37 protein-coding genes (1 of these 37 running past the window's edge) are annotated in these 57,671 nt (G+C 40.2%); 15 read left to right on the top strand and 22 right to left on the bottom strand.

Annotated features, from left to right (window positions below; genetic code table 11):
- The 3 genes from ORI98_RS09570 to ORI98_RS09560 all read left to right on the top strand — a co-directional run.
- Positions 1-1,103, top strand: the 3' portion of a protein-coding gene (locus tag ORI98_RS09570; RefSeq protein ID WP_261296883.1) for a DEAD/DEAH box helicase. The gene continues 253 nt to the left of window position 1, outside the view; only the last 1,103 of its 1,356 coding nucleotides appear in the window; its start codon lies off the left edge, out of view; it ends in the stop codon at positions 1,101-1,103.
- A 66-nt stretch (positions 1,104-1,169) separates the two neighbouring features.
- Positions 1,170-1,607, top strand: a complete 438-nt coding sequence (locus ORI98_RS09565; protein WP_261296884.1) for a DUF3010 family protein — start codon at positions 1,170-1,172, stop codon at positions 1,605-1,607.
- A gap of 236 nt (positions 1,608-1,843) precedes the next feature.
- The gene (locus ORI98_RS09560; RefSeq protein ID WP_261296947.1) at positions 1,844-2,338 is read left to right on the top strand and encodes a M48 family metallopeptidase; all 495 of its coding nucleotides are present in this window, start codon (positions 1,844-1,846) and stop codon (positions 2,336-2,338) included.
- Positions 2,339-2,702: 364 nt separating this feature from the next.
- Here ORI98_RS09560 and ORI98_RS09555 read toward each other — a convergent pair whose 3' ends face one another.
- The 14 genes from ORI98_RS09555 to ORI98_RS09490 form a co-directional block, all read right to left on the bottom strand.
- Positions 2,703-3,827: a YdiY family protein gene (locus tag ORI98_RS09555; protein WP_306135080.1), complete on the bottom strand. Its 1,125-nt coding sequence runs from the start codon at positions 3,825-3,827 to the stop codon at positions 2,703-2,705.
- 215 nt (positions 3,828-4,042) lie between these two features.
- A complete protein-coding gene (locus ORI98_RS09550; protein WP_371931145.1) occupies positions 4,043-5,335 on the bottom strand; it encodes a peptidoglycan DD-metalloendopeptidase family protein in 1,293 nt (430 codons plus the stop codon).
- Positions 5,336-5,626: 291 nt separating this feature from the next.
- Positions 5,627-9,322, bottom strand: a complete 3,696-nt coding sequence (locus ORI98_RS09545) for an AAA family ATPase (RefSeq protein ID WP_306135079.1) — start codon at positions 9,320-9,322, stop codon at positions 5,627-5,629.
- On the bottom strand, positions 9,322-10,596 hold the full coding sequence (gene sbcD / locus ORI98_RS09540; RefSeq protein ID WP_306135078.1) for an exonuclease subunit SbcD: 1,275 nt from the start codon (positions 10,594-10,596) through the stop codon (positions 9,322-9,324). Before sbcD ends, ORI98_RS09545 begins: the two co-directional genes overlap by 1 nt.
- A 76-nt stretch (positions 10,597-10,672) precedes the next feature.
- On the bottom strand, positions 10,673-11,434 hold the full coding sequence (locus ORI98_RS09535; RefSeq protein ID WP_261296888.1) for a TSUP family transporter: 762 nt from the start codon (positions 11,432-11,434) through the stop codon (positions 10,673-10,675).
- A gap of 201 nt (positions 11,435-11,635) precedes the next feature.
- Positions 11,636-13,621 (bottom strand): NERD domain-containing protein kinase family protein, encoded by a 1,986-nt coding sequence (locus ORI98_RS09530; RefSeq protein ID WP_306135077.1) that lies wholly within the window; start codon positions 13,619-13,621, stop codon positions 11,636-11,638.
- A gap of 142 nt (positions 13,622-13,763) precedes the next feature.
- A complete protein-coding gene (locus ORI98_RS09525) occupies positions 13,764-14,147 on the bottom strand; it encodes a ribonuclease E inhibitor RraB (RefSeq protein WP_306135076.1) in 384 nt (127 codons plus the stop codon).
- A 10-nt stretch (positions 14,148-14,157) separates the two neighbouring features.
- Positions 14,158-14,379: an RNA-binding S4 domain-containing protein gene (locus ORI98_RS09520; protein WP_188843050.1), complete on the bottom strand. Its 222-nt coding sequence runs from the start codon at positions 14,377-14,379 to the stop codon at positions 14,158-14,160.
- A 63-nt stretch (positions 14,380-14,442) separates the two neighbouring features.
- Positions 14,443-15,249 carry an SDR family NAD(P)-dependent oxidoreductase gene (locus tag ORI98_RS09515; protein WP_306135075.1) on the bottom strand — a complete coding sequence of 269 codons (807 nt, stop codon included), beginning with the start codon at positions 15,247-15,249 and terminating at the stop codon, positions 14,443-14,445.
- Positions 15,246-16,457 (bottom strand): HD-GYP domain-containing protein, encoded by a 1,212-nt coding sequence (locus tag ORI98_RS09510; RefSeq protein WP_261296892.1) that lies wholly within the window; start codon positions 16,455-16,457, stop codon positions 15,246-15,248. Before ORI98_RS09510 ends, ORI98_RS09515 begins: the two co-directional genes overlap by 4 nt.
- 106 nt (positions 16,458-16,563) lie before the next feature.
- Positions 16,564-17,043, bottom strand: a complete 480-nt coding sequence (locus tag ORI98_RS09505; protein ID WP_261296893.1) for a DUF2919 domain-containing protein — start codon at positions 17,041-17,043, stop codon at positions 16,564-16,566.
- A gap of 58 nt (positions 17,044-17,101) precedes the next feature.
- Complete coding sequence (gene ligA / locus ORI98_RS09500) at positions 17,102-19,108, bottom strand: NAD-dependent DNA ligase LigA (protein WP_306135074.1); 2,007 nt, start codon at positions 19,106-19,108, stop codon at positions 17,102-17,104.
- Between the two features lie 76 nt (positions 19,109-19,184).
- Complete coding sequence (gene zipA, locus ORI98_RS09495) at positions 19,185-20,105, bottom strand: cell division protein ZipA (RefSeq protein ID WP_306135073.1); 921 nt, start codon at positions 20,103-20,105, stop codon at positions 19,185-19,187.
- Positions 20,106-20,123: 18 nt separating this feature from the next.
- Positions 20,124-23,549: an AAA family ATPase gene (locus tag ORI98_RS09490; protein ID WP_306135072.1), complete on the bottom strand. Its 3,426-nt coding sequence runs from the start codon at positions 23,547-23,549 to the stop codon at positions 20,124-20,126.
- Positions 23,550-23,721: 172 nt separating this feature from the next.
- Between ORI98_RS09490 and cysZ the strand changes: the two genes are divergently transcribed.
- From cysZ to ORI98_RS09475, 3 genes are all read left to right on the top strand, one after another.
- Positions 23,722-24,495 (top strand): sulfate transporter CysZ, encoded by a 774-nt coding sequence (cysZ, locus tag ORI98_RS09485; protein ID WP_306135071.1) that lies wholly within the window; start codon positions 23,722-23,724, stop codon positions 24,493-24,495.
- A 308-nt stretch (positions 24,496-24,803) separates the two neighbouring features.
- A complete protein-coding gene (locus ORI98_RS09480; protein WP_261296898.1) occupies positions 24,804-27,140 on the top strand; it encodes a carbohydrate binding family 9 domain-containing protein in 2,337 nt (778 codons plus the stop codon).
- Positions 27,141-27,489: 349 nt separating this feature from the next.
- Entirely contained in the window at positions 27,490-29,943 is a 2,454-nt protein-coding gene (locus tag ORI98_RS09475; RefSeq protein WP_306135070.1) for an EAL domain-containing protein, read from the top strand.
- A 14-nt stretch (positions 29,944-29,957) separates the two neighbouring features.
- Here ORI98_RS09475 and ORI98_RS09470 read toward each other — a convergent pair whose 3' ends face one another.
- The gene (locus ORI98_RS09470) at positions 29,958-31,190 is read right to left on the bottom strand and encodes a response regulator (RefSeq protein WP_306135069.1); all 1,233 of its coding nucleotides are present in this window, start codon (positions 31,188-31,190) and stop codon (positions 29,958-29,960) included.
- Between the two features lie 16 nt (positions 31,191-31,206).
- The gene (locus tag ORI98_RS09465; RefSeq protein WP_261296901.1) at positions 31,207-32,328 is read right to left on the bottom strand and encodes a beta-ketoacyl-ACP synthase III; all 1,122 of its coding nucleotides are present in this window, start codon (positions 32,326-32,328) and stop codon (positions 31,207-31,209) included.
- A 378-nt stretch (positions 32,329-32,706) separates the two neighbouring features.
- Between ORI98_RS09465 and cysK the strand changes: the two genes are divergently transcribed.
- The gene (gene cysK, locus ORI98_RS09460; RefSeq protein WP_261296902.1) at positions 32,707-33,672 is read left to right on the top strand and encodes a cysteine synthase A; all 966 of its coding nucleotides are present in this window, start codon (positions 32,707-32,709) and stop codon (positions 33,670-33,672) included.
- Positions 33,673-34,310: 638 nt separating this feature from the next.
- Here the strand turns inward: cysK and focA are convergent.
- Positions 34,311-35,234 carry a formate transporter FocA gene (gene focA, locus ORI98_RS09455; protein WP_306135068.1) on the bottom strand — a complete coding sequence of 308 codons (924 nt, stop codon included), beginning with the start codon at positions 35,232-35,234 and terminating at the stop codon, positions 34,311-34,313.
- Positions 35,235-35,848: 614 nt separating this feature from the next.
- On the opposite strand from focA, the gene pflB reads away from it, so the two are divergent.
- Positions 35,849-38,131: a formate C-acetyltransferase gene (gene pflB / locus ORI98_RS09450; RefSeq protein ID WP_306135067.1), complete on the top strand. Its 2,283-nt coding sequence runs from the start codon at positions 35,849-35,851 to the stop codon at positions 38,129-38,131.
- 87 nt (positions 38,132-38,218) lie between these two features.
- On the top strand, positions 38,219-38,956 hold the full coding sequence (gene pflA, locus ORI98_RS09445) for a pyruvate formate lyase 1-activating protein (protein WP_306135066.1): 738 nt from the start codon (positions 38,219-38,221) through the stop codon (positions 38,954-38,956).
- 40 nt (positions 38,957-38,996) lie between these two features.
- On the opposite strand, the gene yfbV is transcribed toward pflA, so the two are convergent.
- Positions 38,997-39,440: a terminus macrodomain insulation protein YfbV gene (gene yfbV, locus ORI98_RS09440; RefSeq protein ID WP_306135065.1), complete on the bottom strand. Its 444-nt coding sequence runs from the start codon at positions 39,438-39,440 to the stop codon at positions 38,997-38,999.
- Between the two features lie 185 nt (positions 39,441-39,625).
- Here yfbV and ackA point away from each other — a divergent pair, with 185 nt between their 5' ends.
- The 4 genes from ackA (at position 39,626) to ORI98_RS09420 (ending at position 44,991) form a co-directional block, all read left to right on the top strand.
- A complete protein-coding gene (gene ackA, locus ORI98_RS09435) occupies positions 39,626-40,828 on the top strand; it encodes an acetate kinase (RefSeq protein ID WP_261296949.1) in 1,203 nt (400 codons plus the stop codon).
- 220 nt (positions 40,829-41,048) lie between these two features.
- Entirely contained in the window at positions 41,049-43,196 is a 2,148-nt protein-coding gene (gene pta, locus ORI98_RS09430; protein ID WP_261296907.1) for a phosphate acetyltransferase, read from the top strand.
- A 439-nt stretch (positions 43,197-43,635) separates the two neighbouring features.
- On the top strand, positions 43,636-44,073 hold the full coding sequence (locus tag ORI98_RS09425; RefSeq protein WP_261296908.1) for a hypothetical protein: 438 nt from the start codon (positions 43,636-43,638) through the stop codon (positions 44,071-44,073).
- Between the two features lie 693 nt (positions 44,074-44,766).
- Positions 44,767-44,991 (top strand): hypothetical protein, encoded by a 225-nt coding sequence (locus ORI98_RS09420; protein WP_261296909.1) that lies wholly within the window; start codon positions 44,767-44,769, stop codon positions 44,989-44,991.
- Positions 44,992-45,057: 66 nt separating this feature from the next.
- Here ORI98_RS09420 and hrpA read toward each other — a convergent pair whose 3' ends face one another.
- The 3 genes from hrpA to ORI98_RS09405 form a co-directional block, all read right to left on the bottom strand.
- The gene (gene hrpA / locus ORI98_RS09415) at positions 45,058-48,969 is read right to left on the bottom strand and encodes an ATP-dependent RNA helicase HrpA (RefSeq protein ID WP_371931144.1); all 3,912 of its coding nucleotides are present in this window, start codon (positions 48,967-48,969) and stop codon (positions 45,058-45,060) included.
- 99 nt (positions 48,970-49,068) lie between these two features.
- Positions 49,069-49,485 carry a CBS domain-containing protein gene (locus tag ORI98_RS09410; protein WP_261296911.1) on the bottom strand — a complete coding sequence of 139 codons (417 nt, stop codon included), beginning with the start codon at positions 49,483-49,485 and terminating at the stop codon, positions 49,069-49,071.
- Positions 49,486-49,779: 294 nt separating this feature from the next.
- Entirely contained in the window at positions 49,780-50,775 is a 996-nt protein-coding gene (locus tag ORI98_RS09405) for an isoaspartyl peptidase/L-asparaginase family protein (protein ID WP_371931148.1), read from the bottom strand.
- Positions 50,776-50,941: 166 nt separating this feature from the next.
- Here ORI98_RS09405 and ORI98_RS09400 point away from each other — a divergent pair, with 166 nt between their 5' ends.
- Positions 50,942-52,789 (top strand): autotransporter assembly complex family protein, encoded by a 1,848-nt coding sequence (locus ORI98_RS09400; protein ID WP_371931143.1) that lies wholly within the window; start codon positions 50,942-50,944, stop codon positions 52,787-52,789.
- A complete protein-coding gene (locus ORI98_RS09395) occupies positions 52,789-56,889 on the top strand; it encodes a translocation/assembly module TamB domain-containing protein (protein WP_306135062.1) in 4,101 nt (1,366 codons plus the stop codon). Before ORI98_RS09400 ends, ORI98_RS09395 begins: the two co-directional genes overlap by 1 nt.
- A 77-nt stretch (positions 56,890-56,966) precedes the next feature.
- Here the strand turns inward: ORI98_RS09395 and rplY are convergent, their stop codons facing one another.
- The gene (gene rplY / locus ORI98_RS09390; RefSeq protein WP_306135061.1) at positions 56,967-57,251 is read right to left on the bottom strand and encodes a 50S ribosomal protein L25; all 285 of its coding nucleotides are present in this window, start codon (positions 57,249-57,251) and stop codon (positions 56,967-56,969) included.
- Between the last annotated feature and the right edge of the window lie 420 nt (positions 57,252-57,671).

Raw genomic sequence — 57,671 nt, 5'->3', positions numbered from 1 at the left:
TTGCACAGCAAGTATATGGCCAGCTTAGGTTACTGGTGGCTAACACTCAGTACAAAGCCATGAGTGTACTCGGCGGTGAAAATTTTAATGACCAAGCTAAAGGCCTAGCACGTGAACCGCATTTTATTGTGGCCACACCGGGACGAATTGCTGACCATCTACAACAACGGCATTTATTTTTAAATGGCTTAGAATTACTGATCCTTGATGAAGCTGATCGCATGCTAGACCTAGGTTTTGCGCCGCAATTGAAAGCCATCAATGATGCTGCTGACCATAAACGTCGTCAGACATTAATGTTTTCAGCCACGTTAGATCATCAAAGTATCAATGACATTGCCACAACGCTTTTGAATAACCCAAGTCATGTTGCCATTGGCGCAAGTTATGCCGAACATAAAGACATTGAGCAAAAAATGCTGTTTGCTGATCACTTAGATCACAAACAGGCTTTACTAAGCCACCTATTGAAGCAGCCTGAAAACAAGCAAACAATTGTGTTCACTGCAACCAGAGCGGATACCGAGCGCTTAGCTTCTTTACTTGCTGAACAAGGTTTTTCAACATCGGCTTTAAGCGGTGAATTAAAGCAATCGGCACGTAACCAAATTATGGATCAGTTCAGTAGAGGTCAGCAGCAAATTCTGGTTACGACCGATGTCGCATCTCGTGGTTTAGATTTAATTAACGTGTCATTAGTGGTTAACTTTGACATGCCAAAATTTGCCGAAGAATATGTGCACCGCATTGGCCGCACTGGCCGTGCTGGCGCAAAAGGCGTCGCAGTTTCTCTTGTAGGCCCTAAAGATTGGCAAAGTTTTTTACAAGTACAGTCATTTTTACGTAAAAACTTTGAGTTTAGCGCCATCGACGGCTTACCGGCTAAGTTTTCAGGGCTAACTAAGCAAGCAAGTACTAAAGCCGTTAACGCTAAGCCTAAGGCTAAATCCGCCACCGCAGCTAAAGCGAAGCAAAAGCCTAAGGCTGCTCCGAAGCGCGATAAAAGATTTATTACCGGTGTTGATGTGGGTGATGCCCCTATGCGCCGTAAAGCCAAACCACTGCCGATTATTGAACAAGATAACAAAGATAGTGAAGATTAATAGTTAAGTGATTGAGACGGTTAAACCCCGTCATCATTTGAATAGTGTGTAAGAGTAAGGATTAACATGAAAGTTTGTGGTGTAGAGTTAAAAGGTGGCGAAGCCATCATCAGTTTATTAAGTTATGAAGGCGAAACCTTCAACGTACCAAGTTGTCGTAAGGTGTCTTTTGCGGTTTCAGATTCAGCCTCAACGGAGTCAATTCGTGATTTTCATTTTGCGTTTCATAAGCTAATGGAAGATTACAAAATTGATCAAATTGCCATTATTGAGCGTGAACAAAAAGGTAAATTAGCGGGCAGTGCTACTAGCTTTAAATTAGAAGCCGCTATTCAATTAACTGAATTACCTGTGGTGATGATTTCGCCTGTCACGATTAAAGAGCAACTTAAGCGTAATCCACCGCAAGCAGATTTTGATTCATTAGACTTAAAACGGGTACAACAAAATGCGTTTGAGGTAGCCTATGTACATCATAACCGTTTAATTTTCGGTAAAGTCTAACTAAGCAGCAATCTGCTTATCGACCACTGAAGATGTGTGCGCTATTAACAGCTAAACATTGTTATTAGCGCAAAATTTGTTTGAAGCCTTAGATTATGCCTATCACTAAAAAAACCGCTAAAGCCCCACCCAAAATGCCGTTGAAATCACCTAGCCAATCTCTTAAGCCTAAAATGGACATGAGTCAGCTAATCACCAGTGATGATATTAAAAAGCAGCAAAGTGAACGCAGTCCAATGCGTTATTTATCGGGCTATAGACCTGAAATTGTTAATCAAATTCAATCATTAGTGGACAACAACAAGCTTGCTGAGCATTTTTTACAGCGCTACCCTAGAATCCATGACATTCGCACAGACAAAGCACTTTATGATATGGCGATAGCAATTAAAAATGCACATATGCGTCAATCCGATCCCTTAGCTAAGGTCATCTTTGATGACAAAATTAACTTAAGTCACCATGCCCTTGGCTTACATTCCTATGTAAATAGACGTCAGGGGAACAAAGTAAAAGCCAAAAATGAAATTCGAATCTCATCTCGCCTAAAGCACACGCCTATTGAATTACTACAAATGGTAGTCGTGCATGAACTGGCACACTTACGTGAAAAAGAGCATAACAAAGCTTTTTATCAGTTATGTACTTTTATGCTGGCAGATTACCACCAACTTGAATTTGACATGCGAGTCTGGTTAGTTGCTGACGAAGTTGGCCAATCGCCTTATTAACTAACCAGAACTCTGGATAACAACTTGCTTTCTAGAGGCTATTTTTTACTGATAACTGTGCTAAATTTATTTGCAATAGGCCAGCTATTGACGCACAAATTTGCCTTGTTCTAAGAAAAAATATCTCTCTAGAATACATGGCTTAGATATATGTTATTTAATTTCATAAACTTAGCCAATCTCTTATCCAGAGTTCAGGTTAACGAAGGTCATAATGCGCTTACAAAGTGCATAAACCCATCGCTCTCTGATTAGCTCGTTAAGATAAAGACACCAAACATCTTTGCAAGGTGCAAGTTTCTCACTCAGTGCCTACGGGTTGTGATTTCAATCTAGTTTACAGAGACTATAACCAGTGTTGAGATTAAATATCGACCCCAAAGCCAATAATAAGCTGAAAATCATCTCTCTCCGGAACCTGGCCATCAGTCTCAGCTCGAGGGTTACTGCTTCTGTCCCATACTAATGACAGGTCTAGATCAAACATATCGGTTAACTCTACGACAATTCCGGTAACGGCATGATGAGTATAACCGCCAGAATTTTGATTACCCAATTGCATGCGATAATCAGCATTGAAATCAATCGAGTCGGTCAGCTCAGTACTAAAAGTAGTGTCGACAAACAAAGTGCCACTACTTTCATTATCATCCTCGCCTAACTCAACCTCTTTAAAATTCGTCATGGTATAAGCGGGACCACCACTGATACTCCACTCGGTTTTGGCCGTATCAATAATACTATAACCGACACCCGAACCTAGGGTGATTCTAGATGAAATATTCATAAAGGGATCGGTATAGTATTCAACAAATACTGGTCGTAAGAAGAACTGATTAGATAAAAACCAATCGAAAAAGCTGTTTACACGGTGATTATTAGTGGTTTTCTCGTCGCCGGATTTACTGTAATTACCCAGATAATCGGTCCTAAAACGTGATTCAGTGGTTCTACGGATCATTCTAGCTTTAGCTGAGTAATCAATTTGGTCATTATTGCCAGAGCGCAGATTAGCCCCTAAAGACATAGTACTCGACCAATAATTGGCTTCATGCGGCTCACCGGCAATAATAGTAATGATATCATTAAGATTAAATACCACGCCATCAAGATAGCCATGACCATCTTGGATCAACAAACGCCCACTACGAGTAGATAAATCGGAAAAGCCAATGCTCACTGCCCCGCGACTTTGCAACACAATCACATCTTCCCAGTCGACAATAAGCGTACCAAGTTGATCACTCTTAAACTCTAGCTTATTGCCATACAGATGTTTAATTTTGCCTTTAAGCAATTCATTGCTGTTTAACTGTAGCCAATCATACTTATCGCCCACAGGTACTCGAACCTGCATCGGAGTAAATTGGTGCTCAACGTTTTGTTGTTCTGTTAGCGCTTGTGCTACCGCATTGAAACAAATTAAATAGCTACAGAAAGTAAAAGCGAACGGTTTAAAGGTTCGCTTTACATTTAAAAAGCGGATCATGTAAGTTTTCCATTGGCTGCAGCTAACCTGTAAGCTGCAATTAAGTGATAATCGGTTGATATTTTAAAGCCTAGCACCAGCTTAAACAACTGCTAGAAGCTAGCATATCAGCTGAATTTGATGATGTTAATGAGTAAGATAACGGACTTATTTTAAGCAAAAAAAACTGCAGCTATTAGCTGCAGTTTATTGGAATAAGTCAGTTAAATAATAAACTAACCAAGTTCCATCATCATTTTTCGACTTCTTACGATAGATTCAAATTCAGATAATTCTTTTTTGGGTAAGGTTTTTGCTTCTGCAATATTGGCTTTCATTGGATCAACCGGACGTCCATTAACATGGAACTCATAATGTAAATGAGGGCCCGTAGATGCGCCTGTATTACCCGATAATGCGATAACTTGGCCACGCTTAACACGTTGGCCTTTTTTCACTTTAAACTTGGATAAGTGTAAATAACGAGTACGCACTTTGTTGTCATGTTCAATGACAATGTACTTACCAGCAAACGCGTGGTTTGCCACTAAAGTCACGACACCTTCACCTGGGGCGACAACATTAGTCCCTACTGGAGTGGCGAAATCGGTACCGTTGTGAGGACGCACTCGACCAGTTATAGGATGCTTACGTTTTGGATTAAAACGCGAACTCATACGATAATTTTTATATAACGGCACACGCTGAAATGCTGGCGCTAAGCTTTGGCCTTTTTCATCGTAGTAGTTACCATCAAGATGTTGGAATGCTGTAATGTCTCTACGACCAGTGTGAATTTGAATGCCTTCAACATTCGTAGTACCAGTTGATTCACCAGCAATAAATTGATCATTCATCAAAACAGAGAAACGATCACCAGCGCGTAATTCACGAGCAAAATTTAATTTACTCTTTAATAGATTTTCAATTTTAGCAATTTCTGCAGCACTTAAGCCCGCAGCTTTTGCAGATAAATAGAATGAACCATTAATCTCACCGCCAACCACACGATTTTGCCACATACCTTCTATATTAATATCTTCAACTTCAAAAGAACCGTCTTCAAATCGGGTAAAAACCACTTGGTGTGCTGGGGTAAAATATAATTCCATTTTGGTTAGTTGGCCCTGGCCATCATCCCAAAATTGAATGCGGTTACCAGGCATTAACGTGTCTAATGCTAATACTTCTAAATCAGCTTCAAGCACTTTATACATGGTTTTCTGATCGATACCCGCCATTTCAAACAATTTACTTAAGGTATCACCTCGAGCAATAACATGTTCAAGAATAGGAGTCGGTTCATTAATGCTGGTATTTATCTTAGCTGGAGCGCTGATATTGGGAATTAATGAGTCAATATCGAGTGCAACTGGGATGCGTTTTGATGAAAACTCTTGTTGAGTCGGCCACAATATGGCTGCACCAATAACAAAAACACTCGCCAGTAAGACTTTTTTATGCAAATTGGGCAAGTTAGATAAACTTGCAGATGGCTTTTCAAAGCCCATAATTTTACTCGTTAGCAATCTGTAATCCACCTAAAAGTGTTTTGTTATTATTTATTGTTATTAATTTTCTGACTTTTATTGCAAATCTTATTGCGTGTTATCAATGTGTTAATGAAAAATTAATCAATAAAGTATTTATCATTAAAATGTATCGACAGATACCTTGTTCCACAATGATAAAATTTCATGTGCTCTGTTATATCAAATTATTGTCATATTACAAATATAAAATGTGGTGTTTTTACATTAATTTTTAGGCTGGATGCCACTATTAGCAGGAGATTGAGCCAGATCACACTCTAATTTTACTCAACTCATAGCAAACTGATTTTGTAGTTTACTTACACCAAGACCATTTATTTTATTGACTTTTATTTGTACAGCGATGCGTTCTTTCATCGCTTCAATATGGCTAATTACCCCAATCATTTTTCCTGATGCATTTAAATTATCCAGAGCATCAAGCGCCGTATCCAATGTTTGGCTATCTAATGTTCCGAAACCTTCATCAAGAAAAAGTGAGTCAATGCTGGTTTTATGACTGACAAGATCGGATAACGCCAATGCCAGCGCTAAACTCACCAGAAAACTTTCACCACCGGATAAGGTACGAGTGTCACGAATAGCATCACCTTGCCATGTATCTAGCACTTGTAACTCAAGGGCTTCAGTATCTTTGCGTTCCAACTGGTAACGGCCATGCAGTCTATCCAATTGTCGATTAGCTAACTCGACTAAATGATCAAGTGTTAATCCCTGAGCAAAACGACGGAATTTATCCCCCTTTTGCGAGCCAATTAATCCCTGTAAATAAGCAATATCATCATAATCTTGCTTAGCTAGGCTAAATTGCTCCAATAAGTTCTGTTGTTGCTGCTTTAACTCAAGATCTTGCTTTAAAGCGTGCTGACATTGCCATAATATTTGCTGCTGAAACTGCTGACGCTCAAGTAGCGTTTGCTGTTCTAAGGTAACATCATCTAAATGCATCGCATCAAACGCATGCAACACGCCTTGCTGTTGTAATTCGTTAATATTTTTAGCGGCTTGAGCAAATAGCACTTGCGACTCTTGTAATTGATTATCAAGCTGGCGTTTTAATGCTGTTAATCTTTGATGCTCTTCAGGCGTCAACAATGCACGTTGAAATTCATGTTCATTTTCAAATGGACTGACTGTTAATGCTTGATGCCAACGTTCAACCACCTGTTGATGGTCTTGATGCTCTAATTCAAGTTGTTGGCTCAATCCCAGTTTTTGGGTTGTTAAGGTTTGTATTTGAGCCTTACTTTCTTGCAGTCGAGCGAGTTTGGTCTGTAAATCACTTTCTTGTAGCCCCAACTCATGCTCGCTTTGATGCTTCACTTCATCGACTTGTTTATCAGCAAATAAATCCGCTCTTTGTTGCTGCTTTAATTGCAAATCCTGTTGCGTTTTAGTCAGCCCTGTTTGAGTCAGACTGATTTGTTCAGTGATTTGAGTTGCTTGATACTGGTATTGCTGCAACTCCTGCTCCAATAATGCCAATTGCTGACGGTTACGTTCCTGTGTTTGACGAGCATCTAACCATTGCTGAATATCTGCCTCAAGTGCGTATAGCCATGAAGCTATATCAGCCCATTCGGGGAGGGGTAAGTCACACTTTTGGATATGATTAATTAATTGCTGTTTGATGGCGCTTAAATTTGACTCAATTAAGTTAATTTGATGATTGTGCTTATCAATCTGCTGCAGCGCCGTTTTCAGCTCAAGCTGCGCCAACTGCAGTTTACTATTGTCGGCGTTTTGTCGCTGTTCCAATTGAGTCCTTTGCTCAATCACTTGGCTGACTGAGTCGTTAAGTACTTTCAACTTCAACATCACATCAGACAGCTGCTTTTTATGTTCATCCACAGTGGCAATATAATCAGCAATGGCTTGTTGAGATTGTATTTCATCTAAATCAAAACTCACATCCAAAGCCTGGCAGCAATCAATTGTTTGCTGACGGTATTGCAACAATTTGGTTTGCAATTCTTCGATAGCGCTTTGTTGATTCTGTTGAATATAAGTCAACTCAGCCAAGTCTTGCTTTTGCTGCTCGCCTTGTGTTTTTAGTCGTTCAAGCTCATCGAGCAACACCGCTTCTCTTTGCTCCGTTTGCGATAAGTCCAGTTTTTGATAGGAAGAAACCAAAGGGTGCTCGGTAGAACCACATAATGCACATGGCTCTCCCTCTACCAGTTTTGCCCGTTCACGAGTGAGATCTGCAATACGATGCTCTTGCTTAAGTAATTGCTGCACATCTTTCAATTGCACATTTTTATCGCTCCACAGTCCCCGAGTTTGGGTCAGTGCATTTTCTTTGCCTGCTATTTCAAGTTGACGTTGCTGGATAGCCTGCTCTGCATCAGCACAGACTTGACGTCCTTGGATAGAATCTTTGCTAAATTGTGCTAGTTTTTCACGTAAACTTTGTTGCTCTAATAGCTGTTGATATTCATTATGCAAGTCACTTTCGGTTCTACCCGCCAATAATTGACTGATATTGGTTTGTAGGTTTTGTTGCTCACCATTCAAAAGCGCCACTTGATCGCGATTAGCAGTAATGCTTTTTTGTACATCATCAATTTGCTGTTGAAGCATGTCCGACGTGTAGGTTTGCACCTCTATCTCAGCGCGATATTCCTGCTGGGTTTTAGCCTGAGACAACCATTGTTGATGTTGAGATTTCCATGCCGCAATATGCTGGGCAATTACCTGCCCTTGGGGAAACTGACCCACTAACGTCGATAAATGATGCTGATTTTGGTTAATATTCGCGATGGCATCCTGATTATCGATTAGCCGCTTACTCAATCCCTGTTGCTCTAATTGCTGTTTGGCAAAGGATTGCTGCTCACGTTCAAACTGCTGTGTTAGCACTTTAATTTCATGATCTAAAGGTATAATTTGCTGGTCAATTAGCCGCAACAATTGTTTATGTGAGGTTTTAGCCGCATCGACTGATAATTGTTGAGCAGTATAAGCCTGTTCATTTAGGCTGACCTTGATGTTTGCTTGTTGTAACTGCTGCCCAATGCCTTCAATTTGCATGGATAAATCAGCCAACTTTTTAGCTAAATAAGCTTGTTGTTCAAATATCGGCTTTAGCTGCTGCGCAGGTTCGCTATCTGCTAATTTTTGCAATCCACTTTGTTGATCAACAATCGCTTGCTTTGCCTGTTCAAATGCCTGCTGGCAGGCTAAATGGTGTTCAGAGGAATGAGTCAGTTGCTTGTGCCACTGCAAAAACTGCTTTTTATGCTCAACTTGCTGCTGCAGTTGTTTCAAGTCGCGGGTTAATGTTTGCTGCTGTGTTTCATTTTCTGTCACTTGCTCTGCAGTTAATACCTGAACATGATTAATTTGGCTTTCGAGTAACTGTAATTGCTGCTTGGATTGACTAAACTCCTGATGTACCCGCTCGGATATCAAACCATAAATTTCGGTACCCGTTAATTCTTCAAGTAGCTCAGCCCTGACATTAGCATCGGCGTTGAGAAATGCGGCAAACTCGCCCTGCGATAACATCATAGACTTGGTAAAACGCGCAAAATCTAATCCGGTTATTTTTTCAATAGCGTCTGATTTTAATTTTATTTGGCTGGCAATAATTTTTCCGTCAGCTATTTGTGCTAACTCGACTTGCGCATCCTGTAAGTTGCCATCAGCATTATCACGGGCACGTCTTTGGCTCCAAAATGCACGATAACCAACCCCTTTGACTTCAAATTCCACTTCAGCCAAGCACTCACTCGTGCCTCGGGTCATTAGCTCATTTGTGGATTTTGATATCACTGCTAAACGCGGTGTTCTATGATAAAGCGCTAAACAAATAGCATCTAAGATAGTGGTTTTGCCTGACCCCGTTGGACCAATAATGGCAAACAAACCATTTTCAGCAAATGGACTGGCAGTAAAATCGATTTTCCATTCATCTTTAAGCGAGTTAATATTTTTAAAACGCAGAGACAGTATTTTCATTATTTATTCTCCGCTTGCTGCGCTAATTCAACGTCTTGCTGTAATTGATCAAACTTGCTTATCAGCCGCTGTTTAAATGTTTCATCGTCAAACTGTTCTTGCATTAACCTGCGCTGAAAAACCTCTTTAACCGATAACTCAGACAAGGTTTCGTTGTGGCGACTTTGTATCGCCTTCTGGCGGAGCCCACGCGCACGTTTAAGTCGTAGCACTTCAATAGCTTTATGCTGCGTAAGCTCTACTATTCTGGATTGTAAGTCTGAGAGATAATCTTGCTCTGTCACCTCAATACTTACCCAAGTGTCATTAAATGAAGGCGAGAGAGTAGACTCGCAATGATCCGCAAACTGCGCGACCTGATCTGCTATTTGTGTCAGGTTTCCTTTGAGCATTTGCATCGGTTGAAACATTGGAATATCAAGGGTGTTAACCTGCATGTGGTTATCTTGCTGCCATTGCACTAACACCACACTTTTATTGGCTTGATTATCGTTAGACAGTTCATCAAAACTCAATGCAATTGGTGACCCCGAATAGCGAATATGCTCAGTTTTTGCCACTTTTTGTGACCGATGAATATGCCCTAGCGCGATGTAATCCGCTGGCGGAAATAAATTGGCATTAAAGGCATCTAAACTGCCAATATAAATATCACGCACAGATTCAGAGGTACTCGCACCAACCGTGGTTAAATGGCCAGTGGCAATAATGGGTAATGTTTTGCCCGTTACTGATTGATGTTGAATGTTTAATTGTGTGGCCTGATCGAAACTGGCCTGATAATAGTCAGCGATAGCATTGCCTAATTTGACTTGTTTGTCTTTAGCGCTTTCGCCAACCTGACTTTGGGTTAACTCTCTAGAGCGCAAAAAGGGTAAGCCACAAATAATAGCACCAGGCTCCCCCTGACGATTGGTTATCTCAAAGGCATGTTCTGCGGGTGTTGATAATGCACCAGGGATCACAAGGGTATTAAGACAGGCTAATAGCTCCTTTGATTCACCTAGCATAGACACTGAATCATGGTTACCACCTAAAATAATAAGCTGGCAACCAGATTGCTGCATTTGCACAATAAATTGATTATAAAGGGTTCGGGCATAACTAGGAGGTGTGCCAGTATCGAAAATATCACCGGCAATAATAAGCGCATCAACCTGATGTAGTTCAATTTGCTCCAGTAACCAAGTCATAAATGCTTGATGCTCAGCGGCGCGACTTTTACCAAAGAAATGCTGACCAAGATGCCAGTCTGAAGTATGGATGATACGCATAAAAAACCTTCAATCTAATCTAATTAAGATCTACACCACTTTGCAGCAGTGAGCACTCAATAAAATGGGACAACGATTACATGTATTGCGACCAGAGCAATTTAATACTCATGGCAAATGACATAATAACCACTAAAGGCTTAATAATTTTGATGCCTTTAGTCATCACTAACCGAGAGCCCAATGTTGCGCCAATCGCTTGGCCCACTAGCATAACCAACCCGAGCACCACAGCAACTTGACCACCAATGATAAAGAAGATTAATGACGCGATATTGGTAGCAAAATTAAGCACCTTAGCATGAGCGGTCGCTTTGGCTAATCCAAATCCCGCTAATGAGACAAAGGCTAAGGCAAAAAAGCTGCCTGTACCGGGTCCAAAAAAACCATCATAAAATCCCACACCCAAAGCTGCTGTAAACGCAAACAAGGTGGGTGTTAATACTTGTTGGCGATCATCTTCGGCAATTTTTTTAGAAAAAAGGAAGTAACAGCCAATGGCTAAGATGAGAAAAGGCAACACAAACTGAAGAAGCTCAACATCAATCATTTGCACCAGTATGGTACCAATAGCTGCGCCAATAAAAGCACAAATTAACGACAGCCTGATTGCTTTTAAATCAACCATGCCTTTGCGAATAAAATATAAACTCGCAAAAAAACTGCCACCACAAGCTTGTAACTTATTGGTTCCTAATGCCGCAGCTGGCGGTAAACCCGCCCACATCAATGCTGGAATGGTGATTAAGCCACCACCGCCGGCGATAGAGTCTATAAAACCTGCAAGCAGCGCAACGGCAAATAAAATCAGGCCAATTTGTAAAGTTAATTCAAACATGGGTCAAAACCAGTACAGGCAAAGAGAGGTATTAAACCTGCTTTAAAACAGAATTACAAAATATCATTACAGTAAAATACAAGGCCCCAATTCAATGGGGCATTCATACTCTGACGACAGTTTGTTTTCTATACAGCCCCTAGGCACTAGACACTAGACACTAACATTGATAAATCAGTACTTGAGTAGCGATCAAAATACTCACAGCCCTGCTTGAGATATCTCGGTGTCAGTTAAGCCCAATTGTTCGGCATAGGTTTGATTAGGCGCGATACGAAACTCAAAGCGCAATATCCGTAAGCATGCGTCAAATAAAGCATCACCAAACCATGATTTATCATACTGCATCAATGCATTAACAATACCGTCTGCGCCGCTCCCCCCTTTTAAATGGTTAGGGACTAAAGAGTCGATAAAGCTTGCTACCAGACCATATAAATCTTTTTCTGCGTCACCTTCTACAGCCCATAACGTTGGGTCGGCATATTGGGATGCATAGTGTGTGGCCGCAACATCTAGGCCCACACCAAAATTAACCAATGTGGCTTTTTCTTGTGAGCAAATAATGTTTTTAGGGCAAATTGCACCATGATAAATATCTAAGCTGTGCAAATATTGAAGCGCTGATAACAACTGTAAAAACCAATTGAAAGGCTGCCCCACCTGAATCTGTTTAACTTCATCAAGCGATACACCTTGTGCCCACGCCCTTGCAATAAAAAGCTCATTTGATTGAGGCAACTGACCAAAGCTCAATACTTTCTCAATATGGGGATGATAAATTTTCGACAAACTACGGTATATATTACTTAGCGAAGACCACTGGGTTTCAACATCACTGTAAATACTCACCACACAGGGGTAATTACCTTGAATGTGCATTGCTTGCCACAATTGGCTTCGTTCAGTCGATTCAATAAATTGGGTTAATCTATAGTGATGATCAATAACAGTGCCGCGTTCAATGGCAATATCATCAGGCACAGTGTCACACACGCCTAAATCGATTAATGCCGACAAATCACAACGGATCTCATCTAAATCAATGGTTTTACCTTTGGCGGCATCACGATACCAATGATAAATTCTAGGTTGTCTGGTGCGCTCTGCCAAAATCAAAAAAGTGTTAGCGTATTGGGCAATGTCTTCAGAGGTCTTCAGATTATCCTTGATGTCAATAAACTCGACGTCGGCATCATCTGAAATAAACACACAATGACTTTCCCAGCCACCAATCGTAAATCCACGACGATGAATTTGTTGAATGCCACTTAGACTTCGTCTAAGAATTTCTAGCAGCTGATAGGTACTTTGTTGCTCGACTTCAAATATATTTAACGGAATACCACGCGGCATTCGAATTGGCAGCACTAATTGTTCGCCATCATTAATGAGTGGCGCACAGAATGGCACACAACTGCAACCGGATAACGACTGCATTCGCTTAAACTCATTACGGAGTTTTTGTTCGTGAGCTTCGGCTTCCTGTTGATTTTCAAATTGGTTCATCACCAACACTTTCAACAACCAAGGTGCCGTCCAGCCTCCAGGGTTATATTCAGATTGCCACACCTCTAAACCTTGTTGTAAAAACAAGCACTTAATTTTAATAAAATCTTGAATCTTATTATTACGCTGCTCTACAACGGCCACTTGTCCAATAGTATCAAGTACCATTTCTTTTTGTGCTTTGGTTACGGCATGTTTATGTGGCGCGGTTAATCCCCATTCTTTTGTTAGCGCGGCAATAATTTTGGCTGGGGTATAAATGCTGAGCTTACCGTGATCTTTTTCAACTAAGATCTCCTCGCCTTTTCGACCAGTTACAAACACCATTCCCTGACACCAAGGGGCATAAACTCCTACAGGAATTTTGTGTTTTAATCTGCCAGCAAGTACTCGGGCAACATAATTGGCTTTTGATAAACTGTTATCGACATCACGCCCATCTAGTGACCACGCATGTAAACCGGCATTTAAACGGCCAATGTAACCTTTAACATCAACCACATAAACGCCCCACTCGCCTACCACCAAAGCATCCACTTCCATTGCTTGACCCGTTGGCGTAGGAATTTCAACATTGGTCAGCAGTAAGTAATCTTCAGGTAATTCTTCTGCGAGTAATGCAAATGCCCAGCGTTCAGCATCATTAACTGGGGTACCAAAACTGATATGCCTTGCCATAATAATCCATTTATTTGCTCAGTGAATGGCGAACATCCTAAGTATTAACAAACAAAAAAACCACCTAAAAGGTGGTTTTTACTTTAATTGAGCAAAATAACAGTATTCTACAAAATTGAGTTATCACAAACTTAGCAATAGCTTAATGGTGACAATGCTCATCATGCACATGGTCATCGGCAAAATCACCATCGCCATCTTGATGCTGCATCACGCCCCAACCATCAGAAATACCATCAAATTCTTTAGCAAAATCATTCAGCTGAGTTTCTTTAGCACTTAGAGCGTCATACTCAGGTACCATTTGAATACTCACAATGACTTCCCATTGGTTTGTTTCTTCATCAAAGTGAAGCTCTAACTCACCTTGCTGATCTTGTTGGGTTAACACTTCTATGGCAGATTCTGCATCACGTTTGTCTTCAAAGACTAGAAAAAAATCGACTTCTAACTCACGTGTCAAATCAATACCGGCTTCGGCCATTGCCGCAAGCATTTGTCCGTTATCATCATCAGGGAATTGCATGGGATTTTCCTTAAACTGCAGCCACAATTTTAATCGTTTGGCCGTTGAATGAAATCACATCACCCACGACACACTTTTTACGTTTACGGGTATCAACATCACCATTTACGGTCACTTGACCTTCAGTGATAACATGCTTTGCATCGCCACCACCATTAACTAAACCTTGTACTTTCAGAACTTTATATAGTTCAACGAACTCATCGCCGGGTAATAATGGAAAATCTACCATGGGTGGTATCACCTTGATTATCTAAATTAACGAGATCAAACGAAAATTATACCCTATGGCGGCTTAGCAAGCATCAAGCATTTTAATTGGATTGGGATGACGATAGCTAAAACCTAATTGCTGACAAATCAGATTGCCATCAATTATCTTACTTGGTGATATTTGCTGATTAAACTCAGGGACTTTTTCACCAAGATGCTCTGCTGCATGGGAGTAAAAGGTGGCTTTGGTAGGATGTTCTGGTGCACAAAGATTATATACATTGGCAACTTTAGGCGAGTGAAGAATTAAACTTACCGCAGCAATACAATCATCAAGGTGGACAAGATTAACCGCAAGGTTGCCGCCGCTTACATCCGTTTTACCCGCAAAAAAACGCCCAGGATGCCTTTTAGGACCAATCAAACCGGCAAAACGCACAATACAACTATGCTTCATTCGCGCAAATATGGATTCTGCTTGCAGCAAGATTTGGCTAACTTCGCTGTGTGGTTGAGCGTCGTCTTCTGTCATCACTTTATCTTCGTTGGGATAAACCCCTGTTGTGCTGACAAAAATAACCCGTTGGTACTGTTTGTCTCCAATCGTTGAGCTTAATGCTTCAAGATTCGCTAAATAGCTGGTTTCACCGCGACGTAGACCTGGTGGGATATTGATAATCAGCATATCACTATCCAATAGTTTTTTTGCTGAATTTATGGAGTATTCGGAAGCCAAATCCAATTGATATGCATCTATACCCACTTGAGATAATGGCTCTAAATCTTGTTGTTGTCGCTTGTTGGCTTTTACAAAATACCCTTGTTTAATCAGTGATTCTGCTAATGGAAAGCCAAACCAGCCACAGCCAATAATGGTAACGGATGTCATAGAGCGCCTTGATAGGAAAAATGATTAAAGTAAAAATTAATAACGTTATCGGCTTGCAATGTTTTGATGGCGCCATCGCTCAAAGTGTCTTTTTTGATCACTTCAACAATTTCGACTTCACCGTCGATTAAAAAACGTAAGCTGGCGCTGCCGCCTTTGTCATTACATGCCCAAACGTGTGGTTTTTTAACTTCCCCCGTGGTCATCATGACTTTGGCAACTTGATCATCAGATAATTTTACTAAGGTGCCCGGAGGATATATCCCCAATACCTTGACCAGTAGAGAAATTAAATTATCAGCGTGTTTACCTACGCGCTGTTTAAATAATATCCCCAATGCCAATTGCGGCGAATGATATTGATGCAACAGCATTTGATAATCATTCACTAACGCTACTATTTGGGTGGTTTCTAATATCTCGTCTTTGGTGAGATGATCTGGATAGCCTGTACCGTCAATATATTCATGATGATGCAGGATTACATCAAGCACCGCACTCGGGAAAAGGTTACTACGATTGACTAAATCAAAACCTAAATTGGGGTGCATTTTCATGAAATTCATTTCAGGTTGAGTTAATTCGCCATGCTTACGACGAATATCATCTGGCACTTTTAATTTACCGATATCATGCAATATACCACCAAGGGCAATGTCTCGAAGCTTCGACTTATCTAAACCATTTGCATGGCCTATTACCATAGACAGTACCGCGATTGAAATACCATGTGCTGTAATACTCGTATCTTTCTCACCGTGATCGACTAACGATAAATTGACGGTATCAGACTCAAATAAATGCTCAATTAAATCTTCAACTAATGCTGCAGACTCGCGGTACATTCCTTCGGGATCACTAACGACTTTACTGAAAATATTACGGCTATCATTTATGGCTTTAATAAAACGTTTTTGGCCTAAGCGCATCGATTTTTTCGCTAAGCCCTTGTGATCCGTTTCAACCACTTCCTCTGTAACATCTTCTAGGCTTTCGGTCGTTTCCTCGGTTAAAGGTAATAATTCGTGGCCAGAAATAACATAGACAAAATCAATATCAAGCTCATTGATGATTGCAATTTGCGAGGCTTGCTCAAGTTTAATTTTATTAATAAAAAACGGGTTTTTGGTCCATGGCAAAGGCAGCTTAATGGTAAGCCCTAACACAATATTAGACAGGGGTATTTGGGTTAACTCTTGTTTAGCCAATGAATATGTCTTCCATACTGAATAATTGTTTTGGACGCCTACGTCTAAATCAACTTAAAAGTTGAACTACTTACACTATAGAATAAATGAACTAAATTCGTCGTTTTTATTTTTCTGGCTCATCGACAACTTGCCAATCGTTGAAGTAATAATGTAAACGTTTCGACTTCAAAACATAAATACTGATCCAAAATAAAAATAATGCATCTAATGCATAGCTTATTTTAAATAAAAAATCATCGTGGATTAAACGTTGGATGAGCATGGCAGCGTCGATTAACAGCAATAGCCATAATATTGCTTTACCACGCTTAAACCATGGAATAAGCCATTGCCACTGACGTTTTCTCTCAGCTATCACTAGTCCGTAAAGCAGCACGGCACCAACACCAGCAAACAAGGCTAAAATAAAATCTTGTTTGTGTGGATAAAACAATCTGACTAAGCCCGACCTGTCATTAAACTGAGTCAAGGATGCGATAAAAACACACCAACCTCTGGCTAGAAATACCAACACAATATACAAAAAATACGGGGGCTTAATATGTCCTTTATCATCAAGCCAAGTAATATTGCTAAAATTCATGATACACATTTAGCCTTATTGCAATAACACTCATCAATGCTTCACCTCAATCCGTGTATTAAGATTGTAAAATTGCCATTAAAGCTTGTTCGTCGATCACTTTAACACCCAATTCTTGTGCTTTGGCTAATTTTGAACCCGCGGCTTCACCTGCCACTAAACAATCAGTATTTTTAGACACACTACCAGCCACTTTTGCACCTAAAGCTTGTAATTGCGCTTTAGCATCATTGCGGTTTAACACATTTAATGTACCCGTTAATACCCAGGTTTGGCCTTTTAAACTTAATTCACTGTCATCAACTTGTTCGATTGACGGCCAATGAATGCCACTTTCAATTAATTTATCAACCACCTCAAGATTATGCGGTTGAGCAAAAAAGTGATTAATGTGCTGAGCAACAATATTGCCCACATCATCCACCGCCAACAACTGCTCAAGTGATGCACTTCTGACTGCCTCAAGGGTTTTAAAATATGCAGCCAAATTAGCCGCAGTGGCTTCGCCGACTTCTCGAATGCCTAGGCTATATAAAAAACGCGCTAAGGTTGTTGATTTCGCATCGTTAATCGCGGCAACTAACTTGGTTGCAGACTTCATTGCCATACGGTCCAGCATAGTGATTGCTGAGGCGCTCAAACCAAATAAGTCTGCAGGACTTTTGACCAACTCTTTATCAATCAGTTGCTCAACAACTTTATCGCCCATACCATCTATATTAAGTGCTTTGCGTGAAGCAAAATGTTTTATGGCTTCTTTACGCTGAGCTTCACAAAACAAACCACCTGTACAACGGGCTACCGCTTCACCTTCAATACGCTCTACATCACTTTGACATACAGGACAATGCTGTGGAAAAGTGATGTCGCAAGCGTCATCTGGACGCTTTTCTAGTACTACGGCCACAATTTGCGGGATCACATCACCTGCGCGTCGAATGATCACGGTATCGCCTACTTTTACCCCTAAGCGGGCAATTTCATCGGCATTGTGTAAAGTGGCATTAGACACTGTCACCCCGCCCACAAATACTGGCTGTAATCTGGCAACTGGGGTAATTGCACCTGTGCGTCCGACCTGAAAATCAACCGTTTCCAGTAAGGTCATTTCTTCCTGTGCAGGAAACTTATAAGCAATTGCCCAACGCGGCGCTTTAGCGACAAAACCTAAATTAACTTGTTGCTTGATGGCATTAACTTTAATCACTACACCATCAATTTCATATTCAAGCGTGCTTCGACGATTTAAAATATCTTGGTAATAAGCATAAACTTTGGCTAACTCATCACAAACCTTCACTTCAGCACTAACCGGCAAGCCCCATACTTTTAGCTGCTGCAACTGTCCATAATGGCTGGCTTTCATCGCCTCAGCCTCACCTTCAACCACCCCTAGCGCATAAGCATAAAACCCTAAGGCTCGTGATGCGGTGATCTTACTGTCTAATTGACGTAAACTGCCCGCAGCCGCATTACGTGGATTAACAAATACCTTGTCGCCCTTCGCTATTTGACGCTGATTTAATGCCTCAAATGCCGCTTTAGGCATAAAGACTTCGCCGCGCACTTCTACGAGCTCAGGGTAACCTTCACCGCGAAGCTTTAATGGGATTGATTTAATCGTGCGCACATTTTCAGTGATATCTTCACCTACTGCACCATCACCACGAGTTGCCGCGCGCTCAAGCACGCCATTACGATAAGTAATCGATACCGCTAAGCCATCTAGTTTCGGCTCACAAACATATTCCACAACGCCCACTTTGTCAGTTATCCGCTTATTAAAGCTTTCAAAATCAGCCTGTTCAAAAGCATTATCCAAACTTAACATGGGTTTTAAATGAGTTATTTGATCAAATTTAGCTAAAGCTAAGCCACCCACTCGCTGAGAGGGTGAGGAGGGTGAGATAAATTGGGGGTTTTCACGTTCAAGTATGAGTAAACGCTGCATTAAGCGATCATATTCAGCATCGGGGATGGTAGGAGAGTCGTCAACATAATAATGAATATTATGTTGGTTTAGTGCTTCAGATAACTCGGCCATTTCAATTTGAATTGCTTGCATAAATTTGATCCGTAATACAAAAAATTAAGGCCGCATCGGCGGCCTTATTATGCTAATAAAAAGGGATAAATGGGGTTTAAGCCGCAGCGATTCTACGCTTGTAATCTTCTTTTGCCGTATCATCCCATGGCTGACGCTTGCCATCTAATAACTCTGCGCCTAAATCATCCACCAGCTGTAAAGCGGAATTTAACATTATCGTAAAATTCATTTTAGGGTCACCATAACAAGGAAGTGTCATAAATAACACCACACCGTCAGTAACAAACTGCTCCATGTTATCTGGGTCAAATGTGCCAGGTTTTACCATATTCGCCAATGAAAATAACACCTTGCCTGTTCCAGCATTATCAATATGGCGATGGAATATTTCCATATCACCAAACTTAAAGTTTAATGATAATAAAGCGGATAGCAGCTCAGCACCTTGTAATTGCTGCCCTGTTTTAGCGACAACATGCAAAACCAATACATCGGTAGGATCGGCAAGCACTTGAGGCTCTTCGACAACTTCTTCAGCTTCAGGTTCATCTTGCACAACGTCAGGGTTTGAATAATGCTTTGGTTTATCAATTGGTTCCATTTGCACAGATTTTATATCTTGGCTTGTCGTCAGCGTAATTTGAGGCTCTTGTTCAAGCTCATCGTCTATTGACGGCATTACAGGTTCAGACTTAGCCTTGCTGATTGCCTCTGCAGCCACCAAGGGCTCAGCCGTTTTTGCGTGCTGTGGTTTAAATAACCCTGCGGTTTTAAGGATCGGCTTGGTAACCACAGGCTCAACATCCGTAGACTTTAATACTCGAACAGGGCCAATACCGTCATTATCGAAACCTTCAGAATCGCGACGTTCTGCTTGCTCTTTGTAAAAGTTTGCCATAGGGCTTTGTTTCATTGACTTAGGTTGTTGTTTCCTTATCGACCAAAAACCGTGCACAAGAACCGCAATAATTGCGATTGCACCTAAAACTAACAACACTAATTGTAAATCTTCCATTGTCTACTTGATTCCTATTTATACTGCGTCAGCAAGCGCTACCGCGGCTTCAATATCTACAGCAACTATACGCGAAACACCCGGTTCATGCATAGTGACGCCAATAAGTTGATCTGCCATTTCCATGGTGATCTTGTTGTGGCTGATATACACAAACTGCACACTTTGCGACATCTCTTGTAATAAACGACAGAATCGTTCTACGTTAGCGTCGTCCAAAGGGGCATCAACCTCATCCAACATACAAAAAGGTGCTGGGTTTAATCTAAATATTGCAAATACTAATGATAAAGCGGTTAACGCTTTTTCTCCACCACTAAGTAAGTGAATGGTACTATTCTTTTTTCCAGGAGGTTGGGCCATGATGGTCACCCCCGTATCAAGCAAATCATCATCTGTTAATGCTAAGTAGGCTTTTCCACCACCAAACACTTTAGGAAACAGTTGCATTAAATCATTATTTACCGCTTCAAAGGTCGCTTTAAAACGCGATCGCGTTTCTTTATCTATCTTTCTAATCGCGTCTTCTAAAGTTGTTAGCCCTTGATTTAAATCGTTATCCTGACTATCTAAATACTGTTTTCGTTCATTTTGCGTATCATACTCTTCAATAGCGGCAAGGTTTATCGCCCCTAAACCATTAATTTGATTACGTACTTTATCTAACGCAATGGAGCATGACTTTATGTCAAAACCGTCGGGAATACTATTAATTGCACTTTGTAACTGAATTTGTTCATCTTGCAACAACTGCAATTGTACATCCGTTTGGCCTTTTATTCCTTCACGACGTAACTTTAACGTGCTTATCTTTTGAGTCAAGTCTTGTAATGTGACAAGCTGTTGTTTTTGCATCATTAGTGAAGTGTCTAAGCTTTGTTGTAAATTAGCTTGTTGTTGGCGATTAGCATTCAACTTGAGTTGGTTTTGTTGTTGAATATCAAGCTGTATTGCTAATTTCTGCTTAAGATTATCACGCTCTGCTTTCGCTAACGGGTCCTTTTCTAAATGACCATGCTGTCCAATCGCATCATATCGCTCCGTCAGCTCTTGTATTTTTTCAACTTGCTGTGCCAATTGTTGCTTAGTTACAGCAATTTGGGTATTAATTTGCTGCAAGGATTGGTTGAAATGGGCACCTTGCCTTTCACGTTCTGCTCGCTGCGTTTTTAAATCACGTAGTTGAACGCTTGCCTGCTCAAAAGCCTGCTGAGCTTGTTGCTGTTGCTGTTGACATAATTGATTTTGGTTATCAAGCGCTTCCATTTGAACTGACAAGGCTTCCACTTCAAGTAATTGCGCTTGCTGATGTTGCTTGGCTAAAGTTAACTCTTGAGTTAATTGTGTTTGATGCTGTTCACGACTGTGTTTTTGTTCAACCGCTGCATCATATTTTGCCTGTAATTGGGTTTTTGTTACCAGTGATTGTTGTAACGTTTGCTGATGTTGACCTAATTGAACATTTATCGCTGCTAACTGGGTTGTTTGTTCAGTTTGATGGTGTAATGCCGCAGCTGTTTGAATTTCAAGTGCAGCCACGCTTTCAATTAATGTTTGTTGTTCAGTGGTTAAACTGATCACCGATTGATGGCTAGATTGCGCTAAAACAAACCCATGCCCAAGCAAATAGCCGTCTTTTGAGGCAATAATGGCTGATGCAGACAAGCTAGAAATTTTGTCTTTGGCTTGTGCCAGCGTCTCAACAAAACTAACCTCGGTTAACCAAGGCGCTATATTGACTGGGCTTGATAAAGCTTCATGCTCAAACAATACCGATGACCTTACAAAACCATTATTGATGACATTATCAGAGTGCTTGTCATCTAAAATGAGCGCTTTACTGATTGATTGCAATAACACATCTACGGCTTTTTCATAGCCTGGGGTCACATTAATGACTTGCCATAATTGCTGTGTATTGTCCTTACCAACCTCATTAACTAACCACTCATTTATCAGCTGCAGTCTTGCTTTGGCACTGGCAAGCGCATCTTTAATATGGTGATAAGCACCTTGAGCTTGAGTTAAATGATGTTGTTTTTTAGCCAACTCAACATCTAATTGCTGTTTTAGCGTTTCTTTGTCGCTAATTTGAGTCGTAATATTGGTCAGTGTGCTTTGATGTAACTGAATGTCCTTTTCAATATCATGTTGTTGTAACTGTTGCAGCTTTTGTTGTAATACCGGAATCGTTTGTTCATGCTTGTGCAATAACTGTTGTTGATGCTCATAACGTGATTGATACACTGCAAGTTCTGTTTTTACCTGATTGAACTTGCCAGCAGCATCGTTATATAACTGTCTGAGATGATCGCTATTCTCATCCACTTGATGCACTTGTTCATCAAGGATTTCAAACTGCATTCTGACTTCATCTTGCTGAGGTGCAAGGCTAGACTGCTGCTGTAATGCTTGGTTTAACGTTTGTTCATATTGCTGATACTTTAATTTAGCCTCATCAATACGCTGTTGTATGGCTAGCTGCTCTTGTTCTCGTTGAGAATCTTGTAATTGTTGATGTTTTAATTGCTGTTCAAACTTAGCAATTTCATTACCAGCTAGATAATATTGTTCAACCAGTTTTTGTTCACTGTCTATTAACTCGTTTAATTGCTGTTGTAATTGCAATACGACATTTTCAGATGAATGCTGATCCGCAGCAAACTCACTTTGCTGGCGTTCAAGGCCAATCAATTGTGAATGCATCTCGTCAGATTGGCGTAATAAGTCTTGATAACGACCAACAAGCTGTTGCGTATGCAGCTCACGTTCCTGTGATTTTAACGCACGATATTGTTTCGCCTCTTCAGCTTGCTTGGCTAAACGCTCAATTTGTCCGCCTAATTCTTGACGGATATCGTTAAGACGTTCTAAGTTCTCACGGGTATGGCGAATGCGGTTTTCAGTTTCACGGCGACGTTCTTTATAGCGCGATATGCCAGCAGCTTCTTCGATAAATACTCGTAGCTCTTGCGGTTTGGACTCAATTAAACGCGAAATAGTCCCTTGTTCAATAATGGCATAGCTACGAGGCCCCAAACCGGTCCCCATGAATAAGTCGGTAATATCTTTTCGGCGGCACTTTTGACCATTGAGAAAATAAAATGATTCACTGTCGCGATTAACTTGACGCTTGACCGATATTTCTTGATAACTGGCATACTGACCAGACAAACGACCTTGAAGGTTTTCAAATATCAGCTCGACCCCAGCAACTGAGATAGGCTTTCTGGCTGTTGAGCCATTAAAAATAACATCCGTCATCGAGTCGCCGCGGAGGTTTTTAGCGCTACTTTCCCCCAGCACCCAACGAACTGCATCAATCACATTGGATTTTCCACAGCCGTTTGGACCTATAATGGCGGTTAACGCATGGTCGAAAGGGATTTTTGTAGGGTCTACAAACGACTTAAATCCAGCAAGTTTTATTTGTTTTAATCGCATTGTTGCCGGTATGGTTTGGTTAAAATGAATGAAACGCTGTTCACTTTAGCAATTGACGCGCATTTTGTAACGATTATTCGCACTTAGATACAGTTTATTGCTTGTTTTCTACTAGTTGCAACGTCAAACTCAACATTATTAAGTGACATTCGAATCATAAAGGAGCCTCTCAATGGCTGTGAATATCCCTTCTATACGTAAAAGTGGCGTAAACTACTTTTTGGAAGGCTTTCAACTTATTAAGCAACCAGGGTTGCGTGCCTTCGTTTTTATTCCATTAATGATAAACCTGATTTTGTTCGCTGGGGTGATGTATTTTGCCGTGAGTAAATTAGATGAATTGTTTACCTGGATGAATGGCGAAATACCTGAATATCTGACCTGGTTAAATTTCTTTCTATGGCCGCTGGCAGTATTAACCATGCTAGTTGTCATGTCGTTTATTTTTAGTTCTGTTATGAACTGGCTTGCAGCGCCTTTTAATGGATTGCTAGCCGAAAAGGTGGAACAACATTTAACAGGTAAAAACCTCAACACAGGTGGCACGGTCGATTTAATTAAAGATCTGCCCCGCATTCTTGGCCGTGAATGGATAAAACTTAAATATTATTTACCACGTGCACTGATATTTTTGATTCTATTTTGGGTGCCTGTTATTGGTCAAACTGCCGCGCCTATTCTATGGTTTTCATTCACAGCCTGGATGATGGCTATTCAATATTGCGATTATCCATTTGATAATCATAAAGTGCCCTTCGATGACATGAAGTTTGCCCTTAGAAATACCAAAGGAACCAGTTTCAGTTTTGGAGCCTCTGTCACATTATTCTCAATGATTCCTATCGTGAATTTTATCGTCATGCCCGTAGCAATTTGTGGAGCGACCGCCATGTGGGTAGACCGCTACCGAGAAGCGTATAAAAATACCCGTATCGTTGCGGACTAGTCGATATGACATAGCGCGCCAAACAATGGAGCTTAATAGGCGCGTTATGCATTGCCTGTGTATTGGAATAGAAAGTGTGTATCGAAATAAAAAGTGTATTGGAATAGAATGTGTGGAAAATTGCTGTGCTATTGCACGTAATGTCATTCACAGGTTCGAACGACCATGAACTTATCATTCGCTCTCTCATTATCATTCATCACACCAACCAGTAACATTTTGATAATCTTTTTATTGCATTAAAGTTCGGAATTAATGCATTTGTTTGCGACAATGCACAAAACAACAATAAAGATCCGAATATCAACGTGAACAAATATTCTAAAACCCTTTTATTCATCGCCAGCATATCGACTTTTAATATTTTTGCAGGTAGCAGCGAACAGTTTCAAGTAACCATTCCTACCCTTAGCAGTGAAATAGAAATTGATGGTGAATTTTCTGAGCCGCAATGGCAACACGCCAGTGAAGTAGAACTTAAATTTGAAACCTCACCGGGAGAAAATATTGCCGCGCCCGTTCGCACAACTGCAAAAGTGTTTGCTAGCGAAACCAGTTTATTTATCGCTTTCACCGCATATGACCCGCAACCTAAAAATATTCGTGCCAATCTTCGAGATCGCGATAATTCGTGGGGTGATGACATGGTGGGTATTAAATTAGATACCTTCAACAATGCCCGCTTAGCCTATCAATTTTTTATTAACCCCTATGGCGTACAAAGTGATTCAATTGAAAATGAGCTCACTGGTTTGGAAAGCGATGCCTGGGATGGTATTTGGTACAGTAAAGGTAAAATAACTGCAACAGGTTATCAGGTAGAGGTGCAATTGCCACTGCGTCTGTTTAACTTTGACGATTCACATACAGTGCAAAACTGGGGGATTGAATTTATTCGATTTTACCCGCGCAATCAAAGTCGTCGATTTTCAACACACAAAATAGATCGCAATGTATCCTGTCAGTTATGTCAATTGGGGGTAATGCAAGGGCTTGAAGGTGCTAAACAGGGTAAAGACATTCAAATTACGCCATCATTTGTAGCCAACCAAAGTAATCAACGTCCATTATCTCCAAAAGGCCCATGGGAAGATGAAACTAACACAGAAGTCGGCCTAGACTTACGCTGGGGAATGACTCCTACTACCCTATTGAATGCCACCATTAATCCAGATTTTTCTCAAGTTGAGTCTGATGCGGGACAACTAGATGTTAACAATACTTTTGCGTTGTTTTTCCCAGAAAAACGGGCATTTTTCTTAGATAACAAAGATTACTTTGATAGCCAAATGGAGTTACTACACACTCGAAATATTAGCTCTCCTGATTATGGCGTTAAGATCACCAGTAAAACAGATGATCATACCGTGGGAGTTTTAGCCACAAATGATATTCAAACTCAGTTTCTTGTGCCGGGCAATCTAAGCTCAGACATCGCGACACTCGCTCAAGAAAGTCACAACGTGGCAGCAAGATATCGCTTCGATCCAAGCAAACAGTTTTCTATTGGTGCTGTGATGACATTAAAAAAAGCGGATGACTATCATAACTATGTGTATAGCACCGACTTAAAGTATCAGCCGTCACAGCAAGATACCTTTACCGCCCAATATGCTTATTCCGATACCCAATACCCGAATGATTTATTCAATCAATTTTGTAACGGAGATGATTGCGCTATTGCGCCGATAGAATGCGACCTTTCCTCATGTGATTATAATGAACGCGTGCTTCGTACCAATAAGTCTGACGCTTTTAGCGATAACATGTTCAAATTTACCTACAAACATGATCGCCGAAACTGGTTTGCCAGTAGCCAATATGAATCAATTGGCGATGACTTTAGGGCCGACTTAGGTTTTATTGAAAAAATTGATGCGGCGAAATTTGTCGCCGGTGGTGGCTATCGTTGGTACCCAACAGATCAGTTTTTTAGCAAAATCACCGTTGCGGGTGATTGGGATATTACCCATACCCAACAAGATGAAAAGCTTGAACAAGAAACTGAGATCTACATTGAATTAGAAGGTGGATATCAAAGTTATATTGCTTCAGGTATTGCTCAAAGAGAGCGTGTAGGCAGGCGTCATAATCCATCCAACATCAATATTCAAAATAATACCCAAATGTTTGACGAAACCATGGGCTGGTTTTATACCAACTTTGTGCCGATGAAAGCCCTTAGGCTAGAACTTGATGTCAATTACGGTGACAACATCGATTTTGTGAATGACCGCTTAGGCACCTTAACCATGTTAAATCCGGGCATTGAATGGAAAGTTACTGAGTCTATTGTATTAAACCTTTCTCATCGTTATCAGACACTTGACGTGGATGATGGCCGACTATTTACCGCAAATTTAAGTGATTTAAGACTTAATTGGCAGATAACCTTAAATAGTTTTATCCGTCTTTCCAGTGTGTATACCGACATTGAGCGCGACCCTAGCCTATATATCTACCAGCAACCGAAAGCTAAATATCAAGATCTCGGTAATGAGATACTTTATGGTTACAAGCTAAATCCACAAAGTGTGTTTTATCTAGGTTATTCTGATGCATTTAAAGCCAATGATGATATTGACAATTTGACTCAAAATGAAAAAACTTACTTTATGAAAGTCAGCTATGCATGGTTACTATAAGGCATATTCATTGATGGTTAACTGAGCCAAACGCGGCATACCTATAAAGTAATAATTATCAAAATAAACCCACTTTTTTAACAAAAAAGTGGGTTTATTTTTAGCGTTGTACACTTAATGTTCTACACTGAGGGGGAAGATCAATTTGATTTATAACTTTTGTAAATTAAGGATGTTTAAGCAGTTAAGGGATTTTGCTTGTTGTCAGGGATGATTAAAAATTAAATGCTACCCATTATAGACTCGGCGTTTTATCCATCCTCTCGATACAGACTAAATTCCCTCTGTCGGTGTAACACTTGCCTGTTTTAACACAGTAATGGTATCTACAAGTATGCAAGGGAAAATCATGACTGAATTTACAGAGCCTCTTTTAAATAAATCTTTCGATTGGGTTTGGGATATTGAAAAAAAACGTTTTTTCTGTGACCCCTTCATCAATATCATTCTAGGTACACACAAAAGTGAAGGTATTCAATTTAAACAGTTGGTTGAATTACTGGACACCAACCAAGCCAACTTTTTAAAAATAAACATAGAAAAAGCGATAAACACCAAACAACCTGTCCATTGCCATTTGGTTTTTAATATTGCAAAAATGAAGGTTTTGGCCGAAATCATTATTGAACAGGGCGATCTAAAAAAAGTAAATGGCGAAATTTTCTTTAAATTAATCCTGCCAAATCAAGAAGAAGAAATCAAAATCATTAAAGAGCTATTTTTCAAAGCTCGAAGTTTATTGATTGTTTGCGGCGCTCAAAATCGAATTCTTATTGTTAACTCACTGCTGAAACCTTGTTTAGGCTTTGAAGAATACGAAGTACTGGGGCAAAATTTGTTTTCGTTTTTACCAACAAGTTCATCTGATCTGCAAGAGCATTTATTTGATTGTGAAAATAATGGGTCGTGGACAGGTGAAATGCTGATTAACAACAAACAACAACAGCAACTCCCTTTTAAGGCACAAATTTTCTATTATCCAAACCAAGATTCACATAAATCACTTTTTATTTATCAGCTCAAAAAACTCGACTTTACACTCTCAGAAATGACCCAGTTTACCCATGCAAAAATGTATTGGGATTGGTATAACAAAATTGATTTTTTTGCCAAAATAGATCAGGTAAAAAAGCAAATAACAGATCAAGAGAGTTTGGTTGTTTTCGTTATTAACACTTTATCAAGCTCAACAGTAAATTCAGTGTTTTCACGCTGGTTAATAGGCCAGTCAATACCTAAATTGAAGATGTTTAAAAGCATTATAAAACTAGGGATACTAAATGATGATCAAATTTGCGGTCTATTTGTTTCATCAAAGATAGTTAAAGATATTCAAAAAGATTTAACTAATATTTTCAGTCTCTTATTAAAAAATGATCAACAAAGTGAGCATACACAAGTTCAATGCCATATAGGTGTATCAATTTATCATGTCGATGCTGAAGATAATACCAAACTACTTTCTCATGCCGTCCAGGCGCTAGCCTCAATAAATACCGATGCAATTGAATTCAAAACCCATAAAATTAAGTACTTTGATAAACGGGTCAATCAAATTAATAGTAGAAAAGCAAAACTTGAAGTGGCTCTTCTTGAGTGCTTAGAGTTAGATAATATCAATGTTGTATATCAACCCATAATCAATGTACGCACTTTTAAAATAGAAAAAGTCGAAGCTTTAGCCCGCTTTACATTACACTGTTCTTTCGAATACAGCACTCAAGAAGTTATCGAAATTGCTGAAGAAATTGATTTAATTCATGATATTGATCAGAAAATATCTTCTATAGCTATTGCTGAATTACCGGTGTTATCCGCTGTGCTAAAAAACGAAAATTTAGGTTTATCGATTAATCGTTCTATGGTCTATAGTCCAAAAAACCGCTCAACTTTAGATGAGACACTCGAGCTGATTAATCAATGTAACATTGAAGCTAGCCGAATCACCATTGAATTAACCGAGTCCGCTATATTTACCGATAATCCACAAATTTTAAAAGCCATTCACCGCATCAATGAAAATAATATTGTGTTAGCCATTGATGATTTTGGTTCAGGATATACCTCTTTTGGCAGTTTAACTAAACTACCGGCTGGTTTAATTAAAATCGATAAAGAGATCACCACAGGTATTGTTAAAGATAAACAAAGGCAGTTGATGATTAAAATGTTTGCCCAATTTATTCATGCAATGCAGGGGAAAATTATCGTTGAGGGTGTCGAGACCAAAGAAGAATTTGCAATACTGCTTGAGTTACAAGTTGACTATATTCAAGGCTATTTTTTTAGTAAGCCATTATCATTAGCTGACCATCAACACACCGTAGCCAATATCGCTAAAACGGTTGAAAAATTTCAACTTAACGCGTTGATATCCACGAAGACTCACATATCCTCAATAATGGACTTGCTAATGCCAACGCTTTTACACGTCAAACCTGACGATAGAATTGAAGATTTTGTGACTATGCTTGAGGAAGTAGACAGGATTGCAGTATTAAAAGGCAAGAAATGCATTGGGTTTATTACTCAAAATGAGATTAACGCTGCAATAAGCCCTTATGTAAATACAGATGCTGAAACGGTTCATGACAGGCTAACGTTAAGTAAACGGGCACATCAAATAATGTTACCCGTTGAACACACTTGTCATTCCGATTTTTCCATTGATTCATTAATAGCACACTTTTGCTTTTTCCCAAGATCCACCATGGTAGTCACTGGAAAAACTGGCATCTATTTAGGTTCAATATCTATAGAACAAGCCAAAGTAGTGATGTGTAATATGCTAAAACAACACTGATACAAATAGTATTATTAGCAGGTAGAAACAACCCTGTTTCTACCTGCACCCTTGGCTAAATATAAATATTCATCAGCACGGTGCAGAACACTGTCAATGGTTTCACTGCGAAGTGTCGCCACACCACAACTGAACGTCATTGTGATTGGCCCAATAGAGGTATCAATAACTTTATTCGCGCATTGCTGTCTAAATTTATCCATCAGGGTATGGGTTTTCTCAGCATCTAACCCTTTAAATGCCACAACAAACTCTTCTCCGCCAAATCTTGCTACGGTAAAATGTTGCCCAAATGCCATTTCTAAACGCTTAGCAAACTCAATAAGTACTTGATCACCAACATCATGGCCATGGGTGTCATTCACTTTTTTGAAAAAGTCGATATCAATAAGTGCCACAGAAAACACATTGTTATCTTGTTGTTCATTTTGATGTTTTTTGAAAAAATATCGTCTAGTAAATGCCTGAGTGAGGTAATCGCGATTAGCGGTTTCCCAGAGACTGCGGATCATGTCAAGTGAGTCTAGAGTATTGAGCACCCGACAGTGGAACTCTTCATGCACAAAGGGCTTTTGTAAAAAATCATTGGCACCATTTTTAATAAAGCGCGCTGATAGACTTTCATCGTTGTCATTCGACAAACCAATAATGGCGAGGTTCTCACGGCTAAATTGCTCTCTTACCCGTAAAATCAGTTCAAAACCATCAACATTGGGCATATTATAATCGGTGATTAATAATTGAATATCCGGCTGTTCTTTCAATACCGTTAATGCTTGAGCGCCATCATTGGCTTCAATAACCTTAAACAAATGTTGTTCAAGTAAAACTCGCACAAACTTTCGACTTACAACTGAGTCATCGGCCACCAACACTTTAACTTGCTGATTTCGCTTTAGACGAGAAATCAGTTTAACCACATATTGATAGCTGTATCGATTCTCTTTAAGCACATAATCCGCGATGCCTAATTTGAGGAGTTCTTTACGTTGCTGAGAATCTAGATTGCCCGTTAACACAATACATGTTGTGTGATATGAATTAAGCACTAAACGGACAATTTCACCATTTGGAGCATCGGGTAAATTTAAATCGGCCACCACCACAAAATATTGATTAACATCGAGTAACGTTATCGCAGTTGCCAAATCAGGAGCAATATCCACATCACAATCAAGCTCTTGTGCAATTAAATGCTTAAGAACTTTAGATACCGCGTCACTGTCTTCAACTATCAATATTCTCAATTTAATCACCTACAATTTAACATTTCTCTAGTACGATACTGCCAATAGAATAACCAGCACCAAAAGAACACAGTAGCCCTAAATCACCAGTTTCAAAATCATCGCTGTATTTATTAAATGCAATAACTGACCCAGCTGAAGCCGTATTGGCAAATTCATCCAGTACAATGGGTGCTGTCTGTGGCTCAACATCATCACCTAATAACTTCTTAACTACAAACATATTCATATTAATATTTGCTTGATGCAACCATAGGCGTTTAAATTCTTCAGGCTTTATCTGCTCATCGGCAAATTGATTATCTAAATGCTGATAAATCATTGGCAGTAACTCTTTAAACACTTTACGGCCTTGCTGATGAAACAGTTTATCGGCAGTTGCACTGTTTTCTGGATCACAACGGTTAACAAAACCAAAATTACTGCGGATATTGTTTGAGTAATCAGTCATGCAGCTGGTAGATAAAATATTAAAGGCATGTTCTGTTTGGGCTAGATCCTGCCTTTCAACAACAACTGCAGTGGCCACATCACCGAAAATAAAGTGACTATCTCTGTCTTTGAAGTTGCTTTGAGGTGAAGTCAATTCAGGATTAATGACTAGCACTCGATTGGCAGTGCCACCTTTAATTGCATTCATTGCACTGACGATCGCGAATGTCGCCGATGAACATGCTACTAACATATCGTAAGCAAAGCCTTTAGTGCCTAACGCTTGTTGAATTTCAATAGCAATTGCAGGGTAAGCACGTTGCGTATAGGCACAGGCTACAATGATTAAGTCAATGTCTTCAGCATTGACTTGGGCTTGTGCCAGTGCATCTTTTGCCGCAGCGATGCCCATAGAGGCTTGTAACGATAACTCTTCTGAAGGTTGATCCGAAATTAATGGCATCATAATGTTAGGGTCTAATATGCCCTCTTTTACCATGACATATCGGCTTTTAATCCCAGACGCTTTCTCAATAAATTCACTGGTCGAATACACTAAAGCAGCCTTTTCACCTGAGTCGATTAATGCCGCATGCTGTTGATTATATAAATCAACGAAGCTGTTATAGCTTTCGACTAACTCTTGATTAGAAACAGAATAAGGAGGAACAAAAAGACCACTGCCAGAAATAACCACTTTTATCATGATATTTACCATTGTTAATGTGTTTGAGCTAAATGTTGAACTATCAGCCGTTAATCAGCTATCTTTGCACCTTAAATGAGATGAAATACAAGATATAAAAAAAGCAAACGGTATCGAAAAAACCTTAATTTAGCCAATTAAGGATATTTTAGTATTAACTCGATAATACTCTTACAAATAAATGCTAAATAGCCGAAAGGTCAGACCATACCCTAAAGCAAATGACACGACCTGTTTGTAAAACAACCAAAGAATAGCAATTTAGAATAAAAGCAACACCTTTTATAACCAAAAGGAATATAGAATAACAAATATTCACTTCTAAATTCCCAATGGATGTTTATGATTAGATAATGCAAAAATAGGAGCAAACAATCCATGAGCAAAATTTTCGAAGATAATTCTTATACTTTAGGTAATACCCCACTTGTTCGTTTAAATCGTGTAAGTAACGGTAACGTGTTAGCTAAAATTGAAGCTCGTAACCCTAGCTTCAGTGTTAAGTGTCGTATTGGCGCTAACATGATTTGGGATGCGGAAAAGAAAGGCACATTAACAAAAGACGTAGAGTTAGTAGAACCAACATCGGGTAACACTGGTATTGCGCTTGCTTATGTTGCAGCGGCTCGTGGTTATAAGTTAACCCTAACAATGCCGAACACGATGAGCCTTGAGCGTCGTAAACTACTAAAAGCATTGGGTGCAAATTTAGTGCTAACCGATGGTGCTAAAGGTATGAAAGGCGCGATTGATAAGGCCGAAGAAATTCGTCAATCAGATCCGTCAAAATACTTAGTACTTGGCCAATTTAGTAATCCTGCTAACCCAGAGATCCATGAAAAAACAACCGGTCCTGAAATTTGGAATGACACTGATGGTCAAGTTGATGTTTTTGTTGCAGGTGTTGGTACAGGTGGCACGATTACAGGTACTAGCCGCTTCCTAAAGGCACAGGGTAAAGAAGTTATTTCTGTTGCTGTTGAGCCAGTTGACTCACCTGTTATTGCTCAAGCCAAGGCTGGTCAACCAATTCAACCTGGTCCACATAAAATTCAAGGTATCGGTGCTGGTTTTATTCCAGGAAACCTAGATCTTTCATTAGTAGACCGCGTTGAAGCGGTAAGCAATGAAGATGCGATTGAAATGTCACGTCGCTTAATGAAAGAAGAAGGTATCTTAGTGGGTATCTCTTCTGGTGCTGCGGTAGTAGCGGCCAACCGTATTGCAGCGCTACCTGAGTTTGCCGGCAAAACTATTGTGGTAGTTTTACCATCAGCAGCTGAGCGATACTTATCATCAGTGTTATTTGCTGGTGAATTTGGTGAAAGTGAAAACGTACAATAATAGTGTGGTTGCTATAATAAGTAGCTCGTTATAGCCAACAATTATTCAAATGGCCCGACTTATGTCGGGCTTTTTATTTGGGTCATTTGTATTGGCTTATTTTCATTTCACCATGTTCTGATATTCGCAAATGCTGGATTCAACTCAAAGTTAATGCCGTTAGTTAAACGATACTTGTAGTTATCCCCTCTAGCAAAGACGTTGTTTAATGATATAGCGTTATCTAACATCACTCATCGCCATAAACACGAACTAGCTCAAAACACATCTTTTACAAAACAGATAAAATTAAGTAAACGTAACATCCCTTCAATGAGTTTATTTATTACATGCCTTTTTATCAGTCCCCTAAAAAAATATCCGCATTTGACGCTAAATTTGAAGCGCAAAAAATTGCTTTTGCCCCTGTCAGCTTTCAGGTTGCTCTGCTTTAGGTTTACCCTCGTCTAAATCAGTACAAATGACTCAAAGGGTAATAAAATGGCATAACCGTAAAAAGACTTGGCTGTATTTTTTAAATGAAAAAAAGTTAAACAAACATAATATTCTTCTCACAAAAAAGAAGGCTAGCTGAACCTGAATGGTATTTGCTAGCCTGTTATTGTATTAGACTCGATATGAGGGCAATAACTAAACCACTAATCGGCTTCTGTTTTTACCGTAGGTTTTATGATGCTAGTTGTGTTAAACGTTGAAAAACTGCCGTTTTCAACCAGCCAGTAACCTAAACCTATTACAACGGCCCCGCCAATAATATTGCCTAATGTCACCGGAATTAAGTTATTAAAAATAGCGTTAGTTAAGTTAACATCGCTAAATTGGTCTCGACTGATCTCTAACGCCATAAAAAAGCTGTCTGGGGCAAAGTTTTGTACCGCAATACCAAAAGGCAACATAAATAGGTTGGCAATACAGTGCTCAAAACCTGCAGCGACAAACATGGCAACAGGTAATATTACTAGAAAGCATTTAGTTAATAAGTCTTTAGTGGCAAATGTCATCCAAATGCCTAAACACACCAACACATTACATAAAATACCTAATACAAATGCTTGCAACCAAGTGTGATGTAACTTGTGCTGCGCTATATTTAACGCCGTTAATCCCCATTGCCCATCAGCCAATTCAAATAATCGCCCAAGCATAATAAGCAATACCATCAGCAGTGCGCCAACCATGTTACCTACATAAACGCGTACCCAGCATTGTAGTTGTTGCTTCATGGTGATTCGCTTGTTCACCCAGGTCACACTGGTTAACACTGTGCTGGTGAATAACTCACCACCTGCAGCAATGACCAACATTAAGCCTAGACTAAAAGCAATGCCACCAATAAAACGCGTCATCCCCCAACCTGCATCACTTCCGGTGGTAACAGAGATATAAAATACAAAAGCAATGGCGATAAACATCCCTGAAAATATTGCCAAAGTAAACGATTGCCATGATGCTTTTTGGACTTTTTTCATGCCATAGTCGTCAGCGATCGACAGTGATGTTTCGGCTTTCATGGCGACTTGTTGATTGGCCGCTAAAGGGGATTGGCTATTTTCAGTTTTCATTAATCACTCTCGATGACAACATTATTCACTCGCACAACGGAACTACCATCAATAAGCCATACATACTTATTTTTACCGAATTTTAATATCAAAAAACCACAGGGTAATTTGGTAAGACCAATTTAAAATTAACTTTTTGATAACAAACAATGTACGATAAAACGGCTTAAATGAACTTCATGGCAGAGATAAGTGCACATTCAATAAGCAAGAGGTTAATTAATTCCTGCTAAGGGCGCGAATTATAGTGTCAAAACTGTTAGCTGGCTAACAGTTTTGAGCAAATCCTTTATAAAATTTCGGTCAATTAATGGCAATGTCAAAATGCTGTGATATCATACAAGGGTAAATTGGTCTTACCAATATTGAATAGGGCTTTTTTGTAAATATCCTTTTAACGTCTATGTCGATAAATAATAATCCAGTGCAAGCATGTTTGATGGATTTGACGTTATAAAGAAGACAAGATTAATCAGGTTGTCTTGTAATCAATTGCACCAATAACCTGAAAAGAATTTTACAGCCTGTTAGCTAAGCTAGTGTGACTGATGTTAAAGCCGCAGTAATGCCAAGCAGACTGACATACCGATCCATTAAGTTTAAAGGTAATAAACATGACTGATCTAACAACGGTATTTGCAAATGCGTGGAATAACTTTGTCGCTGGTGACTGGAAAACTGAAGTCAATGTGCGCGATTTTATTCAAAAGAACTACACACCTTACACGGGTGATGAATCATTTCTAGCAGATGCTACCGACGCCACTTTATCTCTTTGGGATAAAGTGATGGAAGGCATCAAACAGGAAAACACCACCCACGCCCCTATCGACTTCGATACCAAAATGGTATCAACCATCACGTCCCACGATGCAGGCTATATCAATCAGTCGCTTGAAACCATTGTTGGCTTACAAACTGATGCTCCACTTAAACGTGCCATGCTACCGAATGGCGGCATTCGTATGGTGGAAGGTTCATGCAAAGCTTACGACCGTGAATTAGACAGCGACATTAACTACATCTATTCAGAGTTACGTAAAACCCATAACCAGGGTGTATTTGATGTTTATACTCCTGAGATTATGGCGTGTCGTAAATCAGGCGTCTTAACTGGCTTACCTGATGCTTATGGCCGTGGCCGCATTATTGGTGATTACCGTCGTATTGCTTTATACGGTATCGATTATTTAATGCAAGACAAGCTTGCCCAGTTCACATCATTGCAAGCGCAGATGGAAGCGGGTGAAGATCTTAATAACGTTATCCAACTTCGTGAAGAGATTGCAGAGCAGCATCGTGCACTTGCTCAAATGAAAGTGATGGCGGCTAAATATGGCTGTGATATTTCAAAACCAGCCACCTCAGCTAAAGAAGCCATTCAATGGACTTATTTTGGTTATCTTGCTGCAGTAAAAAGTCAAAATGGCGCAGCAATGTCATTAGGCCGTACATCAACGTTCTTAGATATCTATATTGAACGTGATATCAATAATGGTGTGATTACTGAGCAACAAGCACAAGAAATGGTTGACCATTTTGTGATGAAGTTACGTATGGTTCGTTTCTTACGTACTCCTGAATACGATGAACTATTCTCTGGCGACCCAATTTGGGCAACAGAATCTATTGCTGGTATGGGTGTTGATGGTCGTACGCTTGTAACTAAATCAAGCTTCCGCTTCTTGCATACGCTATACAACATGGGCCCAAGCCCTGAGCCAAACATTACTGTGCTTTGGTCAACTCAATTACCACAAGGCTTTAAAAGTTACTGTGCCAAAGTATCAATTGATACCAGCTCGATTCAGTACGAAAATGACGACTTAATGCGTCCAGATTTCCAATCTGACGATTATGCTATTGCCTGTTGTGTTAGCCCTATGATTGTAGGTAAACACATGCAGTTTTTCGGCGCTCGCGCTAACTTAGCGAAAACCATGTTATACGCAATCAATGGTGGCGTTGACGAAAAACTGAAAACACAAATTGCACCCAAAACGGCAGCAATCACAGATTCAGTGCTTGATTTTGATGATGTTATGTCACGTTTAGATTCGCAAATGGATTGGTTAGCTACCCAATATGTCACTGCGTTAAACACCATTCATTTCATGCATGACAAGTATTCTTACGAAGCGGCATTAATGGCGTTACATGACCGTGATGTTCGCCGTACTATGGCTTGCGGCATTGCCGGTTTATCGATTGCTGCGGATTCACTTTCAGCCATTAAATATGCCAAAGTCACGCCGATTCGCGACGAAAATGGTATCGCTGTCGATTTTGAAATTGAAGGCGACTATCCAAAGTTTGGTAATAATGATGCACGCGTTGATGATATTGCCTGTGATTTAGTTGAGCGTTTTATGGCTAAAATTCGCGACAGAAAAATGTATCGCAATGCCATTCCAACACAGTCTATTTTAACCATTACCTCTAACGTAGTTTACGGTAAGAAAACCGGTAACACACCAGATGGTCGTCGTACTGGTGCACCATTTGCTCCTGGCGCTAACCCAATGCACGGTCGAGATGAAAATGGCGCAATAGCTTCATTAACCTCTGTAGGTAAATTACCATTTGAACATGCACAAGATGGTATTTCGTATACTTTCTCTATTGTGCCAAATGCATTAGGTAAAGAAGACACTGCACGCCGCAATAACCTTGCTGCATTGATGGATGGATACTTCACCCACAATGATCGTCAAGAAGGTGGCCAACACTTAAACGTGAACGTAATGAACCGTGAAATGCTTGAGGACGCCATCGTTAATCCAGACAAGTATCCACAATTAACGATTCGCGTATCGGGTTACGCAGTCCGCTTTAATGCGCTTACCCCTGAACAGCAACAAGATGTTATCACCAGAACCTTCACTAAAGGTTTATAAACTCTGCTAAAATTAGCTGTATCGAATATTCGATACAGCTTTTTTCTTTGCTCAATTTATAGATATTCATCATTTAAAGGGTTTGTTATGACAATGGGTCGTATTCACTCAATTGAATCTTTTGGCACTGTAGATGGTCCCGGCATTCGTTATATTGCCTTTATGCAAGGCTGTTTAATGCGGTGTCAATATTGTCATAATCGCGACACGTGGGATTTAGAAGGTGGTAAAGAGGTCTCAGTTGATGAGTTAATGTCGCAAATCATGACCTATCGCCCATTTTTAGAATCCAGTGGCGGGGGTGTTACTGCTAGTGGTGGTGAAGCTATCTTACAAGCTGAATTTGTTGCGGCGCTTTTTAAAGCCTGTAAACAACACGACATCCACACTTGTTTAGACACTAACGGCTTTGTGAGAAAGTACGAGCCTATTATTGATGAGTTGCTTGATAATACCGATCTTGTACTACTAGACATCAAACAAATGGACGATCCAACCCACATAACGCTTACTAAAGTCAGTAACCAACGTACGTTACAGTTTGCGCAATACTTAGCAGAGCGTAACAAAAAAACTTGGATACGTTATGTCGTCGTCAATGGCTTTACTGATGATGTGGCATCGGCCATCAAATTAGCAGAGTTTATTAAACCAATGTCAAACGTAGAAAAAGTTGAATTATTACCGTATCACCAACTTGGTGAACATAAATGGCAGGTTTTTGGCGAAACATCTCCTTTAGCAAACGTGTCGCCACCCAGTAAAGAAACCATGTTATCCATTCAACAAGTCTTTACTGAACGTGGCATAGCTGCCTATTTTTAACTACCCTTGAATACATTAGCCTTTAGGTTTCGCTATGTTGTTATAGCTCGTCCCAATAATGTTGATCTAAGCGTTTAAAGGCAATATTAAGCAGTACAGCCAAATCTAAGTAACACGCTTTGGCACCTAAAGGTTGGCAAGTAACCCCCATTTGATTGAGTTTTTGACTCAACTGGTTACTCCAATCAAATAAGGTTAAGGGTAATGGATGACGAGCACGCCACCCTAACCATAATAGTCCCTGAATGGGCAAGCTGATGATAAGTAAGGTCATCGCTAAGGTTTGAGGCAAATGTGCCCAACCTAATACATAAATTTGGCTAAATGCGACAAACAGCGCAATAACTGGCATTGCCCAAAAGGCAGTTTGGGTCGCTTTTACCACTCGGTATTCAGGAAAATAAAAGCCTAACTGGCGCACCATAGGCCAAGTTGACATGTATTTTTTACCGTCGCGAATTAGCGTGACAACATTGAGTACCAATGAGAATTACCTAACATGGTGGAACATGCTTAAACAATAGCATATTGAGTAAGTTTGTCCCAAATAAACAGCCAAAATGATATTGGCTAACACGATACCAATGCACTGCCAAACATCGCTTAGGCGGTGCATTCTATAAAATTGTTGATTAAGCTTATTAAGGTCTAATTATGTCAGATAACCAAGTGTCAGATAATTTAGTATTAGTTTTAAACTGTGGCAGTTCATCGCTTAAATTTGCCGTTATTGGTGCAAAATCCGGTGAAGAACACATTTCTGGTTTAGCAGAATGCTTTGGTCTTGAAGACTCGCGTATAAAATGGAAAGCTCAAGGCGGCAAAAACGAAGCTAAATTAGGCGCATTTACCGCGCATCGTGAAGCTGTTGAATATATTGTTAAGACGATTCTAGCTGGCCAACCTGAGTTAGCCGCACAAATTAAAGCTATTGGTCATCGTATTGTACATGGCGGCGAGAAATTTACCCGTTCAGTCATTATCACTCCAGATGTTATTCAGGGCATTGAAGACTGTGCCTCACTTGCACCATTACATAACCCTGCTCATTTGATTGGTATTCGTGCGGCGATGGCATCATTCCCAGCATTACCACAAGTCGCTGTATTTGATACTGCTTTCCACCAAACTATGCCTGAAAAAGCTTTCGTTTATGCCCTGCCATATAAACTTTACCGTGAACATGGTATTCGTCGTTATGGCATGCATGGTACCAGCCATTTATATGTTAGTCGTGAAGCGGCGAAAGTGCTTAACAAACCGATTTCAGAAACCAATGTTATCGTAGCTCACTTAGGTAATGGCGCTTCTGTTACAGCCATCAAAGGTGGTAAAAGTGTTGATACATCAATGGGGTTAACTCCACTTGAAGGTTTGGTCATGGGCACACGTTGTGGCGACCTAGACCCGTCTATTATTTTCCATTTAGTCGACCAACTAGGTTATACCCTTACCGAAGTTAACAATTTATTGAATAAGCAAAGTGGTCTTTTAGGGATATCTGAATTAACCAATGATTGCCGTGGTATTGAAGAAGGCTATCAAGATGGCCACAAAGGTGCCACATTGGCATTAGAGATATTCTGTTACCGTTTAGCCAAATACATTGCGGCTTATACCGTGCCACTAGGACGTTTAGATGCGATTATTTTCACTGGAGGAATTGGTGAAAACTCTGACATTATTCGTGCAAAAGTATTGGATTTATTAGCTATATTTAACTTCACTGTTGATGAAACTAAAAACAAGGCTGCACGTTTTGGCCATGATGGCATCATAACTGCGGATAATAGCCCTATCGCGATGGTGATCCCAACTAATGAAGAGTGGGTTATTGCTGAAGATGCGGTTAAGTTGATTTCTGCGAAGTAACGGCAAGTCAGATTTTAAATATATGCCAAACAGGTATTTGCATCACTCACTGCGTGACAGAAGAAGTCTGACTAAAGACTAACCACAGACGCATGCATTTACCTGTTATCAGCACAACGTTCAAGTTGGCTCGATAACAATTGAACTTAGGCTGTCTGAACGCCATTTATCTCTTAACCCGAGTTAAGGTTAAGTAAACATTACATTATTAGAGGTTTTTATGTCTCGAAATATTATGCTGGTTCCAATCGGAATAGGCGTGGGTTTAACATCGATCAGTTTAGGTATGGTACGTGCTCTTGAGCGTAAAGGCGTTAAAGTGCAGTTTTTCAAACCGATTGCTCAAATCCGCTCGGGCGATAAAGGCCCTGAACGTTCAACAACTATCTTAAGCAAGTCGCCTACGGTTAACCCTCTTGAGCCATTTAACATGGATCATGCTGAAGCCTTAATCCGTTCTGAGCAAACAGATGTGTTAATGGAACAAATTATTGCCAGAGCCGCAGAATGTGCCACAAATACTGAAACGATTGTAATTGAAGGCTTAGTACCTACTCGCAGTCATCCATTTGCAGATGACATTAACTACGAAATAGCCAAAGCACTTGATGCTGATGTGGTATTTATTGCAACGCCTGGCAATGACACCCCAAATGGCTTAATGAACCGTTTAGAGATTGCTTACAACTCTTGGGGTGGTGTTAAAAATAAACGTGTTATTGGCGCAGTTATCAACAAAATTGGTGCACCAACGGATGAAGAAGGTCGTGCTCGTCCCGACTTATCTGAAGTATTTGATCATAATGACATCAAAATTGGCGATACTGCAGGTATGTTCCAACTACCAGGAAAAAGCCCATTACGTATTCTCGGCAGTGTGCCATACAACTTAGATTTAATTTCACCACGAGCATCGGATTTAGCTAAGCATTTAAATGCCAAAATCATCAATGCTGGTGAAATGCATACCCGCCGTATGCGTCGGGTAACATTTTGCGCCCGTTCGATCCCTAATATGGTTAATCATATTAAAACCAACTCATTGTTGGTGACCTCAGGTGATCGCTCTGATGTCATTGTATCGGCGTGTTTAGCGGCAATGAACGGCGTAAAAATTGGCGCATTACTACTCACAGGTGGTTATGAACCTGAACCTGAAATCATGAAGCTTTGTGAGCAAGCATTCGATACTGGCTTACCTGTTTTCTTAATTGACAGTAATACATGGCAAACCTCGCTCAATATTCAGCGATTTGATCATGAAGTCCCTGTGGACGATTCTGTGCGTGTGGAAAAAGTACAAGAGTACGTTGCCAGCCATATAGATCAAAGCTGGATTGAAAGTGTGACTCAAGATTCAACCCGCGAGCATCGCTTATCGCCACCAGCATTCCGTTACAAGCTAACAGAACTTGCTCGCGCAGCACGTAAGACCATTGTTCTACCTGAAGGTGAAGAACCTCGTACAATCAAAGCAGCTGCGATTTGTGCAGAGCGTGGCATTGCCCGCTGTGTATTACTAGGCAACAGAGAAGAAATTTTGCGTATCGCTTCGGTTCAAGATGTCGTATTAGGTGAAGGTGTTGAAATTATCGACCCAGAAACGGCACGCGACAAATATGTAGAGCCAATGCTTGGGCTACGTCGCCATAAAGGATTAACCGAAGTCGTTGCCAAAGAGCAATTAGAAGACAACATGGTTTTAGGCACCATGATGTTAGCAGAAGATGAAGTAGATGGTATTGTATCAGGTGCAATTAACACCACGGCTAATACTATCCGCCCACCGTTACAGTTAATTAAAACGGCGCCAGGTTCAAGCCTAGTGTCGTCAATCTTCTTCATGTTGATGCCTGATCAAGTACTTGTTTATGGCGACTGTGCTATTAATCCGGATCCAAATCCAGAGCAATTAGCCGACATCGCAATTCAGTCAGCAGAATCCGCAGCCGCATTTGGTATCGAGCCACGTGTGGCAATGATCAGTTACTCTACTGGAACCTCAGGAACAGGCTCTGATGTGGATAAAGTACGTGAAGCTACACGTATTGCGAAAGAAAAACGTCCAGATTTAATCATTGACGGCCCACTACAATACGATGCAGCCGTGATGCCAAATGTGGCCCAGTCTAAGGCACCAAATAGCCCAGTAGCAGGCAAAGCTACCGTATTCGTATTCCCAGATTTAAACACAGGTAATACGACTTACAAAGCGGTTCAGCGTAGTGCTGATTTGATCAGTATTGGTCCAATGCTTCAGGGGATGCGTAAGCCAGTAAACGATTTATCTCGTGGTGCATTAGTAGATGATATTGTTTACACCATCGCATTAACTGCCATCCAAGCTGCACAAAACGAAGCGAAATAAACCGTTTCAGCGGCAATTTGTCGATAAATTAAAGACACATAAAAGCACTGCTGTAATTGCAGTGCTTTTTTATTACAGTGCTTTTTATTACGGTGATTTACTGAAAGAGGTAATTTTTAACCAAGAAATATAAGCGATAAAAAACAATGCGTTAGATGTATTGCGCTAATTCGTTAACATACTTGTCCACAGATTCTGTGGATAACCTTTAAGACGCACACTTTTAGCGGCTATTAAGGTAAATGCCGTGGCTAGGTTTAGTTATTAGTACACTTTCACCATAGCAATTTTTACACTACCCTTGCTAGTGCTAAATTAATTATAGATACTATTAGTTATTCATTTGGCTAAGTTTTATACCAAACCCACTATTTGATATGGGTTTGCGTTTAATTTCTCTTTTGCCCGAGGTTGTTTTGATAAGGTTATCGATATTTTTATGTATAGATTCATTCTAATTTTCAGTTTATTGGCATTATTGGGCTGTGAGAAGATCGTCGAAAAAACGGAAGCGCCACAAACACCTGAAAGTGTCACGCTTAGCTTTTTCGAAGCGATTTATACCGACAGAGATGTCAGTAAAGCCCTGCCCTATGTCACCGCTGAATTGAGAGAGGTGTTAGAACACTACCATATTGCTTCATCAGTACAACGTCATGTACTAGGGTTATCAATGACAAACGTCACCATGACTATTGATGAAATCGATATCGACTTTTTCCGCAAGTTTACTGACGAAGTGACCATTATTGTCAAAATGGAAGGACTTAAAGGCGGTAAACCTTGGGTAGATGATCGGACCTTACTCCTCGAAAAACGCGGTAATAAATGGGTGATAATTGAAGTGCTACCGGAAAAAGGCCGTATTGGCGGTTAAGCATTTCCCCCATATTAATGGGCCTGCTGGTTGCAGGCCATTCTTTAAGCTCCAAGCATAGACACAACTAAAGATTTCATCCCTGCATCAACCTCATCTTAAATGCTCACTTGAAGATGTAAAATGTCCAACCTAAAAAAGATAAAAAAATAGCAGCCTAGGCTGCTATTTTCAAATGTGCTTGTATTTTCTCTTGGAGCGTTAACCTAAATCTATAGGTTGGTATTCCGAGTTCAGTAGTTATTACTCTTCTTCAGAAGGTAATGACTCTAACACGTCGTCTTTTACTTGGTAGTAAGCGTTTTCGTATTCATGAACTTCCATAATCACTCCAATCATCTTTTCAGGTCGTTGAGGGTCTAGGTATGTTTATTTTTTGACTATTTTGTCAGTAACATTTGCCTATTAACAGAGAAGAGTACCAATCACGTTCTTCTTGCTGACAAGTATATCAACCAAAGGATCCGCATTACTAGCCTAACAGCTCATTTATTACAAAAAACTTACAGAATTGAATGTTTTTATTGCTGAATAATGCAATATACCATCAAATACGTGAAAGACTTTCATTTTCTGATTCACTTTTTATACCCTCAACATGATTTTTTAAACTCCATTACTTCCAATGGTTATAACAGAATGTTTTTTTAAGGCTATATTTTAAATAACCCCAACCAGTTTTAGGGAGTTACGATGAATACACTTGTTGAGTATGAAGCCAGTAAATTAGTTGATTTGTTTGCTAAAGCAGACAATTTAGCAATGCATTTGTTTATGGATAATATGAGCATGCCTGTAGATGTCCAAGACAGACTGATTAGCGAAATATCAGCCCTTAACCAGATTGATCAACAATCTGTAGGTGAAATTATTGAGCATCATGGCCAAAGCCTTATGTCTGAGCGTTTGCGTTGGTAAAACTTGCCATAAAAAAACCTCAATTTACAATACAAATTGAGGTTGAGTTTTAATCATCACAGTGATTTAAACTTGATTAATATGATTCAAAATACGCTTTTCAGAAATAGGATATGCAGTGCCTAACACTTGAGCAAAACATGACACACGATATTCCTCAATCATCCACCTCGCCTCGATCAACGCATCTGGCACCGGTTGCAAGCGAGGCACTTTAGCCAGTTGCGCAGCGAGTATCCCTTCTACCTTACTAATACTGTGCATGTGTAATCTATCTCGACTTGGATCAACGGGTAATTTGTCTAAGCGATTTTCTATTGCTGATAAATAACGAGCAACATCCGCTAATTTATCCCAACCACATTCCTGTACAAAGCCTTTATAAACCAATTTATCCAATTGGGTTTGTATGTCACTCATAGCAAATGCAATATCGAAACTGATTTTTCCTTTCAAACGTTTTTTGATCTGTTGGTAAATTGTCAGCACCTTTTCAACTTTCAAGGCAATATGTTCCGCGGTGACATTTAACTCTTGTCTAACCCAATCTTTTGCTTGTTCAAACTGCTGTTCATTGCGAATATCCAGATTTTTTTGATCAAGCAATTGTTGCACTGAGGCTTGAATAATATCGTCAATCAACAATTGAACCTGCCCAAACGGATTAAAGTACATCGCCAGTTTCGCTTTATTGGGTAAGGATTTTTGTAAATGCTTAACCGGTGAAGGAATATTGATGAGTAATAAACGTCTGATCCCTAAGCGATGCTGTTTAGCCGCTTCAATTTCATCATCAAACAGCTTAATTGCCACATCGACTTTATTATCAATTAACGCAGGAAAGGCTTTTACTTCGTAGTTGCCTTTTCGTTGTTGATATTGTTCAGGCAAATTGCCAAACGACCATGAGGTTAAACTTTCCTGTTCAATGCCTTTGTCAGCCACTTGGCGAATAGCTTTCGCTACCACACCTTGCAACTGCTCTTTTAACGGCTCAATTTGTCGACCTTGTGCGACTAATCGACCTTTATCATCTTCAATTTTGAAGTTAATCAATAAATGGGCGGTTAATTGGCTAAAATCAAAATCATCAGGGCTGATACGCGTCCCGCTCATGCGAAGTAATTGCTTACACAAACTGTCTATTAAGGGTAACTCGAACGGTGTCATTGCTTGCACACACGCTTTAGCATAATCCGGTGCGGGGACAAAATTACGTCTTAAAGCTTTAGGCAGTGATTTAATTAATGCAACCACTTTCTCTTCTCTAAGACCGGGGACCACCCAGTCAAAATCTTGCTCATCTATCTGATTTAACAATGCAACAGGAATATGAACAGACACCCCATCATCAGCACTTGCCGGTTCAAAATGGTAACTAACAGTTAGTGCTAAATTGCCTTTATGCCATACTTCTGGAAAATCTAACGCAGAAACATGATCAGCACTGCGCTGCATCAATAGATCTTCATTAAAATCCAATAACTCAGGTTGATCTATACGGGCTTTTTTCCACCATTTAAAAAATAGCGGCGCATTATAAATACCTTCAGGTATCCGTGGCTCATAAAAATCTACCAGCACATCTTCATCAACGAGAATGTCTCGACGTCTTGATTTATGCTCAAGGTTTTCAATGTCTTCTAATAACTTTTGATTATTAACAAAGAAAGCTTCTTTAGTTTGTAATTGACCTTCAGCAAGTGCGCTTCTAATAAAAATTTCACGGGCTTCAATCGGTTCAATTGGGCCATATTGCACTCGACGACGATTAACAATGGTTAAGCCATAAAGCACCTGGTTTTCAAATGCCACCACGCTACCCGCTTTGGCTTCAAAATGCGGTTCAACATGGTTTTTCTTAATTAAATGGGTTGCTAATGGTTCTAACCATTCGGGTTGAATTTTGGCGCAACAACGGGCAAATAAGCGTGAAGTTTCAGTTAACTCTGCTGCCATAATCCACTTAGGGCCTTTTTTAGCCAGCGGTGAGCCAGGGAAAACAAAAAACTTGCGATTACGCGCTCCTAAGTATTCATTATTGGCATCTTTAAAGCCTATATGGCTGAGTAAACCCGCTAGCAAGGCTTTATGTAAATTATCGTAACCTGCTGGCGTATCATTCAAGCGCCATTTTAATTCGTGAACAGCCTGTTTTAGCTGGGTATATAGATCTTGCCATTCACGAACACGTAAATAAGCAAGGTATTCATCGCGACATTGTTTTCTAAATTGGCTAGCTGACAATTCGCGCTTCTGATCTTTAATGTGATCCCATAATTTTACCCAGCTACTGAAATCAGAATCTTTATCAGCAAACCGATTATGGCACTCATCGGCAGCTTGTTTTTTCTCTATTGGGCGCTCGCGTGGGTCTTGAATTGATAACCCTGCAGTGATCACTAGAGCTTCATGCAAACAGCCTTGTTGATTAGCCTCAAACACCATACGAGCTAATCGAGGATCAAGGGGGATTTTAGCTAAATTACGCCCAAGTTGGGTGAGCACTAAATCACCCTTTTGTTTTTTGACTGCTTGTAGCTCTTCTAACAACAAAAATCCGTCGCGAATGTGCTTTTGCTCTGGCGGTTGAATAAACGGAAAACCCGCTATATCACCTAAACCAATAGCTAACATTTGCAAAATAACCGAGGCTAAATTGGTGCGTAAAATTTCAGGGTCGGTAAATTCTGGACGCTGAATAAAATCTGACTCATCATACAAGCGGATACAAATCCCTGGGCCTACACGACCGCATCGTCCTTGACGCTGGTTCGCACTGGCTTGGGAAATTGGTTCAATCGGTAAACGTTGTACTTTGGTCCGATAACTGTAGCGACTTATCCTGGCGGTACCTGGATCAATCACATAGCGAATCCCAGGAACCGTTAATGAGGTTTCTGCCACGTTGGTAGCCAATACTATTCGACGGCCGATATGGCTGCTAAATACTTTAGATTGCTCACCGTAAGACAGCCTTGCATACAATGGCAGAATTTCTGTATCGCGATACTTCTGTTTACGCAGCATGTCTGCGGTATCTCGAATTTCTCGTTCACCGTTCATAAAAATAAGGATATCACCAGGACCTTCGGCAATTAGTTCATCAACGGCGGCAAAAATACCATCGGTGACATCACGATCAGCATCATCATTTTGCAGCAAAGGACGATATCGGGTGTCTACGGGATAGGTACGACCTGACACTTCAATTACAGGCGCATTGTCAAAGTGCTTGGAGAACCGCTCTACATCTATCGTGGCGGAAGTAATAATCACTTTAAGTTCAGGTCGTTTTTTCAGTACTTGCTTTAAATATCCTAAAATGAAGTCGATATTGAGACTACGCTCATGTGCTTCATCAATAATGATTGCATCATATTGATTTAGATACTTATCGGATGTGAGCTCAGCCAGTAAAATACCGTCGGTCATTAGCTTAACGTAGCTATTTTCACTTATGGCATCGGCAAAACGCACTTTAAAACCAACCACCTCACCTAGCGGACTATTCAATTCATCTGCGATACGGGTGGCAACGCTTCGAGCTGCAAGGCGTCGTGGTTGAGTATGACCAATAATGCCTCGGCAACCCAGCCCTAAGTCTAGGCATATTTTAGGCAACTGGGTGGTTTTACCTGACCCCGTTTCACCCGCCACGATCACGACTTGATTCGTTGCGATGGCACTGGCAATTTCATCACGTTTTTGAGAAACAGGTAAGTCATCGGAATAATGTATTTTAGGGCGGTTATTCAGACGCTGTTGTACTTTTTCAACAGATGCGATTGCTCTCGCTTCAAGATCCGCTATTTCGGCTTGTTTGGCGGCTTCACTTTTGGGTGCTGAGTTGCTTTGCTTATTAAGACGGAACAATCGGCGACGAATGTAGGCCGCGTCGGTTTGCACGCAACGCTGTAAGAAGGCTTTGGAGAGTGGCTTAATATCCGCGTTCAAATTTGTTTCCTTGGCTAGCATCGATATTGAAATAGTCGATCCTAGCAAGGAAGCGGAGACATTGGTATGTTTAAGCGTATCAGAATGGTGGCTTTTTAGGCACCTATGCCGATAATCACTTTACGCTGGTGTTAAATAACATTGTTGCATGTAGGTGTTCATCGCTTTGAGGACATCTTGGCGTGTAATTGCACCAACAACCTTACCTTGATCGACAACAGGATAAATCTTAGGTTTCTCACCTGTCATTTGTTCTGCCAAATGCAGCATACTGTCTTGCGGGCCAACACTTAACACCTCTGTTCGCATACAATCTTTAACCGTACTGGTTAAGTCACAGTGATAACTGCTTTTTAGCATCACGGCCAAACAATCCTGTTGTGATAAAAAGCCAACTAACTCGCCTTGTTCGCCAATCACAGGGGCGCCTGGACGGTTACTGGTCAGTAACTTTTCAACCGCCACTGCAATAGACATATTGGCTTTAAGCAACACCGGGCGTTTATCCATATAATCGATAATTTTAATAGAATCCATTTTATTTCCCCATAATGATTTTACCAACCAACCCTAATAAAATCATGTTTAGCGCATAGGGTTGGGAGACTGTTTTTGTAGGCTCTTTGAGAATACTCAATACTAGTAAGCTCTCTCATCAAAAACCAACTTATTTACGAGCACGTGATCACACCATGCTTATTGTTAAGTTTAGTCAAAAATCATTAAACAGCAGCAAAATAAAATAAATCAATATCATCGAATGAATCGATTAGCCCTAAAACTTAACCACAACACTTATGTATTTAGCTGAACTCTGGTTAAGTTATTTAATTATTTATCACGCCAAATCATAACATTAGTTGGTTGGTCACCGACTTTAGTTGCCCTATACATCCCCGTAGTATTAAAGGGAGTGGCAATATTGCCTTTATCATCAATCGCAATGACTCCGCCGGTGCCGCCCGCGGTGACTAATCTTTGGTTGATAACCTCATCAGCAGCCTGAATAATCGATTTTTGTTGGTATTTTACTCGTGCGCAAATATCGGCTGCCACATTGTATCGAATAAAGTATTCACCATGTCCAGTTGCTGAGATAGCACAAGTGCCATTTTCGGCATAATTACCCGCACCAATCACTGGGGCATCGCCAATTCGGCCAAATCGTTTTGCCGTCATGCCGCCTGTCGAGGTTCCAGCGGCAAGGTTGCCTTGCTTATCAAGCGCAACCGCGCCCACAGTTCCAAATTTATAGTTGGCATCAAGTTGATTAACCGAGGCTTGGTAATCATGATCTTTCGCTTCAGATTTAATAATTTTTTGTTTGGCATCGAGAAGTTGGTTATATCTATGCGTGGTATCAAAGTGTTGATTTGATACAAACGTCATGCCTTGAGTAATGGCAAACTCTTCAGCACCCTGGCCATAAAGCATGACATGGGGAGATTTCTCCATCACGGCTCGAGCTAAATTAATAGGGTTTTTGATATGAGTGACACCCGCAACCGCCCCTGCAGCCATGTTGCGTCCATCCATTACGGATGCATCTAATTCATGTTTTCCATCGAAGGTATAAACCGCGCCCACCCCTGCGTTAAATAGTGGGCTATCTTCTAATACATTAATGGCGGCTTGAACGGCATCTAAACTGTCACCGCCTTTGGTTAAGATTTCATGTCCGGCATTAATCGCTTGTTGTAATTTATCTCGATAAGCTTGTTGTTGAACTTCGCTTAAATCGGCTTCGTTAATCGTGCCAGCTCCGCCATGAATAGCGATTGAAAACGGCTTATCGTCATTAGCATATACGTTAAAACTGAGCCCCATTAGTAATGAAGCGATGCCCAGTCCAGCATTAAAACGACAAAATAGTTTATTTTTCATTGTTATTATTCCTCTTAGCGTTAATTCAGCCTATTGTTTGCCTTGCGACTTTAACGCTTTCTAGCGACAATATAAACAAGATGTGTATAAATCAGTAAGTACCTAAATATTGTTAATTAATTGTTTTAGAATTAGCCTTTTTTTAATCTTAGCGCTTACTGTATTTCGCAGTAATAGCGCACCTGCGGCTAACGATTTATTAACGGTTTCCATTTCAGGGGTAGAATCCTCCCTAGAAAAGAATATTCGCTCCCATTTAGGCGCCTTACCTAAAAATGAAATTCAGCGCAGGGCATTTTTATTTACCGTTGAAGAGAATACTAATGAAGCATTAGAGTCCATGGGCTTTTATCAAGCCAAACTGGATGTCAATGTTACTGAAACAAACAAAGGCCCTTGGAAACTCAGTATCAAGGTTGACCCACAAGAACCCGTTAGATTGCAGTGGGTGGATATTAATTTTGATGGTGAAATGCTAGAGGATATCTCCTTTAGACGCTGGTTAGATGGATTAACCATCAAACCGGGAGATCCCTTACACCATGGCCAATATGAAACGGTTAAATCACAGCTAATGACGCTTGCACTGGCGCGAGGTTATTTTGATGGACGTTTTACCCGTTCAGAAATCGTCATCAATCGTGACAAAAATACCGCACAGATTAACCTTCATTTTGAATCAGGCCCTCGTTATCGGTTCGGCGATGTGACATTTGAAGGCCACACCCTCAATGATAATATCATTCAGGAACTCGTCCCATTTGAGTCGGATACACCATACGCTAGATCAGAACTCACCCACTTAAATCGAAACCTTATTGATGTTGGTTATTTTAGTAATATTAAAATATTACCTGAAGTAGAAAAAATCAATAATGGAAACGTTCCCATAAAAGTCGAATTAACGCCACGTCCAAGCTCTTCTATTGAATTAGGCGCGGGTGTCGACATAGGAAACAGTAGTGAAAGCGCGGTCGAACCAAGAATTCGTGTCACTTGGCGAACTCCGCAGGTTAATCGTTACGGGCACAGTCAAGAAACTACAGCTGAATGGTCACCGAACACGCCAAGACTGTTAACAACTTTTACTATTCCGTTAACCGATCCTTTAGACGATCAACTTAAAATAAAACTTGGGGTGTTACGTGATGAATATGGCGTGATTCAGGACTATGTCCCAGAGGACCGACAATTCGTTAATACTGGCCAACTTGAAGCTGAAAAATATCTCATTGGTGTAATTAGGCAAAGGCGAACTGAAAATAACTGGCTGTTTGGTTATTCTGTGGAAGCCATAAAAGAATTCTACACACAAGAAGATATTGATTACAAACCAAATTTTTACCTGCTTGGGATAGGTGCATCTAAAACTATTCGAGGTGATAACACCCTCGACCCTAAATCAGGGTTTCGTCAAACATACAGCCTTGAATATGCCGACCCTAATTTGGGCTCAGCTATTCGATTAGCTCGTTTGCAGGCTAAACTAAAATGGATTGATACTTTCTTCGATAAGCACCGTTTTGTTGCGCGCCTTGATTTAGGCGCTAACCTAGCGAATGAAGAAGACCTTCCTTTTATTGCGCCATCCTTAAGATATTTTGCAGGAGGCGATCAATCGGTTCGTGGTTATCGATATCAAGAGCTTGGACCGTATATCGACTATGAAAACGCGCAAGGCGGTCTTTCTCGCCAAGTGATTGGCGGACGCTATTTGATCGTGGGCAGTTTAGAATATCAATATTATTTAACCCCAACCTGGCGAGTGGCAACGTTTGTTGATGCTGGTAATGCTTTTGATACCGACCAATTTGAATCCGTCATGTCTGTCGGTGGCGGTGTGCACTGGATATCGCCAATTGGTTCAATCAAGTTAGACTTGGGCTTCGGCTTAAAAGAAACCGAAACAGTTGAGCGTTCATTCCGATTCCATTTAACAATGGGAAGTGAATTATAATGAGCTCATCAAAAATGCCGGGCAATGTTAAAGAACATAATAACAAAACAGCTGAGGTAAATGACAGCTCAGCACGTGAACTCTCGTCAAATGAAACCATGGAAAACAAGGAAAAATATCAAGCTGATGATGTAGCAATGAACAAGGCTGAAATGAATGAGTCTATTGTAAAAGACACTTTATTCATTGCCCTGTTAAAACATTTATGGCGTAGTTTTAAATTTTATACCCGAATTATTATTTACATCCCGTTATTACTATTGATTATTATTGCCTTGGTACTGGGCACTTCTATCGGTAGCAATGTGGGTATCACGATCGCAAGCCAGTTGATCCCGAACCTTGAGTTAGATTACCAATCTGGCACTATCAACCATGATCTTAAACTCAACTACGCCTTTTGGGAGATGGATGGCATCAGTGTTGAGATAAATGATCTCGCGATAGAATGGCTGCCTCGCTGCTTTATTCAAAAACAACTATGCGTTGATACCCTCAGCGCGTCAAAAGTCACTGTTGATATTCAAACGGCGTTGCTAAGCGATACGGCAACTAACACTCTTGTTGATTCACAACTCATTGATCCAGCGGTGATTTCATCAACAAAAAGCAATATCAGTGACAATGATTTATCAAAGACAGAAAATACTTCTGCTAAACAGGACCCTGTAAAATCGGATGTATCCGACTCTGATTTATCCGAGCCTAATTCATCTGAGCAAGAGTTACTTATTCTGCCTTTTGATATTTCATTAAATCATGCCGATTTAGCAGCAATTAATGTCACTGTTAACGACATGCATTTTAATGCAAGCCAATTAAAGGCTAAAGCATTCTGGACTGGACCTGATTTAAAAGTAGAACATATCAGTAGTTTTGAACTAGCTGTCATCATTCCAACGGAAGCTGAAGAACAAACCTCAGCTGCCGAGTCGGCAAATAAACCATGGCCATTAGCAGACTTACCAGAAGTGTTTTTACCTTTTAGATTATTTATCAAAGAACTCAACTCGCTAGATAGCACGCTGCAAATTGGCCAACGTAAAGACTTTTTTGAACAAATTATTATTGCGGGTACTTACATTGGCTATAATGTAGACATTAGCCAATTACATTTAAAACATACCTATGGTGATATTGACTTAATTGGTGACATTAATTTAGTCGACAACTATCGAATGAACGTCAAAGTCGAATCAAATATTGATCAAATAGCTGAATTACCCGGTTTTACCAATCAGAAGCTCACCCTAGAGTTAACAGATGATTTAAAAAAGTTAGCCATAAATGCAAAATTATCCGGCGAGACAAGACTAAATCTGCAAGCGGAAGTCGGCTTTAACCTTGCAAGTTTACCTTTTAAGGGCGAAATATCTGACAGCAAATTACAATGGCCCTTCAAAGATCCACAATACCTTGCCAACATTCAATCTTTGCAGGCACAAGGTAAAATTGATGCAATTCAAGCTAAATTGGAGGGCCAATTTATAAGCCCATTCCATCCTGAGTTAAGCATAGATTCAAGCTTGGCATTCCAGCAAAACACCCTTAAACTTTATCCCTTAAATATCAATTCTAACGCGGGTCAATTGAGCGTTGAAGGTGAGGTTGATTTCGCTGATAACATCGCCTGGCAGGCAGAAGTCATTACCCAGGAGCTAAGCCTGCAAAATGTAGCATGGTTGCAGCAATACACCACTCTGCGCAGTAAAATAAGCGGTCAATTTGCTACAAATGGCAAGGTGTCTAAAGATAAATGGCAAATCGATATTAGCGATGCGGCATTAAAAGGTCGCATGAATGGCTACCCTGTTACATTAGAAGGTCAAGTGGCTGTAAATCAAGATTTTGCAGTCAATGCGCAAAACTTAAAAGCAACCGCCCTAGGTGCTGACTTGTTCATTAATGGACGAGCGGATTCTGTGTGGGATATTGATGCAGAGCTGAATGTCCCCGATTTAAGACAATGGCTTTCTGGTAGTAGAGGAAATATCCACGCTAAGATCGAAGTATCGGGTGAAAGTAGTAACCCGATTGTGGATTTAACTGCTGAAATGCAAAATACCAGTTTTGCTGGCGCTAAGTTAGATAACTTAACACTCAAAGCGCATTACCTTCCTTTGAGCCAGCACCAATATTCATTTGCTTTAGATAATCAAAATATTGTTTATAAAGGATACACGCTCAACAGTGTGAATATCGAAGGCAAAGGCGATCAAAACCAGCAAAACACCACTTTGATAACCACTGGCGATACGACAATTAATAGTGAATTATTAAGCCAAACCAATATTGATAAGCAAACCATTGATGCCACACTTCAGCAACTTAATATCAGTAATATATTTGGTCAGTGGCAATTAGATGAACCCATAGTGTTCGCTTGGGATCAGCTTAAAAACCGCGGTAAAATTGATGCATTTTGTATAAGTCATCCCCATAATAAACTTTGCCTTACAAGCAACGTTGAACTGGGTTCTAAAGGGCAGGTAGACATTAACTTTAGTGGCAATCCTGGACAGCTTTTAGCGCCAATTTTATCTAAAAACATTAATTGGGATGGCCATGCCGCGCTCACCACTCAAATTAATTGGCAACCTAAAACTAAGCCCACAGCATTAATTAATTTCACTCTTTTGCCCGGTAACATCAAACTGATCCGTAATATCAATAATGTGGTCAACATCGATTACCAAGAGTTGGTTTTAAAAGCTTCATTGGATGAAAAACAACTAAGAACAACCATCACAGCCGATTCAGATGGTATTGCCAGTTTACAAACAGAAATTAATATCAATGTAACACCTGACAGAACCCTTGATGGTTTTATCAATATTAACTCGTTAAAACTGGAACCCTTTGGTGAATTTTTCCCGAGGCTCCAAACCCTTAATGGAGATCTATTTAGCCGTATTAACCTTGCCGGTAGCCTAATTACGCCAAATATCACGGGTAATATCAAATTAGCAGATGGGGCTTTTGCATTAACCTCGAATCCGACATTGGTTGAAAAAATCTTCCTGGGATTACAGCTTAACGGCAAGCAAGCTGAATTAGATGGTCAATGGCACATGGGTGACGGCCAAGCCATTGTCAACGGTAAACTTTATTGGCCAGAAGGACAATTCTCCGGAGACATCAATGTTAAAGGTAATAAATTAGGGGTAATTCAACCTCCGATTGCCATTTTAGATGTGTCCCCTGACCTTAATATCAACTTTACCCATCAGCAAGTGGCTGTTAAAGGTTCGGTCAGCGTGCCTTCAGGTCAAATAAAAATCATGCAATTGTCCGAAGGCGGTGTAGCAATATCGAACGATGTGGTGTTTAACGATTCAATATCTGAACTCGAAGTACAGACAAGCCCATACGCTATTGTAGCGGACATTAACATTGATGTAGGTAAACAGCTGTCGATTGACGGCATGGGCTTAACAGGCAAGCTATCAGGGAACTTAAGGCTACAACAACAAGCCTTTAAAACGCCATTATTATTTGGCGACATCAAAGTCAACAATGGCAATTATAAATTCATGGGCCAAACCTTGAAGATTAATGCCGGTGAAGTCCAGTTTGTAGGTCCTATCGAAGTACCTAATTTAAATATTGAAGCGGTCAGAGAAATTAAAGATGACGACATTACCGCCGGCGTAAGAGTGACAGGCACAGCCATGCGCCCTTCAGTTATAGTGTTCTCAAACCCTGCGAAAGAACAAGCTGAAATCTTGTCATACATTCTCACTGGTAAGGGGTTCAGTAATGCCAGTGATCAACAAAACAACTCACTGATGTTGGGAGCTGCGTTAAGTTTAGGTTCACAAGTTGATGGTGGCGCAATGCAAAACATTGGTTCAACCGCCCGTGGCGTCATTGAGCAATTTGGTTTTTCCAATGTGCAACTGGATGCCAATGATGATGGCCGCGTTGCCATCAGTGGCTATATTGGTGAAAACTTGATGATAAAATACGGTATTGGGGTGTTCAATCCTGGATACGAAATGACAGTAAGATACTATTTATTTTCACAACTGTACCTTGAAACGGTATCAGGCAGTTTAAGTCAATCACTTGATATTTATTACAGTTTTGATATCGACTAAGCAATACAGCATTTCAAATATCATAAATAACAGACACAAAAAAAGCGCCTTAAGGCGCTTTTTTTTCATCAATGCGATTATGCAAAAATGAAGTCAACATGCTCAATTAGCGGTCTGAAAGCATGACGTTGCATAGCTTTAGGCACTACTTTGATTTCTTTACCGTCAAGAACGATAGTTAAACCTTCATAGAAATCTTTGTTTTCTTGAATGTTGATGATGTCTTTGTGTAAGAACTTAATAGCGATAGGCTCTTTACCTGGACCGTAGATTACAGCAGGAACCATATCTGCATGACGTAGGCGGCGGCTCGAACCTTTCCCGATTTCAGTGCGGATTTCGGCTTTGATAGTGTAAGACATGTTAATACTCACTTAAATAATATAAAAGAATGGGCGTCATTGTTCTCGACCAACAATGACTCAAATAAAGCGCGCGGATATTACCACGAACACTTAGCACCAACAAGCTAAATTCTATCTTATCTGCTTTATCTCGGGTATTAGCTTTCTAAATCCCCCTTACAAATTTAAAACCAAGAAACATTTCCGGTGTCACCCACTCTGATGGGGCAGCCTCACACATTAAATTAACCACATGGCAACTAGCAATCCATTGAAATAAAAAAAGCCCCGACGCAATGTCTAAGCTTGTTTATCCATTACTCAGTTTCGATATAAATATCAATGTGAGTCTAATAATGGAACCCGAGGCCAGACTTACTCTTGTAGACAAAAAGTGGCACGCTTATTTTTTTAGTGCGCCAGTGATTGTGCGTTTTC

Origin of the sequence: Shewanella sp. ULN5, assembly GCF_030731885.1 — a bacterium.
Taxonomy (GTDB): Bacteria; Pseudomonadota; Gammaproteobacteria; order Enterobacterales; family Shewanellaceae; genus Shewanella; species Shewanella holmiensis.
This window is presented reverse-complemented; position numbering and strand designations above follow the sequence as displayed.

What these genes read in the sequence shown, in the direction of transcription:
- ORI98_RS09565 (WP_261296884.1), top strand. Translation starts at nt 1,170, where the DNA reads ATGAAAGTTTGTGGTGTAGAGTTAAAAGGTGGCGAAGCCATCATCAGT.
- ORI98_RS09560 (WP_261296947.1), top strand. Translation starts at nt 1,844, where the DNA reads ATGCGTTATTTATCGGGCTATAGACCTGAAATTGTTAATCAAATTCAA.
- ORI98_RS09555 (WP_306135080.1), bottom strand. Translation starts at nt 3,827, where the DNA reads ATGATCCGCTTTTTAAATGTAAAGCGAACCTTTAAACCGTTCGCTTTT.
- ORI98_RS09545 (WP_306135079.1), bottom strand. Translation starts at nt 9,322, where the DNA reads ATGAAAATACTGTCTCTGCGTTTTAAAAATATTAACTCGCTTAAAGAT.
- sbcD (WP_306135078.1), bottom strand. Translation starts at nt 10,596, where the DNA reads ATGCGTATCATCCATACTTCAGACTGGCATCTTGGTCAGCATTTCTTT.
- ORI98_RS09535 (WP_261296888.1), bottom strand. Translation starts at nt 11,434, where the DNA reads ATGTTTGAATTAACTTTACAAATTGGCCTGATTTTATTTGCCGTTGCG.
- ORI98_RS09530 (WP_306135077.1), bottom strand. Translation starts at nt 13,621, where the DNA reads ATGGCAAGGCATATCAGTTTTGGTACCCCAGTTAATGATGCTGAACGC.
- ORI98_RS09525 (WP_306135076.1), bottom strand. Translation starts at nt 14,147, where the DNA reads ATGCAATTCCCTGATGATGATAACGGACAAATGCTTGCGGCAATGGCC.
- ORI98_RS09520 (WP_188843050.1), bottom strand. Translation starts at nt 14,379, where the DNA reads ATGGTAGATTTTCCATTATTACCCGGCGATGAGTTCGTTGAACTATAT.
- ORI98_RS09515 (WP_306135075.1), bottom strand. Translation starts at nt 15,249, where the DNA reads ATGACATCCGTTACCATTATTGGCTGTGGCTGGTTTGGCTTTCCATTA.
- ORI98_RS09505 (WP_261296893.1), bottom strand. Translation starts at nt 17,043, where the DNA reads ATGAATTTTAGCAATATTACTTGGCTTGATGATAAAGGACATATTAAG.
- ligA (WP_306135074.1), bottom strand. Translation starts at nt 19,108, where the DNA reads ATGCAAGCAATTCAAATTGAAATGGCCGAGTTATCTGAAGCACTAAAC.
- zipA (WP_306135073.1), bottom strand. Translation starts at nt 20,105, where the DNA reads ATGGAAGATTTACAATTAGTGTTGTTAGTTTTAGGTGCAATCGCAATT.
- ORI98_RS09490 (WP_306135072.1), bottom strand. Translation starts at nt 23,549, where the DNA reads ATGCGATTAAAACAAATAAAACTTGCTGGATTTAAGTCGTTTGTAGAC.
- cysZ (WP_306135071.1), top strand. Translation starts at nt 23,722, where the DNA reads ATGGCTGTGAATATCCCTTCTATACGTAAAAGTGGCGTAAACTACTTT.
- ORI98_RS09475 (WP_306135070.1), top strand. Translation starts at nt 27,490, where the DNA reads ATGACTGAATTTACAGAGCCTCTTTTAAATAAATCTTTCGATTGGGTT.
- ORI98_RS09465 (WP_261296901.1), bottom strand. Translation starts at nt 32,328, where the DNA reads ATGATAAAAGTGGTTATTTCTGGCAGTGGTCTTTTTGTTCCTCCTTAT.
- cysK (WP_261296902.1), top strand. Translation starts at nt 32,707, where the DNA reads ATGAGCAAAATTTTCGAAGATAATTCTTATACTTTAGGTAATACCCCA.
- focA (WP_306135068.1), bottom strand. Translation starts at nt 35,234, where the DNA reads ATGAAAACTGAAAATAGCCAATCCCCTTTAGCGGCCAATCAACAAGTC.
- pflB (WP_306135067.1), top strand. Translation starts at nt 35,849, where the DNA reads ATGACTGATCTAACAACGGTATTTGCAAATGCGTGGAATAACTTTGTC.
- pflA (WP_306135066.1), top strand. Translation starts at nt 38,219, where the DNA reads ATGACAATGGGTCGTATTCACTCAATTGAATCTTTTGGCACTGTAGAT.
- pta (WP_261296907.1), top strand. Translation starts at nt 41,049, where the DNA reads ATGTCTCGAAATATTATGCTGGTTCCAATCGGAATAGGCGTGGGTTTA.
- ORI98_RS09425 (WP_261296908.1), top strand. Translation starts at nt 43,636, where the DNA reads ATGTATAGATTCATTCTAATTTTCAGTTTATTGGCATTATTGGGCTGT.
- ORI98_RS09420 (WP_261296909.1), top strand. Translation starts at nt 44,767, where the DNA reads ATGAATACACTTGTTGAGTATGAAGCCAGTAAATTAGTTGATTTGTTT.
- hrpA (WP_371931144.1), bottom strand. Translation starts at nt 48,969, where the DNA reads ATGCTAGCCAAGGAAACAAATTTGAACGCGGATATTAAGCCACTCTCC.
- ORI98_RS09410 (WP_261296911.1), bottom strand. Translation starts at nt 49,485, where the DNA reads ATGGATTCTATTAAAATTATCGATTATATGGATAAACGCCCGGTGTTG.
- ORI98_RS09405 (WP_371931148.1), bottom strand. Translation starts at nt 50,775, where the DNA reads ATGGGGCTCAGTTTTAACGTATATGCTAATGACGATAAGCCGTTTTCA.
- ORI98_RS09395 (WP_306135062.1), top strand. Translation starts at nt 52,789, where the DNA reads ATGAGCTCATCAAAAATGCCGGGCAATGTTAAAGAACATAATAACAAA.
- rplY (WP_306135061.1), bottom strand. Translation starts at nt 57,251, where the DNA reads ATGTCTTACACTATCAAAGCCGAAATCCGCACTGAAATCGGGAAAGGT.